The 42,814-nt window shown below is 68.1% G+C and carries 45 protein-coding genes, 1 tRNA gene and 3 pseudogenes; 16 read left to right on the top strand and 33 right to left on the bottom strand.

Features of this window, described 5'->3' with window-relative positions:
• Positions 1-160: 160 nt before the first annotated feature.
• From DMC18_RS12265 to DMC18_RS12245, 5 genes are all read right to left on the bottom strand, one after another.
• Complete coding sequence (locus tag DMC18_RS12265) at positions 161-1,138, bottom strand: class 1 fructose-bisphosphatase (RefSeq protein WP_110118265.1); 978 nt, start codon at positions 1,136-1,138, stop codon at positions 161-163.
• Between the two features lie 120 nt (positions 1,139-1,258).
• The gene (gene glpX, locus DMC18_RS12260) at positions 1,259-2,209 is read right to left on the bottom strand and encodes a class II fructose-bisphosphatase (protein ID WP_110118264.1); all 951 of its coding nucleotides are present in this window, start codon (positions 2,207-2,209) and stop codon (positions 1,259-1,261) included.
• Between the two features lie 74 nt (positions 2,210-2,283).
• Positions 2,284-3,573 (bottom strand): homoserine dehydrogenase, encoded by a 1,290-nt coding sequence (locus DMC18_RS12255; protein WP_110118263.1) that lies wholly within the window; start codon positions 3,571-3,573, stop codon positions 2,284-2,286.
• Between the two features lie 126 nt (positions 3,574-3,699).
• Positions 3,700-4,920, bottom strand: coding sequence for an LL-diaminopimelate aminotransferase (locus tag DMC18_RS12250; RefSeq protein WP_110118262.1), 1,221 nt, complete (start codon positions 4,918-4,920; stop codon positions 3,700-3,702).
• Between the two features lie 107 nt (positions 4,921-5,027).
• The gene (locus tag DMC18_RS12245; RefSeq protein ID WP_110118261.1) at positions 5,028-5,474 is read right to left on the bottom strand and encodes a hypothetical protein; all 447 of its coding nucleotides are present in this window, start codon (positions 5,472-5,474) and stop codon (positions 5,028-5,030) included.
• Positions 5,475-5,782: 308 nt separating this feature from the next.
• On the opposite strand from DMC18_RS12245, the gene phaC reads away from it, so the two are divergent.
• The 3 genes from phaC to DMC18_RS25635 all read left to right on the top strand — a co-directional run bounded on the left by phaC (position 5,783) and on the right by DMC18_RS25635 (position 9,658).
• Positions 5,783-7,552 (top strand): class I poly(R)-hydroxyalkanoic acid synthase, encoded by a 1,770-nt coding sequence (phaC, locus tag DMC18_RS12235; protein WP_110132958.1) that lies wholly within the window; start codon positions 5,783-5,785, stop codon positions 7,550-7,552.
• Positions 7,553-7,785: 233 nt separating this feature from the next.
• Complete coding sequence (locus tag DMC18_RS12230; RefSeq protein WP_110118259.1) at positions 7,786-8,400, top strand: DUF1287 domain-containing protein; 615 nt, start codon at positions 7,786-7,788, stop codon at positions 8,398-8,400.
• Positions 8,401-9,040: 640 nt separating this feature from the next.
• On the top strand, positions 9,041-9,658 hold the full coding sequence (locus DMC18_RS25635) for a hypothetical protein (protein WP_146218058.1): 618 nt from the start codon (positions 9,041-9,043) through the stop codon (positions 9,656-9,658).
• A 52-nt stretch (positions 9,659-9,710) separates the two neighbouring features.
• On the opposite strand, the gene argC is transcribed toward DMC18_RS25635, so the two are convergent.
• From argC to DMC18_RS12200, 5 genes are all read right to left on the bottom strand, one after another.
• The gene (gene argC, locus DMC18_RS12220) at positions 9,711-10,664 is read right to left on the bottom strand and encodes an N-acetyl-gamma-glutamyl-phosphate reductase (RefSeq protein ID WP_110118257.1); all 954 of its coding nucleotides are present in this window, start codon (positions 10,662-10,664) and stop codon (positions 9,711-9,713) included.
• Positions 10,665-10,823: 159 nt separating this feature from the next.
• A complete protein-coding gene (gene rpsI, locus DMC18_RS12215) occupies positions 10,824-11,297 on the bottom strand; it encodes a 30S ribosomal protein S9 (RefSeq protein WP_110118256.1) in 474 nt (157 codons plus the stop codon).
• 3 nt (positions 11,298-11,300) lie between these two features.
• Positions 11,301-11,774: a 50S ribosomal protein L13 gene (gene rplM / locus DMC18_RS12210; RefSeq protein ID WP_110118255.1), complete on the bottom strand. Its 474-nt coding sequence runs from the start codon at positions 11,772-11,774 to the stop codon at positions 11,301-11,303.
• A 182-nt stretch (positions 11,775-11,956) separates the two neighbouring features.
• Positions 11,957-13,444 (bottom strand): alkaline phosphatase, encoded by a 1,488-nt coding sequence (locus DMC18_RS12205; RefSeq protein WP_110118254.1) that lies wholly within the window; start codon positions 13,442-13,444, stop codon positions 11,957-11,959.
• Between the two features lie 216 nt (positions 13,445-13,660).
• Positions 13,661-14,692: a COX15/CtaA family protein gene (locus DMC18_RS12200; RefSeq protein ID WP_110118253.1), complete on the bottom strand. Its 1,032-nt coding sequence runs from the start codon at positions 14,690-14,692 to the stop codon at positions 13,661-13,663.
• 274 nt (positions 14,693-14,966) lie between these two features.
• Here DMC18_RS12200 and DMC18_RS12195 point away from each other — a divergent pair, with 274 nt between their 5' ends.
• A complete protein-coding gene (locus DMC18_RS12195; protein ID WP_110118252.1) occupies positions 14,967-15,218 on the top strand; it encodes a GlsB/YeaQ/YmgE family stress response membrane protein in 252 nt (83 codons plus the stop codon).
• Positions 15,215-15,451: a DUF2842 domain-containing protein gene (locus DMC18_RS12190; protein WP_110118251.1), complete on the top strand. Its 237-nt coding sequence runs from the start codon at positions 15,215-15,217 to the stop codon at positions 15,449-15,451. The genes DMC18_RS12195 and DMC18_RS12190 overlap by 4 nt, the downstream gene beginning before the upstream one ends.
• A 90-nt stretch (positions 15,452-15,541) precedes the next feature.
• Here DMC18_RS12190 and DMC18_RS12185 read toward each other — a convergent pair.
• The 7 genes from DMC18_RS12185 to DMC18_RS12155 all read right to left on the bottom strand — a co-directional run bounded on the left by DMC18_RS12185 (position 15,542) and on the right by DMC18_RS12155 (position 19,858).
• Positions 15,542-15,618 (bottom strand) — tRNA-Pro (locus tag DMC18_RS12185).
• Between the two features lie 73 nt (positions 15,619-15,691).
• Positions 15,692-16,123 (bottom strand): MerR family transcriptional regulator, encoded by a 432-nt coding sequence (locus tag DMC18_RS12180; protein ID WP_110118250.1) that lies wholly within the window; start codon positions 16,121-16,123, stop codon positions 15,692-15,694.
• Between the two features lie 13 nt (positions 16,124-16,136).
• Positions 16,137-16,439, bottom strand: coding sequence for an integration host factor subunit alpha (locus DMC18_RS12175; RefSeq protein ID WP_110118249.1), 303 nt, complete (start codon positions 16,437-16,439; stop codon positions 16,137-16,139).
• 222 nt (positions 16,440-16,661) lie between these two features.
• On the bottom strand, positions 16,662-17,639 hold the full coding sequence (locus DMC18_RS12170; RefSeq protein ID WP_110118248.1) for a beta-ketoacyl-ACP synthase III: 978 nt from the start codon (positions 17,637-17,639) through the stop codon (positions 16,662-16,664).
• Complete coding sequence (plsX, locus tag DMC18_RS12165; protein ID WP_110118247.1) at positions 17,636-18,718, bottom strand: phosphate acyltransferase PlsX; 1,083 nt, start codon at positions 18,716-18,718, stop codon at positions 17,636-17,638. Before plsX ends, DMC18_RS12170 begins: the two co-directional genes overlap by 4 nt.
• 85 nt (positions 18,719-18,803) lie before the next feature.
• On the bottom strand, positions 18,804-19,343 hold the full coding sequence (locus DMC18_RS12160) for a DUF177 domain-containing protein (protein ID WP_110118246.1): 540 nt from the start codon (positions 19,341-19,343) through the stop codon (positions 18,804-18,806).
• Complete coding sequence (locus tag DMC18_RS12155; RefSeq protein ID WP_110118245.1) at positions 19,328-19,858, bottom strand: ubiquinol-cytochrome C chaperone family protein; 531 nt, start codon at positions 19,856-19,858, stop codon at positions 19,328-19,330. Before DMC18_RS12155 ends, DMC18_RS12160 begins: the two co-directional genes overlap by 16 nt.
• Positions 19,859-19,979: 121 nt before the next feature.
• Between DMC18_RS12155 and DMC18_RS12150 the strand changes: the two genes are divergently transcribed.
• Together DMC18_RS12150 and DMC18_RS12145 are read left to right on the top strand one after the other, a co-directional pair.
• Positions 19,980-20,468, top strand: a complete 489-nt coding sequence (locus tag DMC18_RS12150; protein ID WP_110118244.1) for an outer membrane protein assembly factor BamE — start codon at positions 19,980-19,982, stop codon at positions 20,466-20,468.
• Between the two features lie 162 nt (positions 20,469-20,630).
• Positions 20,631-21,185, top strand: coding sequence for a response regulator (locus DMC18_RS12145; protein WP_110118243.1), 555 nt, complete (start codon positions 20,631-20,633; stop codon positions 21,183-21,185).
• A gap of 246 nt (positions 21,186-21,431) precedes the next feature.
• Here the strand turns inward: DMC18_RS12145 and DMC18_RS12135 are convergent, their stop codons facing one another.
• Complete coding sequence (locus DMC18_RS12135) at positions 21,432-23,567, bottom strand: sodium-translocating pyrophosphatase (RefSeq protein WP_110118241.1); 2,136 nt, start codon at positions 23,565-23,567, stop codon at positions 21,432-21,434.
• A gap of 216 nt (positions 23,568-23,783) precedes the next feature.
• On the bottom strand, positions 23,784-24,329 hold the full coding sequence (locus DMC18_RS12130) for a hypothetical protein (protein ID WP_110118240.1): 546 nt from the start codon (positions 24,327-24,329) through the stop codon (positions 23,784-23,786).
• 247 nt (positions 24,330-24,576) lie between these two features.
• On the opposite strand from DMC18_RS12130, the gene DMC18_RS12125 reads away from it, so the two are divergent.
• The 4 genes and pseudogenes from DMC18_RS12125 (at position 24,577) to DMC18_RS12115 (ending at position 27,776) form a co-directional block, all read left to right on the top strand.
• The gene (locus tag DMC18_RS12125) at positions 24,577-25,524 is read left to right on the top strand and encodes a hydrogen peroxide-inducible genes activator (protein WP_110118239.1); all 948 of its coding nucleotides are present in this window, start codon (positions 24,577-24,579) and stop codon (positions 25,522-25,524) included.
• A 96-nt stretch (positions 25,525-25,620) separates the two neighbouring features.
• Positions 25,621-26,820 (top strand): annotated as a pseudogene (locus DMC18_RS12120) (catalase); the annotation flags it as partial.
• The gene (locus tag DMC18_RS27305; RefSeq protein ID WP_370443984.1) at positions 26,794-27,180 is read left to right on the top strand and encodes a catalase-related domain-containing protein; all 387 of its coding nucleotides are present in this window, start codon (positions 26,794-26,796) and stop codon (positions 27,178-27,180) included. The pseudogene DMC18_RS12120 and the gene DMC18_RS27305, both read left to right, overlap by 27 nt.
• Positions 27,181-27,242: 62 nt before the next feature.
• On the top strand, positions 27,243-27,776 hold the full coding sequence (locus DMC18_RS12115; protein ID WP_110132956.1) for an ankyrin repeat domain-containing protein: 534 nt from the start codon (positions 27,243-27,245) through the stop codon (positions 27,774-27,776).
• Between the two features lie 6 nt (positions 27,777-27,782).
• Here the strand turns inward: DMC18_RS12115 and thiL are convergent, their stop codons facing one another.
• The 5 genes from thiL to glyA form a co-directional block, all read right to left on the bottom strand.
• Positions 27,783-28,934, bottom strand: coding sequence for a thiamine-phosphate kinase (thiL, locus tag DMC18_RS12110; RefSeq protein WP_110118237.1), 1,152 nt, complete (start codon positions 28,932-28,934; stop codon positions 27,783-27,785).
• Complete coding sequence (nusB, locus tag DMC18_RS12105) at positions 28,843-29,298, bottom strand: transcription antitermination factor NusB (protein ID WP_110118236.1); 456 nt, start codon at positions 29,296-29,298, stop codon at positions 28,843-28,845. The genes thiL and nusB overlap by 92 nt, the downstream gene beginning before the upstream one ends.
• On the bottom strand, positions 29,295-29,759 hold the full coding sequence (locus DMC18_RS12100) for a 6,7-dimethyl-8-ribityllumazine synthase (protein ID WP_110118235.1): 465 nt from the start codon (positions 29,757-29,759) through the stop codon (positions 29,295-29,297). Before DMC18_RS12100 ends, nusB begins: the two co-directional genes overlap by 4 nt.
• Positions 29,760-29,840: 81 nt before the next feature.
• Positions 29,841-30,314, bottom strand: a complete 474-nt coding sequence (gene nrdR / locus DMC18_RS12095) for a transcriptional regulator NrdR (RefSeq protein WP_110118234.1) — start codon at positions 30,312-30,314, stop codon at positions 29,841-29,843.
• A gap of 32 nt (positions 30,315-30,346) precedes the next feature.
• Positions 30,347-31,636, bottom strand: coding sequence for a serine hydroxymethyltransferase (gene glyA / locus DMC18_RS12090; protein ID WP_110118233.1), 1,290 nt, complete (start codon positions 31,634-31,636; stop codon positions 30,347-30,349).
• A 198-nt stretch (positions 31,637-31,834) separates the two neighbouring features.
• Between glyA and DMC18_RS12085 the strand changes: the two genes are divergently transcribed.
• Together DMC18_RS12085 and DMC18_RS26555 are read left to right on the top strand one after the other, a co-directional pair.
• The gene (locus tag DMC18_RS12085) at positions 31,835-32,278 is read left to right on the top strand and encodes a MucR family transcriptional regulator (protein WP_110118232.1); all 444 of its coding nucleotides are present in this window, start codon (positions 31,835-31,837) and stop codon (positions 32,276-32,278) included.
• Positions 32,279-32,300: 22 nt separating this feature from the next.
• Positions 32,301-32,462 (top strand): annotated as a pseudogene (locus tag DMC18_RS26555) (hypothetical protein); the annotation flags it as partial.
• Positions 32,463-32,492: 30 nt separating this feature from the next.
• On the opposite strand, the gene DMC18_RS12080 reads toward DMC18_RS26555, so the two are convergent.
• The 9 genes from DMC18_RS12080 to DMC18_RS12040 all read right to left on the bottom strand — a co-directional run bounded on the left by DMC18_RS12080 (position 32,493) and on the right by DMC18_RS12040 (position 40,650).
• Positions 32,493-33,287, bottom strand: coding sequence for an SDR family oxidoreductase (locus tag DMC18_RS12080; protein ID WP_110118231.1), 795 nt, complete (start codon positions 33,285-33,287; stop codon positions 32,493-32,495).
• Positions 33,288-33,567: 280 nt separating this feature from the next.
• The gene (locus DMC18_RS12075) at positions 33,568-34,212 is read right to left on the bottom strand and encodes a hypothetical protein (RefSeq protein WP_110118230.1); all 645 of its coding nucleotides are present in this window, start codon (positions 34,210-34,212) and stop codon (positions 33,568-33,570) included.
• Positions 34,213-34,221: 9 nt separating this feature from the next.
• The gene (gene hemA, locus DMC18_RS12070; RefSeq protein WP_110118229.1) at positions 34,222-35,448 is read right to left on the bottom strand and encodes a 5-aminolevulinate synthase; all 1,227 of its coding nucleotides are present in this window, start codon (positions 35,446-35,448) and stop codon (positions 34,222-34,224) included.
• 168 nt (positions 35,449-35,616) lie between these two features.
• Positions 35,617-36,570, bottom strand: coding sequence for a 3-hydroxyisobutyrate dehydrogenase (gene mmsB / locus DMC18_RS12065; protein WP_255580339.1), 954 nt, complete (start codon positions 36,568-36,570; stop codon positions 35,617-35,619).
• A 19-nt stretch (positions 36,571-36,589) separates the two neighbouring features.
• Positions 36,590-37,396, bottom strand: coding sequence for a class I SAM-dependent methyltransferase (locus DMC18_RS12060; protein ID WP_110118227.1), 807 nt, complete (start codon positions 37,394-37,396; stop codon positions 36,590-36,592).
• Positions 37,397-37,493: 97 nt separating this feature from the next.
• The gene (locus DMC18_RS12055) at positions 37,494-38,567 is read right to left on the bottom strand and encodes an enoyl-CoA hydratase/isomerase family protein (protein WP_110118226.1); all 1,074 of its coding nucleotides are present in this window, start codon (positions 38,565-38,567) and stop codon (positions 37,494-37,496) included.
• Between the two features lie 8 nt (positions 38,568-38,575).
• Positions 38,576-39,181 carry a histidine phosphatase family protein gene (locus tag DMC18_RS12050; protein ID WP_110118225.1) on the bottom strand — a complete coding sequence of 202 codons (606 nt, stop codon included), beginning with the start codon at positions 39,179-39,181 and terminating at the stop codon, positions 38,576-38,578.
• 113 nt (positions 39,182-39,294) lie between these two features.
• Positions 39,295-39,465 (bottom strand): type II toxin-antitoxin system Phd/YefM family antitoxin, encoded by a 171-nt coding sequence (locus DMC18_RS12045; RefSeq protein ID WP_158285903.1) that lies wholly within the window; start codon positions 39,463-39,465, stop codon positions 39,295-39,297.
• Between the two features lie 45 nt (positions 39,466-39,510).
• Positions 39,511-40,650, bottom strand: coding sequence for an isobutyryl-CoA dehydrogenase (locus DMC18_RS12040; RefSeq protein WP_110118223.1), 1,140 nt, complete (start codon positions 40,648-40,650; stop codon positions 39,511-39,513).
• 206 nt (positions 40,651-40,856) lie between these two features.
• Here DMC18_RS12040 and DMC18_RS12035 point away from each other — a divergent pair, with 206 nt between their 5' ends.
• From DMC18_RS12035 to DMC18_RS12025, 3 genes and pseudogenes are all read left to right on the top strand, one after another.
• Entirely contained in the window at positions 40,857-41,294 is a 438-nt protein-coding gene (locus DMC18_RS12035; protein ID WP_110118222.1) for a DUF2147 domain-containing protein, read from the top strand.
• Positions 41,295-41,350: 56 nt separating this feature from the next.
• A complete protein-coding gene (gene hemB, locus DMC18_RS12030) occupies positions 41,351-42,352 on the top strand; it encodes a porphobilinogen synthase (RefSeq protein WP_110118221.1) in 1,002 nt (333 codons plus the stop codon).
• A gap of 1 nt (position 42,353) precedes the next feature.
• A pseudogene (locus DMC18_RS12025) lies at positions 42,354-42,814 on the top strand (AraC family transcriptional regulator); the annotation flags it as partial.

Below are 42,814 nucleotides of genomic sequence, written 5' to 3'. Positions count from 1 at the left end.
CCTTCCCCCATCGAGGGGGAAGGGCTTTGGACGGCTTTCAGTTTTGAGAGACCCCTCACCTGACCCTGCTCCGCAGGGCCACCCTCTCCCGCAAGGGGAGAGGGATCAGCTGTGCAGCTTTCGCGGGTATTTTATGGGAGAGGTGAAAAAGGAACGAGGATCAGCCCGCCGCCGTTTCGCGGGCGACTTCGTCGACTTCGTTGGCCGAGCCGAGGACCACCGGCACGCGCTGGTGGAGCTTGGTCGGGGCCAGGTCGAGGATGGGGGTGACGCCGTCGGTGGCCTTGCCGCCGGCGCGTTCGACGATCAGGGCCATGGGGTTGGCCTCGTACATCAGGCGCAGCTTGCCCGGCTTGGTCGGCTCGCGGGCGTCCCACGGGTAGAGGAAGATGCCGCCGCGCATCAGGATGCGGTGCACGTCGGCGACCATCGAGGCCACCCAGCGCATGTTGAAGTTCTTGGCCCGCGGGCCTTCCTTTCCGGCCAGGCAGCCGTCGACATAGCGGCGGATCGGGGCTGCCCAGTGACGCTGGTTGGAGACGTTGATGGCGAACTCGGCGGCGTCGGCCGGGATGGTCGGGGCGGCGTGGGTCAGCAGCCACTGGTCGTCAGGCGACAGGGTGAAGCCGACGACGCCCGAGGTCAGGGTCAGGACCAGCATGGTCTGCGGGCCGTAGACGGCGTAGCCGGCGGCGACCTGATGGCGGCCCGGCTGCAGGAAGTCGGCTTCGGTCGGCTCGCGGCCTTCCGGCGCGGGCAGCACCGAGAAGATGGTGCCGACCGAGACGTTGACGTCGATGTTGCTGGAGCCGTCGAGCGGATCGAAGGTGACGAGGAAGCCGCCCTGGCGGCCGGTCGGCTCGATCTCTTCCAGTTCTTCGGAGGCCAGGCCCGCGACCGGCTGGCAGGCCTTGAGCGCGTCGCTCAGCAGGTCGTTGGTCAGGATGTCGAGCTTCTTCTGCTCCTCGTCCTGGACGTTGGTCACCCCGGCCGCGCCGAGATTGCCCAGGATCGCCCCGCCGGCGACGATGCGGCTGATGCGGGCGCAGGCGGCGGCGATGTCGGCGACGACGGTCTTGACCGCGGGACTGGAGGGATCGCCGGCGAGGTGGCTGGCGAGATCGATCAGGGCGGTCATCAGGAAGGGCCTCGAATGGACAGGCGGCGAAGCGCGCCGCGGCTGCGAGCCGACTCGCAGACTAGTACGACAGTATTACGTGGCGGAACGGGCCAGCGATCAAAGCTGGCCCGATAAGCCTCAGACCCGACGCTTCATGCGCACTTCGCGCACGGCGCCGGTCGAGGAATTCATCACCAGGCTGTGGGTGTGGACGAAGCCGTCCTTGAAGGTCACCCCGTCGAGCAGGGCGCCGGAGGTGACGCCGGTGGCCGCGAAGATGGCGTCGGCGCGGACGATCTCGTGCAGATCGTACTTCTTGTCGAAGTCGGTGACGCCCCAGCGCGCGGCGCGGGCGCGCTCGTCGGCGTTGCGGAAGACGAGACGGCCCTGGAACTGTCCGCCCACGCACTTCAGGGCCGCGCAGGCCAGCACCCCTTCGGGAGCGCCGCCGGAACCGAGATAGAGGTCGATGCCGGTCGAGGGATCGGCGGTGTTGATGACGCCGGCGACGTCGCCGTCGGTGATCAGGTTGACCCGCGCGCCGGCCGAGCGGACGGCGGCGATGATCTCGGCGTGGCGCGGCCGGTCGAGCACGCAGACGGTGATCTGGGAGGGATCGACGCCCTTGGCTTCAGCCAACGCCTTGACGTTCTCGGCCGGCGACTTGTCGAGATCGATGACGCCCGCCGGATAGCCCGGACCGCAGGCGATCTTGTCCATGTAGGTGTCGGGGGCGTTCAGCAGCGTGCCCTTGGGCGCCCAGGCCATCACGGCCAGCGCGTTGGGCATGGCCTTGGCCGTCAGGGTGGTGCCTTCCAGCGGGTCGAGGGCGATGTCGACCTTGGGGCCGCCGCGGCCCACCTTCTCGCCGATATAGAGCATGGGCGCTTCGTCGCGCTCGCCCTCGCCGATGACGATCTCGCCGTCGATGGACAGGTCGTTGAGCGCATTGCGCATGGCGTCGACGGCCGCCTGGTCGGCGGCCATCTCGTCACCCCGGCCCACCATGGTCCAAGACGCGATGGCGGCGGCTTCGGTCACGCGGACCGCATCCAGGACCAGAGAACGGTCCAGGGTGTTAGAACTCATCAGTGTCTCCCAGCCCGTGGCGAGGCTAAATTCCCAATGTCTTCATACCCTGGACCGCTTGTTGCTCGCGGTCTCTAGCTACGTGCGACACGCAGAAGACGGGGACGCTCTAGCACGGCCTGCAGTTTTTCGATGCGTGTAATCGCGTCGAGAAGCTTCGATTCCGGAGTCGCATGGGTAACGATCACGATCGGCACGCCGCCCGCCCCTTCGACGGGCTTCTGCAGGAAGGCGTCGATCGAGACGCCGCATTCGGCCAGGGTTTCGGAGATGGCGGCGATGGCGCCGGGCTCGTCGCGGACCATGATCCGCAGATAGGCCTTGCCGACGCTGCGGGCCGGATCGACCGGCACGAACGGCGCCAGGGCCCCGGCCGGGGCCTGGAACACGGGGCGGACGGCCTTGGTCATGACGTCGGCGATATCGGCGGCGACGGCGGCGGCGGTCGGGCCTGCGCCCGCGCCCGGACCCTGGATGAAGATGCGGCCGATGCGCTTGCCCTCGATGAACAGCGCGTTGAGGGCGCCGCCGGCCTGGGCCAGCGGGTGGGTCAGCGGGATCAGGGTCGGGTGGACCTTCACCGAGACGCCGTCGTCGGACTTGGCGGTGCCAGCGATGAGCTTGATGCGATAGCCCAGGTCCTTGGCCAGCTTGATGTCGAGCAGCTCGACCTCGCTGATGCCCTCGATCTCGGCGGCCTCGTAGTCAGGGGCGCAGCCGAAGGCGAGAGCCGCCAGGATGGTGATCTTGTGGCCGGCGTCGAAGCCGCCGACGTCCATGGTCGGGTCGGCCTCGGCGTAGCCCAGGGCCTGGGCCTCGCGCAGCACGTCGCCGAAATCACGGCCGGTCTTCTCCATCTCGGAGAGGATGTAGTTGCAGGTGCCGTTGAGGATGCCGGCCACCGAGACGACGTCGTCGCCGACCATGGCCTCGCGCAGCATCTTCACGGCCGGGGTGCCGCCCATGACGGCGGCTTCGAACAGCAGCGGGACGTTGTTGGCCTCGGCCAGGGCGGCCAGTTCGGCGCCGTGCTCGGCGATCAGGGCCTTGTTGGCGGTGACGACGGGCTTGCCGAGTTTCAGGGCGGCCTCGACCGCGGCCTTGGCCGGGCCGTCGCTGCCGCCGACCAGCTCGACGAACAGGTCGACGTCGGGCGAGCTGGCCAGGGCGACCGGATCGTCGAACCAGGTCAGGCCCGAGATGTCGATCGTGCGCGGGCGCGACTTGGAGCGGGCCGAGACGGCGGTGACGACGGCGCGGTCGCCGGCCGGGGCGAAGTCGGGGCGTTCGGCCAGGAACTGCAGGAGGCCGCCGCCTACGGTGCCGAGGCCGGCGACGCCGACGCGCCAGGTTTTCTGAGTCATGGTGCGGTTCCTAGTCTTCCAAGCCGCCGACCTACCTGATCGAGGTCACCGCCTTCAGGCGCCCCAAGCGGCGTCGGCCTCAGCTTGGGTCCCCCGGACGAGCCGGGGGATGACGAATTGAAAATTCTAGACCTGGTCGAGGCTGTTGTGAGCCTTTGCGAGGATCTGGTCGGCGTTGGCGATGAATTTCTTCACGTTGCGCGCGGCCTGCTTGATGCGGTGCTCGTTCTCGACGAGGCCGATGCGGACATAGCCCTCGCCGTATTCGCCAAAGCCGATGCCGGGGGCGACGGCGACGCCGGCCTCCTCGATCAGCAGGCGCGAGAACAGCATCGAGCCGGCGGCTTCGAACTGCGGAGGGATCTTGGCCCAGGCGAACATCGAGGCGGGCGGGTTGGGGATGTCCCAGCCGGCGCGCTTCATCGACGACACCAGGGTGTCGCGGCGGCCCTTGTAGATGCCGCGGATCTCTTCCACGCAGTCTTGGGGACCGTTCAGGGCGGCGGCGGCGGCCACCTGCACGGGCGTGTAGGCGCCGTAGTCGAGATAGGACTTCACGCGGGCCAGGGCCGCGCAGATCCGGGCGTTGCCGACCACCATGCCCACGCGCCAGCCGGCCATGGCGTAGGTCTTCGACAGCGAGTTGACCTCGACGGCGATGTCTTTGGCGCCATCCACCTGCAGGATCGACGGCGGCGGGTTGTCCTCGAAATAGATCTCGCCGTAGGCCACGTCGCTGATGACCAGCAGGTCGTGCTTCTTCGCCAGCGCCACGGCGTCCTTGTAGAAGTCGAGATCCACCGTCTGGGCGGTCGGGTTGGACGGATAGGACAGGATCAGCACGGACGGCGGCGGCACCGAGTGCTTCACCGCGCGGCTGATGTTCGAAAGGTACTGCTCGGGGCTCAGCGCCGGCACGTGGCGGATGACGCCGCCGGCCATGATGAAGCCGAAGGCGTGGATCGGATAGGCCGGGTTCGGACAGATGATGACGTCGCCGGGGGCGGTCAGGGCCTGGGCGAGGTTGGCGAAGCCCTCCTTAGAGCCCAGGGTCGAGATCACCTCGGTGTCGGGGTTCAGCTTCACGCCGAAGCGGCGGTCGTAATAGCCGGCCATGGCCTTGCGCAGGCCCGGAATGCCCTTCGACGCCGAGTAGCGGCCCGAGCGCGGATCGCGCGAGGTCTCGACCAGCTTGTCGACGATGTGCTGGGGCGTGGGCATGTCGGGGTTGCCCATGCCGAAGTCGATGATGTCGACGCCCTGGCCGCGCAGGCGGGCCTTGATGCGGTTGACCTCTTCGAAGACGTAGGGCGGCAGGCGGCGGATGCGATGGAAATCGGCGGTCATGATGGCTCGTGCGCCCTCTGGCGCTGCAGGAGCGAAAAGTCGGGCATGGATAGACCCCGAGCGGGGCATAGCCAAGCCAGTTCAAGGAAAATTATGCCTCCGTCGCCCTATTGGGGCTTGGACGGAGGCGGGGTAGCTCGGCCACGAGCAGCCTTGGCGAAGGCTTCGGTCTCGGCGCGGTCGGCGACGGTCGGAATCTCCGACGGCGGAACGCGGGCCGCGCGCTGGGCGCGGGCGGCGAAGCCTTCGGTGTCGGACAGGGCGAAGGTGTCGGGCGCGGTGTCGCGCTTCAGCTGGGCGGCGGCCGCCAGCTCTTCCTGCACCTGGGCCTTGTACTCGCCGGGCTTGGGGATGTCGGTCGGGATCGCCGGGATCTCGGCGAAGCTCGGCCGCACGCCGCGCTGGTGGGCCGCGGCCTCGGCGGCGGAGGCGACCGGCGAGGTCTGATCCACCGGCGGCGGCGTGAACGGCGACGTGCCGCACGCCGACAGCAAGGTCGCGAGGACCGCCAGCGAGGCGCCGTAACGTACGATTTTACCGGTTTGGCCGTTCATCTTGTCTCAGGTCTTATGCGATGATCGCGGCGAGCGGAAGGCGCCGAACGAGAATCGGGCCGCCGATCGACGACATTCAGACGGAAGGAACGCGCATGGCAAAGGGCGGGACCACCGGCAAGGACACGGGCAAGAGCGCCAAGGCGCCGCCGAAGCCCAGAAAAGCCCCTGCCGCAGCCGCCAAGAAGCCCGCCGCCGCGCCCAAGCCCCCTCCTCCACCGCCACAACCCGACCCCAGGCCCGAATCGGTCGCCGGCTTTTCCGCCAGCCCCGACATCGCCTCGCTGCTGACCGAAGAGCAGCGCAGGATGATGGAGACCCTGTCGGCCAACCTGGCCCGCGCGGCGGTCACCGCCCAGGGCGCGATCGCCGAGGCCGCCCTGCGCCAGGCCGACCGGCCCGCGGCCCTGTCGCCCGACCCGTTCCACGTCGGCCCGGCCCTCAACGAGGTGATCGGCAGCCTGGCGGCCCAGCCCGACCGGCTGCTGCGCGCCCAGGCCGATCTCTTCAACGGCTACATGGAGCTGTGGCAGTCGGCCGCCCGCCGCGCCGTCGGCGAGGAGACCAAGCCCGTCGTCGCCCCGGCCCACGGCGACAAGCGCTTTTCCGACCCCGACTGGGTGACCAACCCGGTGTTCGACATGATGAAGCAGTCGTACCTGCTGACGTCGAACTGGCTGAACGGGCTGGTGGCCCAGGCCGAGACCGTCGATCCGCAGTCCAAGCGCCGGGTCGAGTTCTTCACCAAGATGCTGACCGACGCCTTCTCGCCGTCGAACTTCCTGATCTCCAACCCCGCGGCCCTGCGCGAGGTGATGCAGACAGGCGGCGAGAGCCTCAAGCGCGGCATGGAGAACTTCGCCGCCGACCTGGAGCGCGGCGGCGGCCAGCTGGCCATCAGCCAGACGGACCTGGCCAAGTTCAAGGTCGGCGAGAACGTCGCCACCGCGCCTGGCAAGGTGGTCTACCAGAACGACATCCTGCAGCTCCTGCAGTTCGATCCGACCACGGAGCAGCAGTACGAGATCCCGCTGCTGATCTTCCCGCCCTGGATCAACAAGTTCTACATTCTCGACCTGCGCCCCGAGAACTCGATGATCCGCTGGCTGACCGGCCAGGGCTTCACGGTGTTCGTGGCCTCGTGGGTAAATCCCGACAGCCAGCTCGCGGCCAAGACCTTCGAGGACTACATGCTGGAGGGCATCTACGACGCCAGCCAGCAGGTGATGACCCAGTGCGGCGTCGATCGGGTCAACACGGTCGGCTACTGCATCGGCGGCACGCTGTTGTCCTGCGGCATGGCCCACATGGCCGCGCGCGGCGACAAGCGGATCAACTCGGCCACCTTCTTCGCCGCCCAGCAGGACTTCGCCGAGGCCGGCGACCTGCTGCTGTTCACCGACGAAGCGTGGCTGAAGGAGATCGAGCAGCGGATGGACCAGGAAGGCGGCTTCCTGCCCAGCCAGTCGATGGCCGACACCTTCAACGCCCTGCGCGGCAACGACCTGATCTGGTCGTTCTTCATCAACAACTACCTGATGGGCAAGGAGCCGCGCCCGTTCGACCTGCTGTTCTGGAACGCCGACCAGACGCGGATGCCCAAATCGCTGCACCTGTTCTACCTGCGCAACTTCTACAAGGACAACAACCTGACCCACGGCCGCCTGAGCCTGGGCGGGGAGCAGCTGGACCTGTCGAAGGTCAAGACGCCGATCTACGTGCAGTCGTCGAAAGACGACCACATCGCCCCCTATCGCAGCGTCTATCGCGGGGCGCGGGCCTTCGGCGGGCCGGTGACCTTCACCATGGCCGGCTCGGGCCACATCGCCGGCGTGATCAACCACCCGGACGCCAAGAAGTACCAGCACTGGACCAACGAGCACCTGCCCGGCTCGGTCGAGGGCTGGTTGTCGGGCGCGGTGGAGCACCCCGGCTCATGGTGGCCGCACTGGGCGGGCTGGCTGAAGGCCAAGTCCGGCAAGCTGATCCCGGCGCGCGATCCGGCCAAGGGACCGCTGAAGGCGTTCGAGGACGCCCCCGGCAGCTTCGTGCGGGTGCGCTCGAACGCGGCGGCTTAAAGCATAGGTATCCCTCTCCCCTTGCGGGAGAGGGTGGCCTGCGAAGCAGGCCGGGTGAGGGGTCGAAAGACCTGTCAGCCGCGACGGCGGTCAGGCCGGGCGGGGCGTCAGACTTCTGAGAGATCCCTCATCCGTCGGCTGTCGCCGACACCTTCTCCCGCAAGGGGAGAAGGAACATTTTGAAGACCCACGTTCGCCCAAAACTCGCCCCGATCACGGCGGAGCTTGCCGCCATGCTCGAGTTCGACCGTCGTTCAGCGCTGGGCCTGCTGGCCGCCGCCCCCTGGCTGGGCGCGGCGAGCCGTGGCGACGGCCTGCGGCTGGCCAAGGCGGCGCGGGCGCAGGTCGGGGTGACCACCGACTATGATCCCAGCTACCGGGCGATCGGCTATCCGCACGGCGACGTGCTGCGCACCACCGGTGTCTGCGCCGACGTGCTGGTGCGGGCGGCCCGCGACGCCTGGAACGTCGACCTGCAGGAGCGGGTGCACACCGACATGGTGCGGGCCTTCTCGGCCTATCCCGCCCGCCGCGCCTGGGGCCAGAAGAGCGCCGACGCCAATATCGACCACCGGCGGGTGCTGAACCTGGAAACCTATCTCGACCGCCAGGGCGCCCGCGTGCGCGCCAGCCAGGCGGCGCGATCGGGCGACGGCTTCGAGCAGCCCGAGCCCGGCGACATCGTCACATGGCGCCTGTTCGGCAACGGTCGCCCACATATCGGCGTGGTGGTCGAGGGGCCGGACAGACCCCGCGTGGTGCACAACATCGGCGCCGGCGCGCGCGATGAACCGCTGTGGATGCTGAAACTACACAAGCCGGCGGGGCACTATCGCTGGCGGGTTTAGGGGCCGACACGTCAGGAAGACGTAACCCCCGCCCCCTTCACGTCGTCGCTCAAGAAGAGAGGAAACGGCGGCGCGCATCGGCGCTTTCGCCTCTCACCTATGCGACACTTGATCGCCGTTAACCAAGTGTCTTGCCTCGACACCGCAGTCGTGTCACCAAATTCGCCCGGTTCGCGCGGAGGCTGGAGCCAGATCGCGCGGAGGAACGGCTTTCCGTAGTCAAACGCTTGGTAACTAAGCGCAGTCACCTGCGTTTAAGTATGCTTTTTTTGCCATCGTCAATCTCCGGGTGATCTGATCCCCCAGACGGCCAAAAGTGGACATCCATGCGCCTTCACACCGCTGCAGAGAGGCCCCATCTGAGCACGATGAAATACTTTCGTGGATTGAAGCGGTCGAATCGTCTCAGGCTTCGGAGCAGTGTAGAAGCACTGGAGACGTCGATGAATGCGGCAGACAAGCTGTTGGTGGACGTGTCACCCGGTGTAGCGGCCGCCGTTCGGCGTGCAAAGGCCAAGAAGAGAACCAAGACAGCCACTTTCACCGTACCACTAAGCGAACGCGTGAAGTCCTTGGTCCAACCTAGCGAGAATACGGACGAGGGACTGATGCACGACAAGCAGATCGTGGGCGATCCCGTTTGAATTTTGGTACGGCCGACGGGGGCAACGGGCGTACAGACCACGATCAAGTTCATTACGACCGCGCCAAGGAGTTCTTTCTTCAGGCGTATCCCGACCCGCAATCACAAGGTTCGCGATCTCCAGAAGAGCTCAACCGTGAGGTAGAGCTTTTGATTGCTATTGGCTGCTATGCCTTGGATCGCTGGGGGGCCGAGGCGACAGTACCAACCGGAGGCAAGGGATACCTGCGGGACCTCCGGCGAGCCGTCGATAACTGCTCCGGTCGCCATTTTCAGTCGATCATCACGGATGCCGAAAAGCGACTGAACGATTATCGCAGCCGCAACAGCGTCGTCGCAACGATGGCCGAGCTGGACTCGCGCGCCAAGATGCTGGTGAAGGACATCGCCAAGTCGGTTGACGAGCTCAGCGAAAGACCAAAGCTTGTCCAAACCAAATGGCTGGACATTACATTGGTAGAAATGGGCAAGGGCGTGCTGGCCGCCCTGGGCGTCATCGTAGCGGCCACTGCACTATCACTGCTGTCGCCGCGCTATCGCAGTGAAGCCTATAACTTTGCGACGTCGTTCTTCAGCCAGCCTGCATCACACCCCACAGAGCCGACCTCCAACTAAACCGCCGGCTCCTTGCGCGCCCAAGTCCAAGACGACGTGGACGCGTCCCCCATTACAGACCCGCCTTCTCGTCCAGGCCCAGAGCCAGGTTGAGGTTCTGCACGGCCGCGCCCGAGGCGCCCTTGCCCAGGTTGTCGAGCAGGGCCACCAGGCGGGCCTGGCCGCTGGTGTCGGAGCCGAAGACGAACAGCTTGATGCGGTTGGTGCCGTTCAGGCCCTCTGGGTCGAGGGTGGAGAGGCCCTTGGCCTCGTCCAGCGAGGCGACCTCGACGAAGGCCTCGCCCTTGTAGTGGGCGGCCAGGGCGGCGTGGATGTCGCCCAGCGAGCACGAGCCTTCCAGCAGGCCAAGGTGCAGCGGCAGCTCGACCAGCATGCCTTGCGCGTAGCGGCCGACGGCGGGCGTGAAGATCGGGCGGGTCAGCAGGCCGCCGTGCTTCTGGATCTCGGGCACGTGCTTGTGGGTCAGGGACAGGCCGTAGATGCGGTAGGCGACCTTGGTGTAGGTCGGCGAGGTCTCGTCCTCGAACTCGGCGATCATCGCCTTGCCGCCGCCGGTGTAGCCGGAAACGCCGTTGAACGAGACCGGCAGGTCGGACGACAGCAGGCCGGCCGAGACCAGCGGACGGGTCAGGGCGATGGCGCCGGTGGCGTAGCAGCCGGGATTGGAGATCCGCTTGGCGCCGGCGATCTTCTTGCGCTGCTCCCTGTCGAGCTCGGGAAAGCCGTAGGTCCAGTCGGCGTTGGTGCGGTGGGCGCTGGAGGCGTCGATCACCTTGACCAGCGGGTTCTCGATCAGGCTGACGGCTTCCTTGGCCGCGTCGTCGGGCAGGCACAGGATCACCGCGTCGGCGGCGTTGAGCAGCTCGGCGCGGGCGGCCGCGTCCTTGCGCTTGTCGGGATCGATCGAGATCAGCTGCAGATCGGTGCGGCCGATCAGGCGCTCGCGAATCTGCAGGCCGGTGGTGCCGACTTCGCCGTCGATGAAGACCTTGGGGGCGTTCGCCATTGCCTACTCCTCGACCTGGGCCGGCCTGTGCTCAGGCCCAGTCTTGCAGCGCCGTGTGACCGACACTCGCGTTCGGGCCGCATGGACCCGAGAAAAACCGCAAGAAAAAGGGCGCTTCGGATGACCGAAGCGCCCTCTTCCAAACGCGTATAGACGCGCTTAGCGCTTCGAGAACTGGAAGCTGCGGCGGGCCTTGGCCTTGCCGTACTTCTTACGCTCGACGACGCGGCTGTCGCGGGTCAGGAAGCCGTGCGGCTTCAGGACCGGGCGCAGGGCCGGTTCGTAGTAGGTCAGAGCCTTGGACAGGCCGTGACGGATGGCGCCGGCTTGACCCGACAGGCCCGAACCTTCGACGGTGACGTCGACGTCGAACTGGCCGAGGCGGTCGGTCACTTGCAGCGGCTGGGCGATCATCATGCGCAGCACCGGACGAGCGAAGTAGACTTCCTGGTCACGGCCGTTGACGGTGACCTTGCCGGTGCCCGGCTTGATCCACACGCGCGCGATGGCGTTCTTGCGCTTGCCGGTCGCGTAGGCGCGGCCTTGGGCGTCGATCTTCGGCTCGGCCGGAGCGGCCGCGACGGGGTTGCTGGACAGGCTGGCCAGCGCGTCAAAACCTTGAGCTTCGGACATGACTTAGGCGCTCCGGGTGTTTTTGACGTTGCGCGCCGCGAAGTCGATGACTTCCGGGTTCTGCGCTTGGTGCGGGTGCTCGGCGTCGGCGTAGACCAGCAGGTGCGTCAGTTGCTTGCGCGCCAGCGGGCTTTCCTTCGGCAGCATGCGCTCGACGGCCTTGTTCAGGACGCGTTCCGGGAAGCGACCTTCCAGGACCTTGCGCGGGGTGGTTTCCTTGATGCCGCCCGGGTGACCGGTGTGGCGGTAGTAAACCTTGTCGTCCAGCTTCTTGCCGGTGAACTTCACCTTGTCGGCGTTGATCACGACGACGAAGTCGCCGCAGTCGACGTGCGGGGTGTAGTCGGGACGGTGCTTGCCGCGAAGACGCATGGCGATGAACGTCGCCAGACGGCCGACAACGGCGTCCTTGGCGTCGACCACGATCCACTTCTTCTCGACCTCGGCGGGCTTCAGGGAAGCCGTGGTCTTTTGCATGGGATTGATCCGTAATTCCTGTGCGTCGGGGGCCAAGGAAACGGCTCCGTCCGCGTGAGGGGCGGCTGATACCGAAGCCTTGGCCGCCTGTCAACAATGCGCGCGCAGGAAAGTTCGGAAAGCCTTGTGGAGCAAGGGATTGCGCGATGCGGTATCTAAATACCGCATCGCGCCGTATTCCCTTACTTGGCCGCGTCGAAGCCGAAGGCGTGGCGCATGACCTGGAAGATGTAGCTTTCCTCGACCACGCCGCGGATCAGATAGGCGCCCGGGCCGTCGGCGTAGATGCCGACGTCCTCGCCGGAGTGGGCGGCGCTGGGCAGGTTGGCCAGGGCCTGCTGGTGGTAGTCGACCTCGTCGAGGTCTTCCTTGGCCGGATCGGCGCGCAGCTCGGCGCCTTCCGCGCCGCCGGGACCGGTGGCGAAGCTGAGCACGGTGTAGGCCTTGCCGTCGCCGGCCACGACCGGCTCGCCCTCGTTGCCGGCCAGGCCCAGGATCGGGGCGCTGCGGGCGGCGTAGCCCGAGATCACCAGGCCGTGGCTGTGGTCGGCGGTGACGATGACCAGGGTCTCGTTCAGATCCACCTTGGCCAGCACCGCCTCGATGGCCTTCGAGAACTCGACGGTCTCGGTCAGGGTGCGCTTGGCGTTGTTGAGGTGGCTGCCCATGTCGATCTTGCCGCCCTCGACGAGCAGGAAGTAGCCCTTGGGGTTCTGGGCCAGGATGTCGACGGCCTTGGTCGCCATCTGCGCCAGGGTCGGCACGCCCTCGCCCAGCACCGGACGCTCGACCTCGTAGGGCAGGTGCTCGCCGGCGAAGAGGCCCAGCACCGGACCGGTCTTGGTCGCATCGATCGCCGCCAGTTGGTCGGCGGTCGTGACATAGGCGCCGCCCTTGGCCTTGGTCCATTCGGCGGTCAGGTCGCGGCCGTCGGCGCGCTTGCCGCCCTTGTCTTCCGGCAGGAAGCGCGAGCGGCCGCCGCCCAGGGCGACGTCGAGGCGCAGATTGGCTGGCGCCTCGACCAGCTGGCGGGCGATGTCCTTGCAGCCGCCGCTCAGGGCCTCGGCCGGCATGTCGCCGTCGCCTTCCCAGTCGCGATAGGCGGTGTGGGCGTAGGTCCCGGCGGGCGTGGCGTGGGTGATGCGGGTGGTGGTGACCGCGCCGGCCGACAGGCCGTGGGCCTTGGCGATCTCGGCGATGGTCTCGACGCGGTTAGCGGCCTCGTCGGCGCAGGCCTCGGGCTTGGCCGCGCCGGTCAGGCCGATGACCTTGTTGCGGGTCTTCACGCCGGTGGTGATGGCGGTGATGCCGGCGGCGCTGTCGGTGACCTGGGTGTCGTGGCTGTAGGTCTTGGAGAGCGCCACCCAGGGCAGCTTCTCGAAGGCCAGGGCGTTCGACTCGCCGTCGACGCCGCGCTGCTGGCCTTCGTAGATGCGGCTGGCCACGGCGGTGGAGATGCCCATGCCGTCGCCCAGGAACAGGATGACGTTCTTGGCCTTGCCGGTCTTGGGGTTGACGGTCAGGGCCTTGGCCAGGGCGGCCTCACCGGCCTTGTAGTAGCTGTCGGCGGCCTGGGCGGGCGTGGTGTCGGCGGCCAAAGCGGCGACGGGCGCGAAGGGCGCGAGGGCCAGGGCGCAGACGCCGGCCAGGAGCGAGGAAACGCGGATCACGAGGGGATCTCCAGCAGGGACATGCCGGTCCTGTGCTGGAGTTTCGTGACAGTTCTTCGAGCGCCGACTCAGAAAGCCCGGGTCGGCGAAATCCCGGCTCCCCTCCATCCGTAAAACCCCCGCGAAAGCGGGGGCCCAGGCGTTTTATCGTCGAGCGCCGTGGGGTTCGGAAAAAGCCTGGGTCCCCGCTTTCGCGGGGGTTTTACGGGAAGAGAGTTACGGCCGCCGCACGCGCCAGGCGAAGGTGGTGGCCGCCCCCAGCAGCAGGGCCGCGCCGGCCTGGTGCAGCACGCCGAGGCTGAGCGGCACGGCGGCCATCAGGGTCCAGATCCCCAGGCCCGCCTGGACCAGCACCACGCCGAGCACGACATAGGCGACGATCCTGGCCTCGTGCGGCAGGCGGCGGGCGCGGGCCGCGCCGACGGCCAGGGCGATGGCGGCGGCGCACACGACGTAGGCCATCAGGCGGTGATGCAGCTGCACCGCGCCCTGGCTGTGGGCGAGCGTGCCCCACAGACCCTTGCCGGCGTATTCGGTCGGCAGCAGCGAGCCGTTCATCAGCGGCCAGTCGTTGTAGACGAGCCCTGCGTCGTTGCCGGCCACCAGGGCGCCCAGCAGGCTCTGGAAGAACACCCCGCCCAGGAAGGCCAGGCCCCAGCCGCGCCACTCGCTGCGCTCCTCGACGCGCGGGGCGCCGTTCCAGGCGTCCAGCGCGGTCCAGATCAGCAGCACGAAGAGGGCAAGCGCCAGGCCGAGGTGAACCATCAGCCGCTCGGGCGCGACCGAGACGCGCTCGGAAAGGCCGCTGGAGACCATCCACCAGCCGACCAGCCCCTGCAGGCCGCCTAGGGCCAGCATGGCCCCGCAGCGCAGGATCAGGCGGCGCGGCAGCATGCGGCGCACCAGGAAGAAGGCGAACGGCAGGGCGAAGGCCGCGCCGACGATCCGACCCAGCAGCCGGTGCGCCCACTCCCACCAGAAGATGCCCTTGTAGGCCTCAACGGTCATGTCGGGGTTCACCAGGTGATACTGGGGGATCTGCTTGTAGAGCTCGAAATTGGCGCGCCAGGCCTCGTCCGACATCGGCGGCAACGCGCCCATGATCGGCTTCCACTGGGTGATCGAAAGCCCCGAGTCGGTCAGGCGAGTCGCGCCGCCGACCACGACCATGGCGAAGACCAGGGCGGCCACGACGAACAGCCAGATGGCGACGGGCCGGGAACGGTCGGAACGCAGGAAGGAAGTCATGAAGCCGAAAAAACGCCTGTTCTGGGCCTAAATGGGGCGGCAAGACCCCTACTCCCGGCCCCTACTCCCCGCAAGGCGCCGCTGTCCATGTCCCACTCGCGCTTAAGGAGCCGCGCCAGGGGCCATGACGCAGCCGACACCGCGTGGCATGGTGCGGGAGCGTGGCAGCCGAAAGTGTTTGCGGTTTCGGCGCCTGCCACGCTCCATTGTTTCATTTGGAGCCTCGTAGAGGCTCCGGGCTGCGGGGGCGCAGCGCGTTCCTGGGGGATGTGAGATGAGCGGCGTGGGCGTGTTCGTCGCCTTGGTGATCGGCATCCTGGCCGGCTGGATCGCGGACGCCCTTCTGGCTCGCCGCCACAGCCTGTTCATGCAGATGCTGATCGGGGTGATCGGCTCGTTCATCGGCGCCTTCATCGCCCAGCGCCTGCACATGGTGGTCCCGGGCTTCCTGGGCAGCCTGGTCGTCTCGGTCGTGGGCGCGACCCTGTTCCTGGCCGTGCTCGGCCTTTTCCGGAGATCCGCGTGAGCGCTCCCCTCATTCCCGCCCGCCTGCGCAAGCTGGTCGGCTCGATCGGCGTGATCGCGATCCTGCTGGGCTGGATCTGGGCCTTCACCAGCCTCTACGACCACCTGCCCCTGAATCGCGCCGTGCACCTGCTCTATTTCGTGGCGCTGGGCATGGGCTGGATCCTGCCGGTCATTCCGCTGATCACCTGGATGGGCAAGGCGGACAAACCGCTGAACGTCGGCGAGCGATAGTCTGGGGCGAGCGATAATCCGGAAACGAAAAAGGCCGCCCCGAGGGGCGGCCTTTGCGTTTCTTCCGCGGTCTTCTCTCCGGAGAGAGAATGGTCGGAGCGACAGGATTCGAACCTGCGACCCCTTGACCCCCAGTCAAGTGCGCTACCAGGCTGCGCCACGCTCCGACGCGGAAGGAGCGCCCTTATAGGCGCCGCTCCCCGACTCGGCAATCGGAAATCGAGGCCTTTTCGCGAGGCCTCAGGAACGCGTCAAAAGCCCGTCCAGACGGGCCTTGATGCTGGTCAGGTCGTCCAGGGCCTCGACCAGACGCGCCCGGCGTTCGGGGCTGGGCGCCTGCGAAACGGACGAATCGCCGAAGCCGTCAGCGATGGGAGATTCAAGGAAGGCCGCGCCGTTCTGGCCCAGGCCGGCGGCGATCACGTGGGTGACGCCCTGCTCGCGGTGCAGCTTCTGGACGCCCTTGATCGTGTAGCCCTCGGCGTGCAGCAGCGCGCGCACGCCGTTGAGCACGGCGATGTCCTGCGGGCGATAGAAGCGGCGCCCGCCGGCCCGTTTCATCGGGCGGATGAACGAGAACTTGGTCTCCCAGAAACGCAATACGTGCTGGGGGACGCCTAGCTCTTCGGCGGCCTCGGAAATCGTGCGGAAGGCGTTGGGCCCCTTCGCCACCGCATCGAATCCCTTAGTCGCCCAGGGCGCTGTCGATGCGCGCCTTCATGACCTGAGAGGAGCGGAAACCGATGACCCGGCGCGGCTCGATCTCGGCCGGCTCGCCCGTCTTGGGATTGCGCCCCATCCGGGCCCGCTTCTCGCGAACCTGGAAGACGCCGAATCCGGAAAGCTTGACCGTCTCGCCCTTCTCCAGGGCCTCGGCCACCAGGTCGAGAGTACGCTCGACGAGACCGGCGCAGTCCTGACGCGTCAGGCCTACTTCCTCGTGGACCGCCTCGCAGAGGTCAGCCCGGGTCAATGTCGAACCCTTCATAACGCCCCCTTACGCAACACGCGGACGAGAAGTCCTTGCCCGCGCCAATGACCAGTCACCCGACAGGCGGGGCGCACGAATGCCCCGATCTCGCGCGACATGACCTCGTCAACTCAAGACTGCATGCCGCGAATACCGCATGAAGTCAAAGGGTCAAGCCGGACACCTCATATGCGGAGGAAGCCCGGACGCCAACCCAAGGTCAAGCTTGGTTCCTGACCATCAGAGGCGCAGGACGCAGGCGCCCCACGTCAGGCCGCCGCCCATCGCCTCGAGCAAAAGCAGGTCGCCCGGCTTGATCCGGCCGTCCGCCACCCCGTGCGCGAAGGCCAGGGGAATCGATGCGGCCGAGGTGTTGGCGTGCAGCGCCACGGTCGAGATGACCTTTTCCTCGTCGATGCCGCAGCGGTTGGCCACGCCTTGCAGGATTCGCTGGTTGGCCTGGTGCGGAATGAACCAGTCCACCTCGGGCACGGTCACGCCCGCCTTCTCGGCGGCGGCGAAGATAGCCTCGGAGATGTTGATCACGGCGTGCTTGAAGACCTGGTTGCCCAGCATCCGCAGCTTGCCGACCGTGCCCGTGGTCGACGGACCGCCATCGACATAGAGCAGGTCCTGTTTGGTCCCGTCGGCGCGCAAGGCGAAACCCAGCATGCCGCGATCGGCCGTGGTCCCCTCGCCTTGCCCCGGCTCCAGCACGACCGCGCCGGCGCCGTCGCCGAACAGCACGCAGGTGCCGCGGTCGGTCCAGTCCATCAGGCGGGTCATGGTCTCGGCGCCGATCACCAGGGCGCACTTGGCGTGCCCCCGGGCGACGAAGCCGTCGGCCACCGACAGGGCGTAGACGAAACCCGAGCACACAGCCTGGACGTCGAAGGCGATCCCCACCGGCGCGCCCAGCTTGCGCTGGACGATGGCGGCGGTGGCCGGAAAGGTCAGGTCGGGCGTGGTGGTGGCCACGATGATCAGGTCGACATCGGCGGCCGACTTGCCCGCGCGCTCCAGCGCCTGCTTGGCGGCCTCGACGGCGAGGTCGGAGACGGCCTGGTCGTCAGCAGCCTTGTGGCGCTGGCGGATGCCGGTGCGCTCGATGATCCATTCGTCGGAGGTGTCGACGACCTTCGACAGGTCTTCGTTGGTGACGATCCCCGGCGGCAGGTAGGCCCCGACGCCGGTCACCACGCTACGGACTACGCTCACTCGGCGGCTCCCTGGGTTTCGACGCCATCGGCGCCGTCGTCCTTGGCCGCTTGATCTTTTTCCGCGGTCAGACGCTTCAAGTTACGATCGATCTCGGCGGTGAAGTCGCTGCGCGCGAGATCCACCGCGACGCGCACGGCCGAGGCGAAGCCATTGGCGTCGGCGCCGCCGTGGCTCTTCACGACGATGCCGTTGAGGCCCAGCAGCGGCCCGCCATTAACCCGGCCGGGGTCGAGGCGGCGCTTCATCTTCTTCAGCGAGCCCGAGGCGATCAGCGCGCCCAGCATGGCCAGCGGGCCGGCGGTCAGCGTGGCCTTGATCTCGTTGCCGAAGAACCGGGCCAGGCCCTCGGCGGTCTTCAGGGCGACATTGCCGGTGAAGCCGTCGGTGACCACCACGTCGACGGTGCCGTAGGCGATGTCGGTGCCCTCGACGAAGCCGCGATAGTCGAAGTCGAAGTGCGGGCTGTCCTGCAGGATGCGGTGAGCCTCGCGCACCTCCTCGTGGCCCTTCTGGTCTTCGGAGCCGACATTGAGAATGCCGACCGTCGGGCGGGTCGAGCCGTGGACGGCGTGGTGGAAGGCAGCCCCCATGATCGCGAACTCGACCAGCTGTTCGGCGTCGCTCTCGACATTGGCGCCGACGTCGAGCACCGCCGAGACGCCCTTCATGGTCGGCCAGGAGGCGACGATGGCCGGACGCTCCAGATCCGCGCTCATCCGCAGGATCAGCTTGGAGATGGCCATCAGGGCGCCGGTGTTGCCGGCCGAGACGCAGGCGGCGGCCTGGCCCGAGCGAAGGGCCTCGACGGCGTTCCACAGGCTGGAGCCCTTGCCCCGGCGCATGGCCTGGGCGGGCTTTTCGTCCATGGCGATGGACTTGTCGGTATGGACGACGGTGCAGACGGCGCGGGCGGCTGGCGCGCGCGCCAGTTCGGCGTTCAGCGCCGTCTCGTCGCCATGCACCAGGAAGCGGACGTCAGGCAGGGACTTGGCGGCGATCTCAAGCGCGGGTACAACCACGGATGGACCGTGATCCCCGCCCATGGCGTCGACCGAAATGACAACGGGTTGGGGCACGAGACGCTATCGACTCCTGTGACGGTCGCGACGCGGCCGGCTTGATTCCGGGCGTGATATCACGCCCGGAGGGAAAAGGGCCAACTCAGCCCTCTTCGTCCTTTGCTTTCAGCCCTTTCAGGGCTGCAAAGGGAGAAAGGTCCACCGGCTCGGCGGGTTGCACGAACACCGCCCCGGGCTTGCGCGGGAACGGGTCCAGCTCCAGCGCCAGATGCTCGATCACATAGCCCGAGACGTCGATCGTCTCGCCTTCCAGCACGTCGGGCGGATCGTCGCTCTCGGGATCCATGCCCAGCTCGCCGCCCTCGTCCTGGGGGGCGTGCTCGCTGTCGGCCGGCAGCACATGCAGACTGAAGCGGGCGTCGATACGGGTCTCGAAGTCCTCGGCGGTGACGCCGCAGGTCTGGACGACGCGGGCGCGCAGCACGCCGGACACCTCGGCCCCGTCCATCCACGAGCGCAGATAGACGTCGGCCTCCAGCTGGTCGAGCGACACCAGGTTCAGCTGCGCGGCGATCGCCTTGCGCACGGTTTCGTCGGGAGCCAGCTTCAGGTCGACCCCGCCGCGGTCGACGCGGGCCAGGGTGACGGTGCTGGGCCAGGGATCGATCAGACGTTCGGCCATTGCACCACTCCATTCAGCAGGTCGTTCAGCGATTGCCCGGCCAGGGCTTCTCGCGCGGACCGCACATAGGCGCTCACGGCGGCGATGTCTCCCTCGCCGCGCTCCTCGAACACGGTTCGGGCCAGGGCGGCGTCGAGGCCGGCCGCGTCCGGCAGGGTCTCGAAGGCCTCATCATAGGTCTTCAGCCGGCCGTAGAAGGCGCCGGCCAGCTTCTTCATCTTCTTGCCGACGGCGGTGTCGGAGACGCCGATCTCGCGGAAGGCGTCATCGAGGCCGCGCACGTAGGAATCGAACACCGCCTGCGAGGTCTCCGAGGCCAGGTCGCCCTGCCCCTTCAGTCGCTCGACCAGCAGCACCACGTGCAGGGTGAAGAGCTCGAACCGGCCCTCCAGCGAGTCGCGGACACCGAGATCGGCGTAGAACCGCGCCGAACGCGCCTGGGCCACCGCCGAGGCATAGAGCTTTTCTCCCGCTATCCTTGCGGGACGAGGCTTCAGAAGCCGATCCAGAAACATTCCACGCCTCTATTTCGCCGCGAGCCGGCCATAGATGGCCTGTCGAGCTACGCGGGCCATTGAACTAAGCCCGCGCGAGCGATAGGTCAAAGTCCAGCATTCTTCCGGTTCCGGAGCCTCTATGTTTCGTCCCGCCGTTTTCGCCGCCGCCGCCATCGGCCTCGCCGCCGTCGTCGGGGGCTGCACGCCGCTGACGAGCTATTCGGGCTTCCAGGCCATCGAGGCCAAGCCTGTCGACATGAAGGTCGGCGAAGACAGCAAGTCGACCGTGATGGAAAAGCTGGGCTCGCCCTCGGCCACCTCCACCTTCGACAACAACGCCTGGTACTACGTCTCGCAGACGACCGACCGCGTGGCCTTCTACAAGCCGCGGGTGATCAAGCGCGACGTCGTGGCGATCAAGTTCAACGCCGCCGACGAGAAGGTCGCCTCGGTCGACACCTTCACCCTGAAGGACGGCAAGGTCATCGCCTACAACGGTCGCGAAACCCCGACCCGCGGCCGCGAGATGACGATCCTCGAGCAGCTGCTCGGCAACGTCGGCCGTGGCGGCATGCTGCCGCAGGACGACGAGGGCGTGCCCGGCACCCGTCCTGGCGACCGCCGCTAAGTCGGCCACCCGACAGTACACGGTCGGAAAATTCACCATAAGCGCGTGATTTCGTGCGACTTTTTGTCGCCGTATCAACGTTTGCTAAATCACGTGCGGAGCAACCTTCACGCTTAGCCGACGCCTGGCCCCAACCAGACGTCGCTCTGGGGGAGAAGGTTCGTGGGCGGGCCAGATCTGCGGGCGTTGACGATCCTGATCGTCGACGACAACGCCAACATGCGCGGGATCCTGTCGGCGATCCTGAAGGCCGCCGGCGTGCGGCGGATCCTCGAGGCCGGCGACGGCGTCGAGGGCCTGAAGTTCTTCGCCGAGCGCGAGATCGACATCATCTTCACCGACCTGATGATGCAGCCGGTGGACGGGCTGGCGTTCGTGCACTGGGTGCGCAACTCGCCGGCCAGTCCCAATCCCTACGCGCCGATCATCATGATGACCGGCCACGCCACTCGCCGCAGCCTCGACGAGGCGCGGATGGCCGGGGTGACCGAGTTCCTGGCCAAGCCGATCAACGCGCGCGGGGTGATGCACCGCATCAACGAGGTCATCAACAACCCGCGCGACTTCGTACGGGTGGGCGACTATTTCGGCCCCTGCCGCCGCCGGCGCATCGATCACGACTTCACCGGCGACGAGCGTCGCGGCGTCCAGCCCACGCCGACGGTGCTGGGCGGCGAGGCCGAGGTCCAGGCGTTCGATCCGGAAGAGTGCTACTGAGGGGTTCTCCCCTTCCCTAGCCGCCCCACGCTCGTCATCCCGGAAAGCGCGCAGCGCTTATCCGGGACCCAGGGGACTGGGCGCCGCGCCTGCCCCAAGCTCCGATGGCGTTTGCAGACGCACTGCGACGGCCCCTGGATCCCGGCTCTACGCTTCGCTACGGCCGGGATGACGACGGTAGGGGATCAAAAGAAAACGCCCCGGAGCGTGAGCCCCGGGGCGTTTCCGTACAGCCAGATCGCAAGATCAGCCGTGGGCCAGCACCGCCAGGAGCAGCAGGGCCACGATGTTGGTGATCTTGATCATCGGGTTCACGGCGGGACCCGAGGTGTCCTTGTAGGGGTCGCCGACGGTGTCGCCGGTGACGGCGGCCTTGTGGGTGTCGCCGCCCTTCTTGTGCAGGACGCCGTCCTTGTCGGTGAAGCCTTCCTCGATCACCTTCTTGGCGTTGTCCCAGGCGCCGCCGCCGCTGGTCATCGAGATGGCGACGAACAGGCCGGTGACGATCACCCCCATCAGCATGGCGCCGAGGCAGGCGAAGGCGTCGACCTTGCCGGCGATGGCGTTGATGACGAAGAACAGCACCACCGGCGAGACGACCGGCAGCAGGGACGGCACGATCATCTCGCGGATGGCGGCCTTGGTCAGGATGTCCACGGCCTTGCCGTATTCGGGCTTGGTCTCGTAGGTCATGATGCCCGGGTTTTCGCGGAACTGGCGACGGACCTCGGCCACCACCGACTCGGCCGCGCGGCCGACGGCGGTCATCGACAGCCCGCCGAACAGGAACGGCAGCAGGCCGCCGAACAGCAGGCCGACCACGACGTAAGGGTTGGACAGGTCGAAGCTGACCGCCCCCATGCCGTCGAAGAAGCTGCCCGGGGCGGCGTTCTCGGAGAAGAACTTCAGGTCCTCGGTATAGGCCGCGAACAGCACCAGCGCCCCCAGGCCGGCCGAACCGATGGCGTAGCCCTTGGTCACGGCCTTGGTGGTGTTGCCGACCGCGTCGAGGGCGTCGGTGGTGACGCGGACTTCCGACGGAAGCCCGGCCATCTCGGCGATGCCGCCGGCGTTGTCGGTGACCGGGCCGAAGGCGTCCAGGGCGACGATGAAGCCGGCCAGGGACAGCATGGTGGTGGTGGCGATGGCGATGCCGAACAGGCCCGCCAGATTATAGGTCACGACGATGCCGACGATGATGGTCAGGGCCGGCAGGGCCGTGGACTCCAGCGACATGGCCAAGCCCTGGATGACGTTGGTGCCATGGCCGGACACCGAAGCCTGGGCCACCGACTTCACCGGACGGAAGCCCGTGCCGGTGTAGTACTCGGTGATGACCACGATCAGCGCCGTCACCGCCAGGCCCACGAGGCCGCAGTAGAACAGGTTGTCGGCGGTGAACAGCCGGCCGTCGAGCTCGATCGAGGTCGGGACCAGCTGGTGGATCACCCACCACACCGCCGGGATCGACAGGACCCCGGTGACGATCAGGCCCTGATAGAGGGCTCCCATGATGTTCTGCTTCTTGCCCAGGCGGACGAAGAAAGCGCCGATGATCGAGGTGACGATGCACACCGCGCAGATGGCCAGCGGCAGCAGCATCATCGAGCCGACGACGTCGGTGCCGGTGAAGAAGATCGCCGCCAGCACCATGGTGGCGACGGTGGTCACCGCATAGGTCTCGAACAGGTCGGCGGCCATGCCGGCGCAGTCGCCGACATTGTCGCCCACGTTGTCGGCGATGGTGGCGGCGTTGCGGGGGTCGTCTTCCGGAATGCCGGCCTCGACCTTGCCGACGAGATCGCCGCCGACGTCAGCGCCCTTGGTGAAGATGCCGCCGCCCAGACGGGCGAAGATCGAGATCAAGCTGGCGCCGAAGCCCAGGGCCACCAGGGAGTCGATCACGACCCGGTCGGTGCCTTCATGGCCGACCGACAGCAGCAGGGCGAAATAGCCCGCCACCCCGATCAAGGCGAAGCCCGCCACCAGCATGCCGGTCACGGCGCCGGAGGTGAAGGCCATCGACAGGCCCTTGGCCAGGCTCTCGGACGAGGCCTGGGCGGTGCGCACGTTGGCCCGCACCGAGATCAGCATGCCGGCGAAGCCCGCCAGGCCCGACAGGATCGCGCCCAGCGCGAAGCCCACCGGCTGCTCCCAGCTCTTGAAGAAGAAAGCCAGCAAGGCGATGACCACGACGCCGACGATGGCGATGGTGGTGTACTGACGGTTCAGATAGGCCTGAGCGCCTTCCTGAATGGCCGCGGCGATTTCCTGCATCTTCGCATCGCCCGGCGAGGCCTTCAAAAGCCTGGCGGTCTGAACCGCGCCATACAGCACCGCCAGAAGCCCGGCGCCGATGGCTACGTAAAGCCAAGAACTCATGGGTTTAGTGCCCCTTCGTGTTTCCAATCACGAGGGGTCGCGGTTCCCGGCGCGAGGCGAATACGACCGCCCCGAACCGGGAGCGGCGGGCGGGCCTTATGGCCTCATTCCCCCTCGATGCTCCCTGAACTGGCCCCGACATCGGCGCCAAGGGGAAACACTGCCATCCACCCGCAAAGCGCGCAACCGCTTGCGAGAACGGCGTTCGCGCTGGGGTCAGGGGATGATGGGAGCCGAATCGACCTGCGGAGCGGGCCTGGCCGTCCCCGGCGCTCCCGGCTTGGCGGGCGGCTTGGGCGGCGGCACGAAGTTGCGCGGGGTCTGCTTGCCGATGGTGACGCTGGCGATCTTGCCCTTGCCGACCAGGACAGCGGCCTCGCGCATCACCGTGCTCTTGAGCTTGCCCTCGTCGAGCAGGACGTAGCTGCCCGGCTTGTTGAACGGCTGCTTGTGGGCCGCCCGGACCAGGGCGTCGCGCAGCTTGGGCTCGACGCCGGCGAAGGCCGTGACGTCGCCGCCCGGCGGCAGGGTCAGGGACAGCTCGACGAAGACGTAGTTGATCAGCCGCCCGCCATCGACGATCGGCAGGGCCATCGAGCCCAGCTTGATCACCGGATCGGCCTTCTCCTTCTCGCCCTCCCCGCCTTCCTTTTCCTTCTTCTTGCCGGAGGCGAAGGCCGGCGCGGCGCACAGCACGAGCGGCGCGGCGAACGCCAGGACGGCGCGGCGGGGGACGCCATTGGAGTTGGAGGGACGGGTCATGCTCCATGCCCTTAACCTAGAAGACTTGAGGCTTCGCTACCGAGCAGAGCCGCGCTTATCGAACGTCTCGATCCTGAGGATGAAAACTATCAATTCGCCTTCGCCCGGCGCCTGGTGGAGTCTGCGGGCCTCCGGAGCCCTGTATGACACCCCGCCCCCACGACGGCCCGCCGGCCGCCGATCCCGCGCCGCCAGCCGGCCGGCGCCCTCGCCTCTCGCCGACCGTCCAGACGGCCGGGACCGGCGCATGACCCTGCCAACCCTGCGGCAGCTGCAGTACCTGGTCAGCCTTCACGAGCACATGCACTTCAGCCGCGCGGCCGACGCCTGCCACGTGACGCAGTCCACGCTCTCGGCCGGCCTGAAGGAGCTGGAAGCCATCCTGGGCGCCCAGCTGGTCGAACGCACCCGGCGGGTGACTCTGTTCACGCCGCTGGGCGTGCGGGCCGCCGCCCGGGCCAAGGACATGCTGCGCCAGGCGCGCGACCTGACCGACCTGGCCCGCATCGCCGCCGTTCCGCTGAGCGGAACGCTGCGGCTGTCGGTGATCCCCACCATCGCCCCCTTTCTGCTGCCGCGCCTGCTGCCGACGCTCAAGGCGGCCTGCCCCGACCTGCAGGTGGTGCTGCACGAGGAGATGAGCCACTGGGCCTGCCAGGGTCTGGCTCGCGGCGCCCGCGACTGCCTGGTGCTGGCCCTGCCGTTCCCTTGCGACGGGCTCGATCACGTGGCCCTGTTCGACGACGACATACTGGTGGCCCTGCACGCGGACGATCCCCTGGCCGCCCAGCCGACCATCGCTCCGGCCGACCTGCCGGCCGACCGGCTGCTGCTGCTGGACGACGGCCATTGCCTGCGCGACCACGCCCTGGGGGCCTGCGAGCGTCGCGATCTCGAACACGGTCCCGGGCGCGGCGCGGGCGTCCACACGCTGGTCCAACTGGTGGGCGCGGGCATGGGACTGAGCCTGATCCCGGCCATGGCGGTGGAGGCCGGCGTCATCGCCGGGACGCCAATCGTCACCCGCTCGCTCGACACGCCGAAGGCCCATCGCACGGTGGCCCTGGCCTGGCGGCGCAACACCCCGCGCGCCGAGGAATTCGCGCTGCTGGCCCAGTGCATCCGCCAGGGCCTGGCCGCGGCGAAGGACGACGCGAACGTCCCGGCCTTCGTCGGCGTCCCCCGGTCGGCTTGATCGCTTCCTTCGATCAAGCGGTTCAATTCATTTCGTTTCTTATGGCCGGACCCGGCTCCTATCAGGAGCGTCGACAGACGCACCTCAGGAGGCCAGATGACGTCCCGACTCTCCCCTTCCGCCGCGATCCTCGCCGCCACGGCCCTGATCGCCGCCGGGGCCGCCCAGGCCGCCGACACGCCCCGCCAGACGCAGGACAGCGGCGCCCCGGTGGGCGACAACCAGAATTCCAAGACCGCCGGCGAATGGGGCGGGGTGATGCTGGAGGACTTCCACCTCATCGAGAAGCTGGCGCGCTTCGACCGCGAGCGCATTCCCGAGCGCGTCGTCCACGCCCGCGGCACAGGCGCGGAGGGCGAATTCGTCTCCAACGGCGAGCTCGACAGGTTCACCAAGGCCGCCCTGTTCAAGGCCGGCGTGAAGACCCCGGTGTTCGTGCGCTTCTCGAAGGTGATCCATCCGAACGGCTCGCCGGAATTCCTGCGCGACCCGCACGGCTTCGCCACCAAGTTCTATTCGACCGAGGGCAACTGGGACCTGGTCGGCAACAACCTGCCGGTGTTCTTCATCCGCGACGCCATGAAGTTCCCCGACATGGTGCACTCGCTGAAGCCCTCGCCGGTGACGAACAAGCAGGACCCGACCCGGTTCTTCGACTTCTTCAGTCACCAGCCCGAAAGCACCCACATGATCACCCAGCTCTATACGGACCTGGGCACGCCGCAGAGCTATCGGACCATGGACGGCAACGGCGTCCACGCCCTGAAGCTGGTCGACGAGGACGGCAAGGTGGTGTTCGTGAAGTTCCACTGGAAGAGCCAGCAGGGGATCAGGAACTACACGCCCGAGCAGGCCGAAAAGGCCGGCTTCAACTACCTGACCGACGACCTCTACGCGACGATCGGCAAGGGCCAGCCGGCAAAATGGGATCTCTACGCCAAGATTCTCAAGCCCGAGGACGTCGCCAAGCTCGGCTACAACCCGTTCGACGCCACCAAGGACTGGTACGACATGCCGGAGATCAAGGTCGGGACCATGACCCTGAACAAGATGCCGGAGAACTTCTTCCAGTCGACCGAGATGAGCGCCTTCTCGCCGGGCGTCATGGTTCCCGGCATCGAGCCCTCGCCCGACCGCCTGCTGCAGGGTCGCCTGTTCAGCTACGCCGACACCCAGCGCCATCGCCTGGGCCCGAACTACCAGCAGCTGGCCGTCAACGCCCCCAAGGTCGCCGTCAAGAACGGCGCCCAGGACGGGGCGATGAACACCGTGCCGCGGGTCGGCGACGTCAACTATCAGCCCTCGCGCCGCACCGACGCGGGCGTCTATGCCGACACGGCCGCCTACAAGCTCAGCCCCTATGAAGTGACCACCACCATCCAGCAGAAGGCGATCGACAAGCAGGAGCCGTTCGTCCAGGCGGGGCTGTTCTGGAAGCGCCTGCCGGAAGATCAGAAGACGGCCCTGATCCGCAACCTGTCGGGCGACCTCAACGGCGTCACCGTGCCGGAGATCAAGGAGATCATGGTCAGCCACTTCTACGCGGCCGATCCCGACTACGGGACGCGGCTGGCGGCGGCGACCAAGGTCGATCTCGCGGCCGTGAAGGCCCGGGCGGCCAAGGCTCTCGAGGCCGTCAAGCTCGCCAGCAACTGAGTTCAACGCGGACCCGGCCGGAAACGGCCGGGTCCTTTGCTTTTGCTTCTTCGGATTTCCCCATGTTCACCGCCATCCTCCTCGCCGCCGCCCTGCAGAACGCGCCTGCTCAGGCCGCGCCCGATCCCAAGGCCGCCTTCTTCGCCGCCGCCCGCGAGGGACGCGCCGACATCGTCGCCGCCCTGCTCGACGCCGGCGCGCCGATCGACGCCCGCGACGACCGCGGCTACACCGCCCTGACCCTGGCGGCCTACAACGGCAAGGCCGACCTCGTGGGCCTGCTGATCGCCCGCGGCGCGGACGCCTGCGCCGTCGACCCGCGCGGCAACACCGCGCTGATGGGCGCCGCCTTCAAGGGCGACGACGCGGTGGCGCGGCTGCTGCTCGACAAGGCCCCCTGCCCGGTCGACCAGACGAACGGCCAGGGCCAGACGGCGCTGATGATGGCCAGCCTGTTCGGCCGCGAGGCGCAGGTTAGGCTGCTGGTCGCCAGGGGCGCGTCGCCGTCCGCGCGGGACGCTTCGGGAAACACCGCCCTGAGCCTGGCCACGCGCCAGGGCGCGGCGGGCGTCGTGGCGGCGCTGGGCGGCCGCTGAACGGCCTCAGCCGTGCAGCCAGCCCAGGCGCTGGGGGGTGATGTCCTTGCCCTTGAACAGGGCCGCGACCCCCTCGCCTTCCACGAACTCGCCGATGTCGCGCACCGGCAGGCCCGCGGCGAAGGCGGCGGCCTGGAAGGCGGCGACGTCGGCGGGGGGGATGGCGCAGACGATCTCGTAGTCGTCGCCGCCGGAGGCCAGGGACATGCGGGCTTCGCCACGCTCGGGCTGGGCTTCCAGCCAGGCGCGTGCGCCGGTCGACAGCGGCAGGCGGTCGAGGTCGACCTTGACCTGCAGGCCGCTGGCCTTGGCGATGTGGCCGGCGTCGGCCAGCAGGCCGTCGGAGACGTCGGCGGCGGCGTGGGCGTACTGGCGCAGGGCCTCACGCAGGGCCAGGCGCGGCGCGGGCGTGCGGTAGCGGCGAACGAGGCCGCCGTCCGGATCCTCGACCTCGCCCCAGTGGGCCAGCAGGCCCAGCCAGCCGTCGCCGATGCTGCCGCTGACCACGAGCCGGTCGCCGGCCTGGGCGCCGCGGCGCAGGACGGCCGCGCCTTGCGGGACCCAGCCCAGCAGGGTGGCCGAAACGACCAGCGCGCCGGAGGTGGTGACGGTGTCGCCGCCCAGCAGGTTGATCCCGAAGGCCTGGCCGTCTTCAGCCAGACCGCGGGCAAAGGTCTCGCGATCCTCGACCGTCGTGCCCGAGGGCCAGCCGACGGCCAGGAAATAGCCGTAGGGCTCGGCGCCCTTGGCGGCGAGGTCGGAAAGATTGGTGCGCAGCAGGCGGCGCGCGACAATGTCGAGCTCCTCGCCGGCCAGGAAGTGCACGCCGGCGACCATGGCGTCCTTGGTGATCACCAGGTCGTAGCCGGGACGCGACGGCAGCACCGCCGCATCGTCCAGCAGGTCGAGCGCGACGGGGTCGCCATTGGTCAGCGGCCGCAGGAATTTCTCGATCAGCTCGAACTCGTCCGGACCGGCGGGCGCAGCCGCCGGCGGGACGTCGTCGAACCACGACTCGTCGTCCTCCGCCGCCGTCGCCGGGGCGGGATCGTCGAACCAGTCGTCGTCAGACTCGGGCGTCACGCGCGATGGCGTCCAGGGCGCCGTTGATGAAGCCGGCTTCCGGCCCTTCGAAGAACGACTTGGCGATCTCGACATACTCGTCGATCACCACCTCGGTCGGGACGTCCGGGCGGTTCATCAGCTCGTAGGCGCCGGCGCGCAGCACGGCGCGGGCGGTGGCGTCCAGGCGCTCCAGCTTCCAGCCCGAGGCCAGACGGCGGACGATGGCCGGGTCGATGGCGGCCTGCTTGGAGACCACGCCCTTCACCAGGTCGGCGAAGAAGGTCTCGTCGGCCTGGGCCAGCTGAGCGCCTTCGCTGTCCTCGACGGCGCGGTCGAAGCGGTGCTCGGAGAACTCGCGCACGACGGCGTCGACGCCGGCGCCAGAGACTTCCATCTGATAGAGGGCCTGCACGGCCGCCAGACGCGAGACGGAACGAGGCTGGATGCGCTTGCTCATCGCGCTTGTCCTGACAGCTGACGCTTCAATCCCACGATCTCCAGGCATTCCCGAGCGGCTTGGCCCCCGCGATCGCCTTGCGACAGGCGGGCGCGATTCCAGGCCTGATCCTCGTCGTCAACCGTCAACACGCCGTAACCAATGGCCAACCTTTTTCCGACGGCCAGGTCCTGGAGGCCGCGGGCGGTCTCGTTGCTGACGATCTCGAAGTGGTAGGTCTCGCCGCGGATGACCGCGCCGAGGGCGATGTAGCCGTCGTAGCGCACGCCCGACGGGCCCTTGCCGGCCTCCTCGGCGATGGCGATGGCGGCGGGGATCTGCAGGGCGTCAGACACGGTGACGACGTCGTATTCGGCGCCCTGGGCCTCGACCGCCTGCACCGCGCCGGCCAGCAGCGCGTCGGAAAGGCCCGAATAACGGCGCCCCTCGACGATCAGCAGACGAATCCTGTCTTCCACCATATGCCTCTGAACTCCTGGGCGGACGGGAGGCCTCGATGGGCCGTCTCGCGCCGACCCGAAAAATCGAATCGTAGAATGCGCCTATAGCTCGTCTTCGGCGACGTCGCTCAAGCCTTCTTCGCCCAAAAACTTCGCGAAATCGCTGGTTTCCCGGAAATCACGATAGACCGAGGCGTAGCGCACATAGGCCACGTCATCGAGCGCCTTGAGGGCGGTCATCACCATCTCGCCGACGGCCGACGACGGCAGCTCGGTCTCGCCCTGGCTTTCCAGCCGGCGGACGATGCCGTTGACCATCCGCTCGACCCGCTCGCCCTCGATCGGCCGCTTGCGGGTGGCCAGCGAGATCGAACGCATCAGCTTGTCACGATCGAACGGCGAGCGACGGCCCGACCGCTTGACGATGATCAGCTCACGGAGCTGGACGCGCTCGAAGGTGGTGAAGCGGCCGGCGCACTCCGGGCAGAGGCGACGGCGGCGGATGGCCGCGCCGTCTTCCGACGGGCGGCTGTCCTTCACCTGGCTTTCGGCGTGGCCGCAGAATGGGCAGCGCATGATCTTGGGCCCTCCCCTGCGGCCTCAGCCCATTAGTTGTAGATCGGGAAGCGGGCCGTCAAGGCCAGCACTTCCTCGCGGACCTTGGCTTCGACGGCCGCGTTGCCGTCGGCGCCGTTGGCGGCCAGACCGTTGACCACTTCGCCGATCAGCTCGCCCACGCGGGTGAACTCGGCTTCCTTGAAGCCGCGGGTCGTGCCGGCCGGCGTGCCCAGGCGGATGCCCGAGGTGATGGTGAACGGCGCGGTGTCGAACGGCACGCCGTTCTTGTTGCAGGTCATGTGGGCGCGCTCGAGGCTGTGCTCGGCGTCGCGGCCGGTGACGCCCTTGGGACGCAGATCGACCAGCATCAGGTGGCTGTCGGTGCCGCCCGAGACGATGTTGACGCCCGACTTGCCCAGCGCTTCGGCCAGGGCCTTGGCGTTGGCGATGATCTGAGCGGCGTATTCCTTGAACGAGGGCTGCAGCGCCTCACCGAAGGCCACGGCCTTGGCGGCGATGACGTGCTCGAGCGGGCCGCCCTGCAGGCCGGGGAACACGGCCGAGTTGACCTTCTTGATGATGGCTTCGTCGTTGGTCAGCACCATGCCGCCGCGCGGGCCGCGCAGGGTCTTGTGGGTGGTGGTGGTGACGACGTGGGCGTGCGGGACGGGGCTGGGGAACACGCCGCCGGCCACCAGGCCCGCGAAGTGGGCCATGTCGACCATCAGGTAGGCGCCGACCGAGTCAGCGATCTGCCGGAAGCGCGCGAAGTCGATCTCGCGGCTGTAGGCGCTGCCGCCGGCGATGATCAGCTTGGGCTTCTCGCGCTGGGCGACCTCGGCGACGTTGTCATAGTCGATCAGCTGGTCCTGCTGGCGCACGGTGTAGGACACCGGCTTGAACCACTTGCCCGACTGGTTGGCGGGCGAGCCGTGGGTCAGGTGGCCGCCGGCGGCCAGGTCCATGCCCATGAAGGTGTCGCCCGGCTGAAGCAGCGACATGAACACCGACTGGTTGGCCTGCGAGCCCGAGTGCGGCTGGACGTTGGCGAAGGCCGCGCCGAACAGCTGCTTGGCGCGCTCGATGGCGATGGTCTCGATCTCGTCGACCCATTCGCAGCCGCCGTAGTAGCGCTTGCCCGGATAGCCCTCGGCGTACTTGTTGGTCAGGATCGAGCCCTGGGCTTCGAGCACCGCCTTGGAGACGATGTTTTCCGAGGCGATCAGCTCGATCTGGTTCTGCTGACGACCCAGCTCCCGGCCAATGCGATCGAAGATGTCGCGGTCGGCGGTCGCGAGATCGGCGCCGAAGAACTTGGTCAGGTCGGTGGAGGTCGTCATCGGCAGCTCCTTGGGGCGGGCAGCGGGCTGTAGCGGCGCTCCCGGCGTCGGGAGTCGACGGCGCTCTCTTTAGCGTCCTTCGCGCCGCGATCAATCACGGAACCGTCGCAGTAACCATGCGTTGCTCACGAAGCCGGCCGGGTGTTGCCGCCAAGCCGGCTGATTTTCAGTGCAACGAACAGAACGGGCGGGATGCGTATGGCGGTTTCACACGGCGAAACGGGATCGGAACTGACGGACGAGCCCGACCTGCTGGCGCTGAGCGCCGGGATCGTCGCGGCCTATGTGGGGCAGAACAAGGTCTCCCACACCGCGGTGCCCGACCTGATCCGCACCGTGCACGGCGCACTTCAGACCCTGGGCGGCGAACCCGTCGCCGCAAGGCCGACCGAGAAGGCCAAGCCCGCCGTGCCGGTCTCGCGCTCGGTGCAGCACGACTACATCGTCTGCCTGGAGGACGGGAAGAAGCTCAAGATGCTGAAGCGCTACCTGCGCTCGCACTACGACATGAGCCCCGAGGACTACCGCCGCAAATGGGGCCTGCCCTCGGACTATCCCATGGTCGCCCCGGCCTACGCCGCCCGCCGCTCGGACTTCGCCAAGCAGATCGGGCTGGGCAAGGGCGTGCGTCGGAGGGCGTAGTCGCCCTCCCCTTCATTCCTTCTTGCCCCCCACGGGTCGTCATCCCGGCCGAAGCGCAGCGTAGAGCCGGGACCCAGGGGCCACCGCACGAAGTCGGCGACCTCTGAAGAGGCAGTTGCAAGCGCGGCGCCCAGTCCCCCTGGGTCCCGGACAAGCCCTGCGGGCTTTCCGGGATGACGAGGTTTGGGGCCATGGATGTGATGCGCGCGAAGCCTCACGCCTCCGAGAAGATGTCGCGCTTCTTGAACGAGGCGGTCATGAACCGGCCCATGGCCTTGGGCATGGTCAGCCAGCGCACCGGCGCGGCCGTGGCCTCGCCCTTCAGCACGCCGTCGGCGATGTAGGGGGCGACGGTTTCGACGCGGTCGCCGAGGATGTTGTAGAGCTTCATCGAGCGCTCGCGATCGGCGTCGGTGGCGTCCTTCATCTCGGCCTGCAGCAGGTCGGTGGCGACGATGCCCGGGCTGATCGTGCCGATGCGCACGCTGGTGCCGTCCAACTCCTTGCCCATCGACTTGGTGAAGTAGGACACCGCCCGCTTGGTGGCGCCGTACAGCGTCAGGCCCGAGGCGGTCATGCCGTCGCTGCCGAAGCCCTCGAAATTGTAGATCGCCCCGCCGCCGGGCTGGACCAGCATGCGGGTCATGGCCAGCTTGGTGGCCTTGATCACGCCCAGCAGGTTGGTGGCGACGATGGCGTCGATGTCGGCCTCTTCCACCTGGTCGAGGCGCACGCGCGGCGACACCGAGCCGGCGTTGTTGATCCAGATATCGACCGCGCCGAACCGCTCGACCGCCGTGTTCCACAGCGCTTCTAGGTCGGCGACCTTGCTGACGTCGCAGGCCTGGGCGGCGACGGCGCCGCCGGTGGCTTCCAGCTTGGCCAGGGCCTGCGCCAGGACGGTCGGGTTGCGGCCCGAGATCACCACCTGGCAGCCCCGCTCGAGGAAGGCTTCCGCCAGGCCGTAGCCGATGCCGCGGCTGCTGCCGGTGATCACGATGGTCTTCACGGGTGCGACTCTCTTCTAGCGCAGGACGCCGCATCCAGCCTCAAGCCGGGCGGACGTGCAGCGGCCTTGTATCGGGAAACCGCCACGCGGAGAGCCTCAGGTCGGACGGACATTCATCGACTTGGCGCCCCCGATCCGTCCAATCCCCGCGAAGGCGGGGACCCAAGCGGGCTTTCAGGATGAAGTGCGGCCGTGGGCTATCCGCAGACCCCGCTTGGATCCCCGCCTTCGCGGGGATGCTCGCTAGACTGGGCAAAGCCTCCGAATGTGGACCGCCCTCTCAGACCGCCGCTTCCCGCTCCAGCCAGGCCAGCGCTTCCGATCGCGCCCAGGCGATGCGGGGCGCGAGATCCGCAACAGAGTCGTCGTCGAGCCCCGCCAGCAGGCCCCGCGCCTCGCCCAGGGCCGCAAGGTCAGCGCGCGCATCGCCCAGATAGGCGTCGGGCAACTCGTGTTGATGGAAGGCGATATCGGCCAGGACGGCGGCGACGAGGTCCAGCCGCGCTGGCGCGAACAGCGGATCGCGCTCCAGCGCCTCGCGCAGGAAGGGCTGCGGCGGCGCGTGCCAGGTCGAACCACCGCTCGACAGCCGCGCCAGCCAGACCAGCGGCCAGGGATCGAAGGGCTTGGCCGCCACCCATTCCTCCAGGGTCGGGCGGACCAGCAGGCGAAACAGCGGAACCGGCAATACGGCCTCGGGCTGGCCGCGATAGGCCATGCGCTTCTCGCCGATCCAGACGACCAGGGTCACGCGCTGCGCCAGCGGCCAGGTCACGGCTCCGGCCATGAAGACGTCGAGCGCTTCGAGCGCCTCGCGCCTCAGGCCCTGGTGCCGAAACCGGAAATAGTCGGACAGCCCCGACCAGCCGGGATGCTCCAACGCATCCTCGGCCAGCTCGCGCAGGTAACCGAGATCGAAACCCAAGGCGGGGTTTTAGGCCGCGTGGCCGCCCATGCGGGCGACGTTGCAGTGCGCCCACAGCTTTTCCATCGCCCCGACCAGCTTGCGCATCATGTCGTCGGTGTGGAACGGCGTGGGCGTGAAGCGCAGGCGCTCGGTGCCGCGCGGCACGGTCGGATAGTTGATCGGCTGCACATAGACGCCGTGATCGGCCAGCAGCATGTCGCTGATCAGCTTGGTGTGGACCGGATCGCCGACCAGCACCGGAACGATGTGGCTGTCGTTCTCCATGACCGGCAGGCCGGCGTCCTGGAACATCTTCTTCAGGGTGCGGGCGCGCTCCTGGTGGGCGTCGCGCACTTCCGGGTGTTGCTTGAGCCACTTGACGCTGGCCAGCGCCCCGGCGGTCAGGGCGGGCGGCAGCGAGGTGGTGAAGATGAAGCCCGAGGCCATCAGGCGCACGGCGTCGATCACTTCGGCGTCGCCGGTGATGTAGCCGCCCATGACGCCGAAGGCCTTGCCCAGCGTGCCCTCGATGATGTCGATCTGGTCCATCACGCCGTCGCGCTCGGCGACGCCGCCACCGCGCGGGCCGTACATGCCGACCGCGTGGACCTCGTCCAGATAGGTCATGGCGCCGTACTTCTTGGCCAGAGCCGCCGTGGCGCCGATGTCGGCGATGTCGCCGTCCATCGAATAGACGCTCTCGAAGGCCACCAGCTTGGGCGCGTCGACCGGGGCGGCCGCCAGCAGCTCTTCAAGATGGGCCAGGTCGTTGTGGCGGAAGATGTGACGCGGGCCGCCGCCGTTGCGGATGCCGGCGATCATCGAGGCGTGGTTCTGGGCGTCGGAGAAGATGATCAGGCCCGGCAGGATCTTCTGCAGGACGCTGAGGGTGGCTTCGTTGGAGACGTAGCCCGAGGTGAACAGCAGCGCGGCTTCCTTGCCGTGCAGGTCGGCCAGCTCGGCTTCCAGCTCCACGTGGTGGTGGTTGGTGCCCGAGATGTTGCGGGTGCCGCCCGAGCCCGAGCCGTGCTCGTCGATCGCCTGGTGCATGGCGTCCAGCACGACGGGATTCTGGCCCTGGCCGAGATAGTCGTTCGAGCACCAGACCACGACTTCGCTCTCGCCGCCGTCGGCGCGAGTCCAGGTCGCGCGCGGGAAGGCGCCGCGATGGCGCTTCAGGTCGGCGAACACCCGGTAGCGGCCTTCGTTGCGGATCTGGGAGACAGCAGCGGTGAACGCGGCTTTGTAGTCCATGCTCGTATCTTCCCCCCGGACCGAGGCCCGGCGGTCCTTGTTCTTCTAGCCCGGCTTTTCGCACCGCGCCGACGTAGTGTCCACCTAAGGGCCTCTACCTACAAATTGGAATTAGGCTTGGTGTCGCATCGATTGGTTCTATAAGCGGCGGACTCAACCCTGCCTTGTTCAGGCAAGCTCCGCAAGACGTCCGCGCAACAGTTGCAGCACGGCCGAGAAGTCCTTGCCGCCGAAACCGTTGGCGTCGAACAGGGCGTAGAGGGCCTCGGCCTGGGCGCCCATGGGCGTGCTGGCCCCGGCCCGGGCGGCGGCTTCCTGGGCGAGCTTGAGGTCCTTGAGCATCATCGCCGTGGCGAATCCCCCCTCGTAGCCGCGATCGGCGGGCGTCGCCGGCCCCACGCCCGGCACGGGGCAATAGGTCGAGACCGACCAGCACTGGCCCGACGACTGACTGGCGATCTCGAAGAAACGGTCGGCGGCCAGGCCCAGCTTCTCGGCCAGGGCGAAGGCCTCGCAGGTTCCCAGCATCGAGACGCCCAGCAGCATGTTGTTGCAGATCTTGGCCGCCTGCCCCGCGCCGTGCCCGCCGGCATGGATCACCGCCCGCGCCATCGGCTTCAGCGCGGCCTCGACGGCGGCAAAGTCGGCGTCGTCGCAGCCGACCATGAAGGCCAGGCTTCCGGCCTCGGCGGCCATGATCCCGCCGGACACCGGCGCGTCGGCGAAGCGAAAGCCGGCCGCCCTCGCCTGCTGCGCCACCGCACGGGCGCTGTCGACGTCGATGGTGGAGCAGTCGATCAGCAGGGCCGACTTCGGGGCGTTGGCCAGCACCTGCTCGCCATAGACCGCGCGGACGTGCGGCCCGGCCGGCAGCATGGTGATGACGATCTCGGCGTCCTTCACCGCATGGGCGACCGACTCGGCGGCCGTGCAGCCCGCGCCGACCGCGCGCTCCAGCGCCAGGGCCGACAGGTCGAAGGCGGCCACGGCGTGGCCGGCCTTGGCCTGGTTGGCGGCCATGCCGCCGCCCATGTTGCCCAGGCCGATGAAGGCGATCCTGGTCATCGCTACGCTCCCTAAATGCGAACCGCGCCTACGTGGGCGCGGTCCTTGTCGTTGCAGTCCGGTGGGTTCGGGGCGCTTAACGCGCCCCGGCGGGCTTGCGGAACTTGTAGATGAACTGGTCGGTCTTGCCGCGGATCGACGGGTCGAACACCGAGACGTTGCGCTTGTCGGCGGCGTCGCGCAGCACGCGGCTCTCGCCTTCGAAGACGAAGCCGGCGGCGGTGACCTCGGCCTTCACCGTCTCGGGGTCGATGCGGTGCAGCTTCTCGGAGTCGCGCAGGCCCGTGCCCGGCTGGGCCGAGTGGTCGAGCACCAGATAGACGCCGCCCGGCTTCAAGGCCTGGAAGATCTTGCGGTTGACCACCGACAGGTCGGCCGGCCCCATCAGCGGGGTGTGCATGTCGTGATAGTTCTGGGCGGTGAACACCAGGTCCAGTTTCTCGGGCGCGCCGAAGTTGGGCAGGGTGTTGAGGATCACCGACACGTTCTTGTAGGCCGGATCGGCGGCGATGGCGTTCACCGCCGGCTCGCGCTTGGCCAGCTTGGTCAGCTCGTCGGGCACATAGGCGTAGACGTGGCCGCGCGGGCCGACGGCCCGCGACAGGATGCGGGTGAAGTAGCCGCCGCCCGGGATCAGGTCGGCCACCTTGGCGCCGGTGCGCACGCCGGCGAAGGCCAGCACCTGGGCCGGCAGGCGGTCGGCGTCGCGCTTGCTGTCGGCCTCGGGGCGCAGCGGGTTCTCGACCGCGGCGATGATGTTGGCCGGAATGGCGACCGGAGCGTCGGCCGGAGGCGGCGGCGGCGGCTCGACCGGTCCCATCGGGGTCGTGGCGCAGGCGGTCAGGGCGAGCGCGGCGACGAGGCTGAGAAGCGGCTTACGCATGGTCTTCCTTCCGGAGGGTCTTCTTAGTTGCGGGCAAGCTAGCGACGCGAACCGCCACCGGCAATGCCGTTGGGGCATCTCCCGACGCCGAACGCCGTCAGGCCTCGGCCAGGGGTGTCCACTCCTCGTCGGCCGGCAGCGGGGCGAAGATCGCCTGGATGTCGGCGTCATCCACCGCCTCGACCGTCGGCGGGTCCCAGCGGGGGGCGTTGTCCTTGTCGACGATCACCGCCCGCACGCCCTCGATGAAGTCGTGACGGCGCACGACGCGCGAGCCGATCCGGTACTCCATGGCCATGTGCTCGGCGAAGTCGGTCATGGCCTCGCCGCGCTTCAGCTGCTCGAAGGCGACCTTCAGGGTCTGAGGCGACTTGGTCTTCAGCACCGCCAGCTGGGCCTTGCCCCAGTCGCTGGAGTCGGCCTCGAGGAACTCGAAGATCTGCTCGACGCTGTCGCCGACGAACAGGCGGTTGAGGTCCTGCTCGAAACCGACCAGCGGCGCCTTGCCGGCGTCGGCGCGGTACATGCGCAGGGTCTCGTCGATGCGGCGGTGATCGGCCAGGACGGCCTTCTTCAGCCCCTCGACCGCGCCGAACTCGACGAAGTGGGTGGCGATCCCCAGGCGCATGCAGTCCGCGCCCTTGATGCGCGCTCCCGTGAGGGCCAGCCAAAGCCCCGCCTTGCCCGGCAGGCGCGGCAGGTACCAGCCGCCGCCGACGTCGGGGAACAGGCCGATGCCGGTCTCGGGCATGGCGAAGGTCGTGCGCTCGGTGGCGATCCGGTAGTGGGCCGGCATGGAGATGCCGACGCCGCCGCCCATGACCACGCCGTCCATGATCGCCACCACAGGCCGGTCGTAGTGGAACAGCAGGTGGTTCAGCCGATACTCGGTATGGAAGAACTTGCGCGCCTCGACGCCGTCGCCCGCCCCGCTCTCTGCGAGCATGCGGATGTCGCCGCCGGCGCAGAAGCCGCGCTCGCCGGCGTGGTCGATCATGACCATGTCGATCTCGGGATCGGCCTGCCAGTCCAGCAGGGCCTGGATCATGGTCTCGCACATCGACAGCGTCAGGGCGTGCAGCGCCTGGGGCCGGTTCAGCGTGATCCGGCCCACGTTCTTCTTGGCGCGGATCAGGACTTCAGGGGCCTGCTTGGGGGGAGCGTCGGTCATCTGGGATCTCAGGCGAATTCGGGGTCTTCGACGGGGGCGCAGTCGAAGCGGTCGATCTGGCCGGCCATCAGGCGGTAGACCGCGTCCTGCGGCACCTCCTGGGCCAGGGTGTCGGCGCGCGACAGGCCGGCATAGGCGCCGCGCAGCAACCGGCCGGCGACGCCGTGGCTGACGACGATCAGGCGGCGCTCGGGCTCGGGCGCCTGGTCGGCCAGCCAGCCGGCGACGCGGGCGGTGACGTCCTCGAAGGTCTCGCCGCCGGGCGCGCGGAAGGCCCATTCGTAGCTGGCGAACAATTCGGGATTGTCGCGGCGGATGTCCTCGCGCAGGCGGCCCGACCAGTCGCCGACGCTGATCTCCAGCAGGCGCTCGTCGAAGCTCAGCGAAAGACCGGTCCGCTCGGCGATGGCCTCGGCCGTATGGCGTGCGCGGCGCAGCGGGCTGGCGACGATCCGCCAGGCGTCGGACGGCTCGCGCGCGACCAGGTCGGCCAGCAGGTCGCCCATGGCCCGCGCCTGGGCTTGGCCGAGCGCGGTCAGGTCGGACTCGGTCTGGCCCTGAAAGCGGCCCTCGCGATTGAACTGCGTCTGGCCGTGGCGGCAGAGATAGATCACTTGGCTTCGAACCTGTTTTTACGCGCGGCCATCTGCTCGGCCAGCCAGCCCATTTAGGGCAAACCTAGATCGCCGTCCCCTTCGAAGCGGCAGGCATCGCCCAGCGTCGCGTTTCAGGCCTTTCGGGCCGCCTCAGGAGTTTTCATCTCTGCGGCGGCTAACGGTTCCAGCTTCGCCAAGGCATGGCCGTTTCGGGTGATCACGATAGTCTCGTCGCCCTGTTCCACGGCTTTCAGCAGCGCCGAAAAATGGGTCTTGGCCTTGGCTTCATCGATTTCACGCATGGCCCGGCCCTCTCCCATATCGGATCGTTGAAACCTGCCTCATCCTCACTGCCGGAACATCTCGCGGGCGATGATCACCCGCATGATCTCGTTGGTGCCTTCCAGGATCTGGTGCACCCGCAGGTCGCGGACGATGCGCTCCAGCGGATAGTCCTGCAGGTAGCCATAGCCGCCGTGCAGCTGCAGGGCGTCGTTGGCGACCTGGAAGCCGGCGTCGGTGGCGAAGCGCTTGGCCATGGCGCACAGCTTGGTGGCCTGCGGGTCTTTGTTGTCGAGGGCGTGGGCGGCGCGGCGCACCATCAGGCGGGCGGCCTCCAGCTCGGTGGCCATGTCGGCCAGCTTGAACTGCAGGGCCTGGAAGTCCTTCAGCGGCCGGCCGAACTGGTTGCGGGTCTCGAGATAGGTTTTGGCCGTGTCGAGCGCGAACTGGGCGCCGCCCAGCGAGCAGGAGGCGATGTTCAGCCGCCCGCCGTCGAGGCCCATCATCGCGAAGCGGAAGCCCTCGCCCTCTCCGCCGATGCGGTTGGCGACGGGCACGCGGCAGTCGTCGAAATTGACCTGGGCGGTGGGCTGGGCGTTCCAGCCCATCTTGCGCTCGTTGGCCCCGAACGACAGGCCCGGCGTTCCCTTCTCGACCACGAAGGCCGAGACGCCCTTGGGACCATCGCCCCCGGTGCGGGCCATGACGACATAGAGGTCCGACACCCCGCCGCCGGAGATGAAGGCCTTGCCGCCGTTCAGCACGTAGTGGTCGCCGTCCAGGCGGGCCGTGGTGCGCATGCCGGCCGCGTCGGAGCCCGAGCCCGGCTCGGTCAGGCAGTAGCTGGCGATCAGCTCCATCGTCGTCAGGCGCGGCAGGTAGCGCCGGCGCAGGTCGTCCGAGCCGAAGCGGTCGATCATCCACGAGGCCATGTTGTGGATGGTGAGATAGGCCGCCGTCGGCACGTCGCCATAGCTGAGGGCCTCGAAGATGATCGAGGCGTCGAGGCGCGACAGGCCGCTGCCGCCGAGGTCGTCCTGGACGTAGATGCCGGCGAAACCCAGTGCGGCCGCCTCGCGCAGCACGTCCACCGGGAAGTGCTTCTGCTCGTCCCACTGCGCCGAATGCGGGGCAAGGCGTTCCGCGGCGAAGCCGGACGCCATCTCCTGGATGGCGCGTTGATCGTCGTTCAGCGCGAAATCCATCCGCCGTTTCCTCCCATGCGGGGCAGATCCGCCCTCATCGTCTTGGCCGCTGACGTGCCTCGCCCGGCGGAGTGTGTCAATCATATCTCAGTTGGCGAATATGAATGCGGCGCCGCAGCGAAATCGGGTGCGAAACGTCGCACCTCCCTTGATCCGGAACCCTCTCGGTATCAGATCGTCGCTGTCGGAGGCGTCGTCTCGGTTCCATGCAAAAGTTCATTACCGCTTTGGCCGCGGTCGCGGCCCTGTTCACCTTTGTGTCCGCGCCGGCTCACGCCGAGAATCTGGGCGTCTGGCGCAACCCCAAGGACAACATCCGCCTGCACATCACCGACTGCGGCAAGAGCATGTGCGGCTGGGTCGTCTACGCCAGCCGCAAGGCCGAGGCGGACGCCAAGAAGAGCGGCTACGACACCCTGGTCGGCCAGCAGGTGCTGCGCGACTTCACGCCCACCGGCAACGGCAACATGCGGGGTCGCGTCTTTGTTCCGACGCTGAAGGTGACGCTGAACGGCACGGCCGAGTTCATCGACGCCCGCACCATGCGCGCCAAGGGCTGCGTCCTGGGCGGCCTGTTCTGCAAGTCGCAGGTCTGGACCCGCGTCGACGGCGTCCAGCAGGCCAGCGTCAACAAGACCGAGTAGCTCCTTAAGGGCCTTCCGGCCTTGCCTCCGGGGACAACGCGCGCGAAACCCTTCGCATGACCGTTCCTCCTCTCGCCCCCTACCCCGCCTCGCGCCTACGCCGCCTGCGCCAGGCCAACTGGACCCGTCGTCTCGTCCGCGAGACCGAGGTGCGGCCGTCCGACCTGATCTGGTCGATGGTGGTGCACGAGGGCGAAGGCGCCGTGCCGGTCGCCTCGATGCCGGGCGTCGATCGGCTGAGCGTCAAGGAAGCGGCCAAGGCCGCCGTCCGCGCCCGCGATCTCGGCATCCCGGCCATCGCCATCTTCCCGCACATCGATCCGTCGCGGAAGGACGCCACGGGCTCGATCGCCGCCGATCCGGACGGGGTGATCCCCCGCGCCGTCAAGGCCATGAAGGACGCGGCCCCCGAGGTCGGCATCATGTGCGACGTGGCGCTGGACCCCTTCACCGACCACGGCCACGACGGCGTGGTCGAGGGCGGCAAGATCCTCAACGACGCCACCATCGAGCGCCTGATCGAGCAGGGCCTGATGCAGGCCGCCGCCGGCGCCGACATCCTGGCCCCTTCGGACATGATGGACGGCCGCATCGGAGCCTTACGCGGCGCGCTGGAGGGTCACGGCCATCACGACACCCTGATCATGTCGTACGCCGCCAAGTACGCCTCGGCCTTCTACGGCCCCTACCGCGACGCCATCGGCTCGGCCAAGCTCTCGGCTGGCCAGGGCGACAAGAAGACCTACCAGATGGACCCCTCCAACACCGAGGAAGCCATCCGCGAGGTTGCGCTCGACATCGCCGAGGGCGCCGACATGGTCATGGTCAAGCCGGGCCTGCCGTATCTGGATATCCTGCGCCGCCTGGTCGACGAGTTCCGCATGCCCACCTACGCCTTCCAGGTGTCGGGCGAGTACGCGATGATCAAGGCCGCCGGGGCCAATGGCTGGATCGACGAGGAGCGGGCTATCCTCGAAAGCCTGGTCGCCTTCAAGCGGGCCGGCGCGGCCGGGATCATCACCTATTTCGCCCCCTGGGCGGCGGAGAAGCTGGGCTGAGATGACGTCGCCGAGAACCGCCTTCGCACCGGGACGGTTCTACGGCGCGCCGACGGTCGAGCGTCAGCTGTCCGGCGTGCGCCTCGCACACCTGGCGGCGACCACCAGCGCCGAGCACGTGCACGAGCACAGCCACGACGACGCCCACTTCGTGCTGGCCACCCACGGCCGCTACGAGACCACGGCCTGGGGTCCCGCCACCGAGGGGCCGGTGCTGGTCTACAACCCGCCGGGCGTCGTCCATCGCGACCGCTTCGTCGACGAGGGCGGCTACTTCCTGGCCGTCAGCTTCGGGGCGAGCGACTGGCGGGGCCTGGCCGACGGCCGGGCGGCGATCGACGCCCTGCGGCTGACCGGCCCCGTCGCCCGCCGCGCCGCCCTGCGCCTGACCCGCTCGCTGCTGTCGACGGATCCCGAAACTCTGTCTCTGGAGGCGCTGAGCCTGGAGCTGGCGGCCGAGGC

The organism is Caulobacter sp. D5 (assembly GCF_003185805.1).
Taxonomy (GTDB): Bacteria; Pseudomonadota; Alphaproteobacteria; order Caulobacterales; family Caulobacteraceae; genus Caulobacter.
The sequence above is the reverse complement of the archived record's forward strand: the minus strand, read 5'-3'. Positions and strand labels throughout refer to the sequence as shown.

Coding starts and splice junctions, on each gene's coding strand:
- DMC18_RS12130 (WP_110118240.1), bottom strand. CDS start 24,329: ATGACCCGTCCCTCCAACTCCAATGGCGTCCCCCGCCGCGCCGTCCTG.
- DMC18_RS12195 (WP_110118252.1), top strand. CDS start 14,967: ATGAGCGGCGTGGGCGTGTTCGTCGCCTTGGTGATCGGCATCCTGGCC.
- DMC18_RS12135 (WP_110118241.1), bottom strand. CDS start 23,567: ATGAGTTCTTGGCTTTACGTAGCCATCGGCGCCGGGCTTCTGGCGGTG.
- DMC18_RS12060 (WP_110118227.1), bottom strand. CDS start 37,396: ATGCGTAAGCCGCTTCTCAGCCTCGTCGCCGCGCTCGCCCTGACCGCC.
- DMC18_RS12255 (WP_110118263.1), bottom strand. CDS start 3,573: ATGACTCAGAAAACCTGGCGCGTCGGCGTCGCCGGCCTCGGCACCGTA.
- DMC18_RS12150 (WP_110118244.1), top strand. CDS start 19,980: ATGTTTCGTCCCGCCGTTTTCGCCGCCGCCGCCATCGGCCTCGCCGCC.
- DMC18_RS12175 (WP_110118249.1), bottom strand. CDS start 16,439: ATGAAGGGTTCGACATTGACCCGGGCTGACCTCTGCGAGGCGGTCCAC.
- DMC18_RS12160 (WP_110118246.1), bottom strand. CDS start 19,343: ATGGCCGAACGTCTGATCGATCCCTGGCCCAGCACCGTCACCCTGGCC.
- DMC18_RS12200 (WP_110118253.1), bottom strand. CDS start 14,692: ATGACTTCCTTCCTGCGTTCCGACCGTTCCCGGCCCGTCGCCATCTGG.
- DMC18_RS12125 (WP_110118239.1), top strand. CDS start 24,577: ATGACCCTGCCAACCCTGCGGCAGCTGCAGTACCTGGTCAGCCTTCAC.
- DMC18_RS12250 (WP_110118262.1), bottom strand. CDS start 4,920: ATGACCGCCGATTTCCATCGCATCCGCCGCCTGCCGCCCTACGTCTTC.
- nrdR (WP_110118234.1), bottom strand. CDS start 30,314: ATGCGCTGCCCATTCTGCGGCCACGCCGAAAGCCAGGTGAAGGACAGC.
- rpsI (WP_110118256.1), bottom strand. CDS start 11,297: ATGTCCGAAGCTCAAGGTTTTGACGCGCTGGCCAGCCTGTCCAGCAAC.
- phaC (WP_110132958.1), top strand. CDS start 5,783: ATGATGGAGACCCTGTCGGCCAACCTGGCCCGCGCGGCGGTCACCGCC.
- nusB (WP_110118236.1), bottom strand. CDS start 29,298: ATGAGCAAGCGCATCCAGCCTCGTTCCGTCTCGCGTCTGGCGGCCGTG.
- DMC18_RS12040 (WP_110118223.1), bottom strand. CDS start 40,650: ATGGATTTCGCGCTGAACGACGATCAACGCGCCATCCAGGAGATGGCG.
- DMC18_RS12085 (WP_110118232.1), top strand. CDS start 31,835: ATGGCGGTTTCACACGGCGAAACGGGATCGGAACTGACGGACGAGCCC.
- DMC18_RS12035 (WP_110118222.1), top strand. CDS start 40,857: ATGCAAAAGTTCATTACCGCTTTGGCCGCGGTCGCGGCCCTGTTCACC.
- DMC18_RS12100 (WP_110118235.1), bottom strand. CDS start 29,759: ATGGTGGAAGACAGGATTCGTCTGCTGATCGTCGAGGGGCGCCGTTAT.
- DMC18_RS12115 (WP_110132956.1), top strand. CDS start 27,243: ATGTTCACCGCCATCCTCCTCGCCGCCGCCCTGCAGAACGCGCCTGCT.
- DMC18_RS12055 (WP_110118226.1), bottom strand. CDS start 38,567: ATGACCGACGCTCCCCCCAAGCAGGCCCCTGAAGTCCTGATCCGCGCC.
- glyA (WP_110118233.1), bottom strand. CDS start 31,636: ATGACGACCTCCACCGACCTGACCAAGTTCTTCGGCGCCGATCTCGCG.
- rplM (WP_110118255.1), bottom strand. CDS start 11,774: ATGCAAAAGACCACGGCTTCCCTGAAGCCCGCCGAGGTCGAGAAGAAG.
- thiL (WP_110118237.1), bottom strand. CDS start 28,934: ATGTCGAGATCGCCAAGTCGTTCTTCGAAGGGCCGGAAGCCGGCTTCA.
- glpX (WP_110118264.1), bottom strand. CDS start 2,209: ATGAGTTCTAACACCCTGGACCGTTCTCTGGTCCTGGATGCGGTCCGC.
- DMC18_RS12245 (WP_110118261.1), bottom strand. CDS start 5,474: ATGAACGGCCAAACCGGTAAAATCGTACGTTACGGCGCCTCGCTGGCG.
- DMC18_RS12230 (WP_110118259.1), top strand. CDS start 7,786: ATGCTCGAGTTCGACCGTCGTTCAGCGCTGGGCCTGCTGGCCGCCGCC.
- DMC18_RS12045 (WP_158285903.1), bottom strand. CDS start 39,465: ATGCGTGAAATCGATGAAGCCAAGGCCAAGACCCATTTTTCGGCGCTG.
- hemA (WP_110118229.1), bottom strand. CDS start 35,448: ATGGACTACAAAGCCGCGTTCACCGCTGCTGTCTCCCAGATCCGCAAC.
- DMC18_RS12155 (WP_110118245.1), bottom strand. CDS start 19,858: ATGTTTCTGGATCGGCTTCTGAAGCCTCGTCCCGCAAGGATAGCGGGA.
- hemB (WP_110118221.1), top strand. CDS start 41,351: ATGACCGTTCCTCCTCTCGCCCCCTACCCCGCCTCGCGCCTACGCCGC.
- DMC18_RS12265 (WP_110118265.1), bottom strand. CDS start 1,138: ATGACCGCCCTGATCGATCTCGCCAGCCACCTCGCCGGCGATCCCTCC.
- argC (WP_110118257.1), bottom strand. CDS start 10,664: ATGGCGAACGCCCCCAAGGTCTTCATCGACGGCGAAGTCGGCACCACC.